The 57,671-nt window shown below is 44.5% G+C and carries 54 protein-coding genes, 1 pseudogene and 1 other annotated feature (2 of these 56 cut by a window edge); of the genes and pseudogenes, 46 read left to right on the forward strand and 9 right to left on the reverse strand.

Annotation, left to right across the window (positions count from 1 at the left end; translation table 11 throughout):
• The 5 genes from NZD81_RS00950 to NZD81_RS00970 all read left to right on the forward strand — a co-directional run.
• Positions 1-917, forward strand: the 3' portion of a protein-coding gene (locus NZD81_RS00950; protein ID WP_103030828.1) for an LLM class flavin-dependent oxidoreductase. The gene continues 412 nt to the left of window position 1, outside the view; 917 of the gene's 1,329 nt are visible here — the last part of the coding sequence; the start codon falls outside the window, past its left edge; the stop codon is at positions 915-917.
• Between the two features lie 46 nt (positions 918-963).
• Positions 964-1,656 carry an RNA-binding riboflavin kinase RibR gene (gene ribR / locus NZD81_RS00955; protein ID WP_282373080.1) on the forward strand — a complete coding sequence of 231 codons (693 nt, stop codon included), beginning with the start codon at positions 964-966 and terminating at the stop codon, positions 1,654-1,656.
• A gap of 17 nt (positions 1,657-1,673) precedes the next feature.
• On the forward strand, positions 1,674-2,924 hold the full coding sequence (sndA, locus tag NZD81_RS00960; RefSeq protein ID WP_103030826.1) for an S-alkyl-N-acetyl-metabolite deacetylase SndA: 1,251 nt from the start codon (positions 1,674-1,676) through the stop codon (positions 2,922-2,924).
• Between the two features lie 18 nt (positions 2,925-2,942).
• Positions 2,943-3,845, forward strand: a complete 903-nt coding sequence (locus tag NZD81_RS00965; protein ID WP_282373078.1) for a sulfite exporter TauE/SafE family protein — start codon at positions 2,943-2,945, stop codon at positions 3,843-3,845.
• A 176-nt stretch (positions 3,846-4,021) separates the two neighbouring features.
• Positions 4,022-5,341: a CBS domain-containing protein gene (locus NZD81_RS00970; RefSeq protein WP_040082153.1), complete on the forward strand. Its 1,320-nt coding sequence runs from the start codon at positions 4,022-4,024 to the stop codon at positions 5,339-5,341.
• Between the two features lie 18 nt (positions 5,342-5,359).
• Here NZD81_RS00970 and NZD81_RS00975 read toward each other — a convergent pair whose 3' ends face one another.
• Complete coding sequence (locus NZD81_RS00975; RefSeq protein WP_014664957.1) at positions 5,360-5,662, reverse strand: YtpI family protein; 303 nt, start codon at positions 5,660-5,662, stop codon at positions 5,360-5,362.
• Between the two features lie 130 nt (positions 5,663-5,792).
• Here NZD81_RS00975 and nrnA point away from each other — a divergent pair, with 130 nt between their 5' ends.
• On the forward strand, positions 5,793-6,734 hold the full coding sequence (nrnA, locus tag NZD81_RS00980; RefSeq protein WP_095432420.1) for a bifunctional oligoribonuclease/PAP phosphatase NrnA: 942 nt from the start codon (positions 5,793-5,795) through the stop codon (positions 6,732-6,734).
• Positions 6,735-6,751: 17 nt separating this feature from the next.
• Here nrnA and NZD81_RS00985 read toward each other — a convergent pair whose 3' ends face one another.
• The 3 genes from NZD81_RS00985 to ytrH all read right to left on the reverse strand — a co-directional run bounded on the left by NZD81_RS00985 (position 6,752) and on the right by ytrH (position 7,887).
• Entirely contained in the window at positions 6,752-6,943 is a 192-nt protein-coding gene (locus tag NZD81_RS00985; RefSeq protein ID WP_003229407.1) for a YtzJ family protein, read from the reverse strand.
• A gap of 102 nt (positions 6,944-7,045) precedes the next feature.
• The gene (gene ytrI, locus NZD81_RS00990) at positions 7,046-7,549 is read right to left on the reverse strand and encodes a sporulation membrane protein YtrI (RefSeq protein ID WP_003229408.1); all 504 of its coding nucleotides are present in this window, start codon (positions 7,547-7,549) and stop codon (positions 7,046-7,048) included.
• Positions 7,546-7,887: a sporulation membrane protein YtrH gene (gene ytrH, locus NZD81_RS00995; RefSeq protein ID WP_003229410.1), complete on the reverse strand. Its 342-nt coding sequence runs from the start codon at positions 7,885-7,887 to the stop codon at positions 7,546-7,548. Before ytrH ends, ytrI begins: the two co-directional genes overlap by 4 nt.
• A gap of 139 nt (positions 7,888-8,026) precedes the next feature.
• Between ytrH and dnaE the strand changes: the two genes are divergently transcribed.
• The 7 genes from dnaE to NZD81_RS01030 all read left to right on the forward strand — a co-directional run bounded on the left by dnaE (position 8,027) and on the right by NZD81_RS01030 (position 18,333).
• Positions 8,027-11,374, forward strand: coding sequence for a DNA polymerase III subunit alpha (gene dnaE / locus NZD81_RS01000; RefSeq protein ID WP_282373071.1), 3,348 nt, complete (start codon positions 8,027-8,029; stop codon positions 11,372-11,374).
• 137 nt (positions 11,375-11,511) lie between these two features.
• Positions 11,512-12,744 carry an NADP-dependent malic enzyme gene (gene ystJ / locus NZD81_RS01005; protein WP_014664951.1) on the forward strand — a complete coding sequence of 411 codons (1,233 nt, stop codon included), beginning with the start codon at positions 11,512-11,514 and terminating at the stop codon, positions 12,742-12,744.
• 334 nt (positions 12,745-13,078) lie between these two features.
• The gene (accD, locus tag NZD81_RS01010; RefSeq protein WP_040082155.1) at positions 13,079-13,951 is read left to right on the forward strand and encodes an acetyl-CoA carboxylase, carboxyltransferase subunit beta; all 873 of its coding nucleotides are present in this window, start codon (positions 13,079-13,081) and stop codon (positions 13,949-13,951) included.
• Entirely contained in the window at positions 13,936-14,913 is a 978-nt protein-coding gene (accA, locus tag NZD81_RS01015) for an acetyl-CoA carboxylase carboxyl transferase subunit alpha (protein ID WP_014664949.1), read from the forward strand. The genes accD and accA overlap by 16 nt, the downstream gene beginning before the upstream one ends.
• Positions 14,914-15,096: 183 nt before the next feature.
• Positions 15,097-16,056, forward strand: coding sequence for a 6-phosphofructokinase (pfkA, locus tag NZD81_RS01020; RefSeq protein WP_003229420.1), 960 nt, complete (start codon positions 15,097-15,099; stop codon positions 16,054-16,056).
• A gap of 42 nt (positions 16,057-16,098) precedes the next feature.
• Positions 16,099-17,856 carry a pyruvate kinase gene (gene pyk / locus NZD81_RS01025; protein WP_040082156.1) on the forward strand — a complete coding sequence of 586 codons (1,758 nt, stop codon included), beginning with the start codon at positions 16,099-16,101 and terminating at the stop codon, positions 17,854-17,856.
• A gap of 93 nt (positions 17,857-17,949) precedes the next feature.
• Entirely contained in the window at positions 17,950-18,333 is a 384-nt protein-coding gene (locus tag NZD81_RS01030; RefSeq protein ID WP_014664946.1) for an FxsA family protein, read from the forward strand.
• Between the two features lie 31 nt (positions 18,334-18,364).
• Here the strand turns inward: NZD81_RS01030 and ytvI are convergent, their stop codons facing one another.
• On the reverse strand, positions 18,365-19,480 hold the full coding sequence (gene ytvI / locus NZD81_RS01035) for a sporulation integral membrane protein YtvI (RefSeq protein WP_206869254.1): 1,116 nt from the start codon (positions 19,478-19,480) through the stop codon (positions 18,365-18,367).
• Between the two features lie 96 nt (positions 19,481-19,576).
• Between ytvI and NZD81_RS01040 the strand changes: the two genes are divergently transcribed.
• From NZD81_RS01040 to coaE, 10 genes and pseudogenes are all read left to right on the forward strand, one after another.
• Positions 19,577-20,041 (forward strand): DUF441 domain-containing protein, encoded by a 465-nt coding sequence (locus NZD81_RS01040; protein WP_004398695.1) that lies wholly within the window; start codon positions 19,577-19,579, stop codon positions 20,039-20,041.
• A 331-nt stretch (positions 20,042-20,372) separates the two neighbouring features.
• Positions 20,373-21,491 (forward strand): citrate synthase, encoded by a 1,119-nt coding sequence (gene citZ, locus NZD81_RS01045; RefSeq protein ID WP_004398810.1) that lies wholly within the window; start codon positions 20,373-20,375, stop codon positions 21,489-21,491.
• Between the two features lie 164 nt (positions 21,492-21,655).
• Positions 21,656-22,927 (forward strand): NADP-dependent isocitrate dehydrogenase, encoded by a 1,272-nt coding sequence (gene icd, locus NZD81_RS01050; RefSeq protein WP_003229433.1) that lies wholly within the window; start codon positions 21,656-21,658, stop codon positions 22,925-22,927.
• 43 nt (positions 22,928-22,970) lie between these two features.
• Entirely contained in the window at positions 22,971-23,909 is a 939-nt protein-coding gene (gene mdh, locus NZD81_RS01055) for a malate dehydrogenase (protein WP_282373056.1), read from the forward strand.
• 211 nt (positions 23,910-24,120) lie between these two features.
• Positions 24,121-24,843 (forward strand): two-component system response regulator PhoP, encoded by a 723-nt coding sequence (gene phoP, locus NZD81_RS01060; RefSeq protein WP_014664941.1) that lies wholly within the window; start codon positions 24,121-24,123, stop codon positions 24,841-24,843.
• A complete protein-coding gene (gene phoR, locus NZD81_RS01065; protein WP_014664940.1) occupies positions 24,836-26,575 on the forward strand; it encodes a sensory box histidine kinase PhoR in 1,740 nt (579 codons plus the stop codon). The genes phoP and phoR overlap by 8 nt, the downstream gene beginning before the upstream one ends.
• 243 nt (positions 26,576-26,818) lie before the next feature.
• Positions 26,819-29,461, forward strand: a complete 2,643-nt coding sequence (gene polA / locus NZD81_RS01070; protein WP_014664939.1) for a DNA polymerase I — start codon at positions 26,819-26,821, stop codon at positions 29,459-29,461.
• Positions 29,462-29,483: 22 nt separating this feature from the next.
• On the forward strand, positions 29,484-30,311 hold the full coding sequence (gene mutM / locus NZD81_RS01075) for a DNA-formamidopyrimidine glycosylase (protein ID WP_282373049.1): 828 nt from the start codon (positions 29,484-29,486) through the stop codon (positions 30,309-30,311).
• Between the two features lie 151 nt (positions 30,312-30,462).
• A pseudogene (gene ytaF / locus NZD81_RS01080) lies at positions 30,463-31,113 on the forward strand (sporulation membrane protein YtaF); the annotation flags it as partial.
• 15 nt (positions 31,114-31,128) lie between these two features.
• Positions 31,129-31,722, forward strand: a complete 594-nt coding sequence (coaE, locus tag NZD81_RS01085) for a dephospho-CoA kinase (RefSeq protein WP_172640525.1) — start codon at positions 31,129-31,131, stop codon at positions 31,720-31,722.
• A gap of 39 nt (positions 31,723-31,761) precedes the next feature.
• Here the strand turns inward: coaE and ytbE are convergent, their stop codons facing one another.
• Positions 31,762-32,604 (reverse strand): aldo/keto reductase YtbE, encoded by an 843-nt coding sequence (gene ytbE, locus NZD81_RS01090; RefSeq protein WP_172640524.1) that lies wholly within the window; start codon positions 32,602-32,604, stop codon positions 31,762-31,764.
• A 23-nt stretch (positions 32,605-32,627) separates the two neighbouring features.
• On the reverse strand, positions 32,628-33,818 hold the full coding sequence (locus NZD81_RS01095) for an MFS transporter (protein ID WP_014664935.1): 1,191 nt from the start codon (positions 33,816-33,818) through the stop codon (positions 32,628-32,630).
• A 182-nt stretch (positions 33,819-34,000) separates the two neighbouring features.
• On the opposite strand from NZD81_RS01095, the gene NZD81_RS01100 reads away from it, so the two are divergent.
• The 9 genes from NZD81_RS01100 to thrS all read left to right on the forward strand — a co-directional run bounded on the left by NZD81_RS01100 (position 34,001) and on the right by thrS (position 43,369).
• Entirely contained in the window at positions 34,001-34,381 is a 381-nt protein-coding gene (locus NZD81_RS01100) for a winged helix-turn-helix transcriptional regulator (RefSeq protein ID WP_289859154.1), read from the forward strand.
• A gap of 204 nt (positions 34,382-34,585) precedes the next feature.
• Complete coding sequence (locus NZD81_RS01105; protein WP_040082168.1) at positions 34,586-35,608, forward strand: glyceraldehyde-3-phosphate dehydrogenase; 1,023 nt, start codon at positions 34,586-34,588, stop codon at positions 35,606-35,608.
• Between the two features lie 238 nt (positions 35,609-35,846).
• On the forward strand, positions 35,847-36,227 hold the full coding sequence (speD, locus tag NZD81_RS01110) for an adenosylmethionine decarboxylase (protein WP_003223584.1): 381 nt from the start codon (positions 35,847-35,849) through the stop codon (positions 36,225-36,227).
• A gap of 262 nt (positions 36,228-36,489) precedes the next feature.
• Complete coding sequence (gene nrdR, locus NZD81_RS01115; protein ID WP_040082169.1) at positions 36,490-36,948, forward strand: transcriptional regulator NrdR; 459 nt, start codon at positions 36,490-36,492, stop codon at positions 36,946-36,948.
• A gap of 114 nt (positions 36,949-37,062) precedes the next feature.
• Entirely contained in the window at positions 37,063-38,481 is a 1,419-nt protein-coding gene (gene dnaB / locus NZD81_RS01120) for a replicative helicase loading/DNA remodeling protein DnaB (protein ID WP_071581173.1), read from the forward strand.
• Positions 38,482-38,507: 26 nt separating this feature from the next.
• Entirely contained in the window at positions 38,508-39,443 is a 936-nt protein-coding gene (dnaI, locus tag NZD81_RS01125) for a primosomal protein DnaI (RefSeq protein WP_014664931.1), read from the forward strand.
• A 33-nt stretch (positions 39,444-39,476) separates the two neighbouring features.
• On the forward strand, positions 39,477-40,118 hold the full coding sequence (locus tag NZD81_RS01130) for a TVP38/TMEM64 family protein (RefSeq protein ID WP_282373038.1): 642 nt from the start codon (positions 39,477-39,479) through the stop codon (positions 40,116-40,118).
• A gap of 78 nt (positions 40,119-40,196) precedes the next feature.
• Positions 40,197-41,042, forward strand: coding sequence for a putative sporulation protein YtxC (gene ytxC, locus NZD81_RS01135; RefSeq protein ID WP_282373036.1), 846 nt, complete (start codon positions 40,197-40,199; stop codon positions 41,040-41,042).
• A gap of 395 nt (positions 41,043-41,437) precedes the next feature.
• Positions 41,438-43,369, forward strand: coding sequence for a threonine--tRNA ligase (gene thrS / locus NZD81_RS01140; protein ID WP_014480529.1), 1,932 nt, complete (start codon positions 41,438-41,440; stop codon positions 43,367-43,369).
• Between the two features lie 38 nt (positions 43,370-43,407).
• Here the strand turns inward: thrS and NZD81_RS01145 are convergent, their stop codons facing one another.
• Positions 43,408-44,190: an HAD family hydrolase gene (locus NZD81_RS01145; RefSeq protein WP_147772345.1), complete on the reverse strand. Its 783-nt coding sequence runs from the start codon at positions 44,188-44,190 to the stop codon at positions 43,408-43,410.
• A gap of 166 nt (positions 44,191-44,356) precedes the next feature.
• Between NZD81_RS01145 and lytS the strand changes: the two genes are divergently transcribed.
• The 8 genes from lytS to NZD81_RS01185 all read left to right on the forward strand — a co-directional run bounded on the left by lytS (position 44,357) and on the right by NZD81_RS01185 (position 49,976).
• Positions 44,357-46,138 carry a two-component system sensor histidine kinase LytS gene (lytS, locus tag NZD81_RS01150; RefSeq protein WP_014664927.1) on the forward strand — a complete coding sequence of 594 codons (1,782 nt, stop codon included), beginning with the start codon at positions 44,357-44,359 and terminating at the stop codon, positions 46,136-46,138.
• Positions 46,116-46,841 (forward strand): two-component system response regulator LytT, encoded by a 726-nt coding sequence (lytT, locus tag NZD81_RS01155; protein WP_014664926.1) that lies wholly within the window; start codon positions 46,116-46,118, stop codon positions 46,839-46,841. Before lytS ends, lytT begins: the two co-directional genes overlap by 23 nt.
• Before the next feature lie 133 nt (positions 46,842-46,974).
• Entirely contained in the window at positions 46,975-47,415 is a 441-nt protein-coding gene (lrgA, locus tag NZD81_RS01160) for an antiholin-like murein hydrolase modulator LrgA (protein ID WP_069150039.1), read from the forward strand.
• Positions 47,416-47,435: 20 nt separating this feature from the next.
• Positions 47,436-48,131 carry an antiholin-like protein LrgB gene (lrgB, locus tag NZD81_RS01165; RefSeq protein WP_003229482.1) on the forward strand — a complete coding sequence of 232 codons (696 nt, stop codon included), beginning with the start codon at positions 47,436-47,438 and terminating at the stop codon, positions 48,129-48,131.
• Positions 48,132-48,336: 205 nt separating this feature from the next.
• Positions 48,337-48,467: a sequence feature (ribosomal protein L20 leader region), on the forward strand.
• 58 nt (positions 48,468-48,525) lie between these two features.
• On the forward strand, positions 48,526-49,047 hold the full coding sequence (gene infC / locus NZD81_RS01170; RefSeq protein WP_010886591.1) for a translation initiation factor IF-3: 522 nt from the start codon (positions 48,526-48,528) through the stop codon (positions 49,045-49,047).
• Between the two features lie 12 nt (positions 49,048-49,059).
• On the forward strand, positions 49,060-49,260 hold the full coding sequence (gene rpmI / locus NZD81_RS01175; RefSeq protein ID WP_003222418.1) for a 50S ribosomal protein L35: 201 nt from the start codon (positions 49,060-49,062) through the stop codon (positions 49,258-49,260).
• 31 nt (positions 49,261-49,291) lie between these two features.
• Positions 49,292-49,651, forward strand: a complete 360-nt coding sequence (rplT, locus tag NZD81_RS01180) for a 50S ribosomal protein L20 (RefSeq protein ID WP_014114727.1) — start codon at positions 49,292-49,294, stop codon at positions 49,649-49,651.
• Positions 49,652-49,706: 55 nt separating this feature from the next.
• Positions 49,707-49,976 carry a DUF1294 domain-containing protein gene (locus NZD81_RS01185; RefSeq protein WP_014664923.1) on the forward strand — a complete coding sequence of 90 codons (270 nt, stop codon included), beginning with the start codon at positions 49,707-49,709 and terminating at the stop codon, positions 49,974-49,976.
• A 16-nt stretch (positions 49,977-49,992) separates the two neighbouring features.
• Here NZD81_RS01185 and ysdB read toward each other — a convergent pair whose 3' ends face one another.
• Positions 49,993-50,385, reverse strand: coding sequence for a sigma W pathway protein YsdB (gene ysdB, locus NZD81_RS01190; RefSeq protein ID WP_003229493.1), 393 nt, complete (start codon positions 50,383-50,385; stop codon positions 49,993-49,995).
• A 183-nt stretch (positions 50,386-50,568) separates the two neighbouring features.
• Between ysdB and NZD81_RS01195 the strand changes: the two genes are divergently transcribed.
• From NZD81_RS01195 to araL, 6 genes are all read left to right on the forward strand, one after another.
• On the forward strand, positions 50,569-51,654 hold the full coding sequence (locus tag NZD81_RS01195; RefSeq protein ID WP_014664922.1) for a M42 family metallopeptidase: 1,086 nt from the start codon (positions 50,569-50,571) through the stop codon (positions 51,652-51,654).
• Between the two features lie 196 nt (positions 51,655-51,850).
• The gene (gene abnA, locus NZD81_RS01200) at positions 51,851-52,822 is read left to right on the forward strand and encodes an arabinan endo-1,5-alpha-L-arabinosidase AbnA (RefSeq protein ID WP_103030814.1); all 972 of its coding nucleotides are present in this window, start codon (positions 51,851-51,853) and stop codon (positions 52,820-52,822) included.
• A 182-nt stretch (positions 52,823-53,004) separates the two neighbouring features.
• Positions 53,005-54,495, forward strand: coding sequence for an L-arabinose isomerase (gene araA / locus NZD81_RS01205; RefSeq protein ID WP_289859162.1), 1,491 nt, complete (start codon positions 53,005-53,007; stop codon positions 54,493-54,495).
• Between the two features lie 13 nt (positions 54,496-54,508).
• On the forward strand, positions 54,509-56,191 hold the full coding sequence (araB, locus tag NZD81_RS01210) for a ribulokinase (RefSeq protein ID WP_289859164.1): 1,683 nt from the start codon (positions 54,509-54,511) through the stop codon (positions 56,189-56,191).
• A gap of 16 nt (positions 56,192-56,207) precedes the next feature.
• Entirely contained in the window at positions 56,208-56,897 is a 690-nt protein-coding gene (gene araD / locus NZD81_RS01215) for an L-ribulose-5-phosphate 4-epimerase (RefSeq protein WP_040082189.1), read from the forward strand.
• A protein-coding gene (gene araL / locus NZD81_RS01220) for a sugar-phosphatase AraL (RefSeq protein WP_289859166.1) crosses the window boundary here: on the forward strand, positions 56,875-57,671 show its 5' portion. It continues 22 nt past the right edge of the window; 797 of the gene's 819 nt are visible here — the first part of the coding sequence; it begins with the start codon at positions 56,875-56,877; its stop codon lies beyond the right edge, outside the window. Before araD ends, araL begins: the two co-directional genes overlap by 23 nt.

A 57,671-nucleotide genomic window follows, 5' to 3' on the forward strand; every position in this document is an offset into this window, starting at 1 on the left:
GTAAGTCTAATTTGCCAGAACACACTGAACGTTACGAGATCGCACAAGAGCATTTGGATGTTGTGCGCGGGCTGTGGAATTCCTGGGAGCATGACGCATTTATACACAATAAGAAAACAGGGCAGTTTTTCGATCCGGCGAAGCTTCATCGCCTGAATCATAAAGGAAAGTATTTTCAAGTAGAGGGGCCCTTGAATATCGGGCGCTCTAAGCAGGGAGAGCCTGTAGTGTTTCAAGCGGGTTCATCAGAAACAGGCCGGCAGTTTGCTGCCAAAAATGCGGATGCGATTTTTACCCATTCCAATTCATTAGAAGAGACAAAAGCGTTTTACGCGGATGTGAAAAGGCGAGCTGCTGATGAAGGGCGGGATCCTTCAAATGTGCGGATTTTTCCGGGGATCAGCCCGATTGTGGCAGATACGGAAGAAGATGCGGAAAAGAAGTATCGTGAATTTGCAGAATTAATACCGATTGAAAATGCTGTTACTTATTTGGCCCGTTTTTTTGATGATTATGATCTGAGTGTTTACCCGTTGGATGAGCCATTTCCCGATATTGGCGATGTGGGAAAGAATGCGTTTCAAAGCACAACAGACCGGATTAAGCGAGAAGCAAAAGCCAGAAATCTGACATTGCGGGAGGTAGCACAGGAAATGGCTTTTCCGCGGCCGCTATTCATCGGAACACCAGAGCGTGTCGCATCCTTAATTGAAACTTGGTTCAACGCTGAGGCAGCGGATGGGTTTATCATTGGGTCGGATATACCGGGAACACTTGATGCTTTTGTAGAAAAGGTGATTCCGATTCTTCAAGAAAGAGGGCTTTATCGTCAAGATTATCGCGGCGGGACATTGCGGGAAAATCTCGGTCTTGGCATTCCGCAGCATCAATCCGTTTTATATTCATCACATCATTAGGTTTCGTCTGATCGAATGCGGTAGCTGAGAGGGGAGGCTGACTTTTTTGACGATCATTGCCGGTACGGTTGTGAAAGGAAAACAATTAGGCAGAAAGCTTGGATTCCCCACGGCAAATGTAGATGCAAAAATGCATGGGCTGCGTAATGGAGTTTATGGGGTTCTGGCGACAGTCAATCATCAATTTTATTTAGGGGTTATGAATATCGGTGTGAAACCGACGGTCGGCTCTAACCTTAAAAAGACATTGGAGATTTTTTTGTTTGACTTTCATAGAGACATCTATGGAGAAAAAATCGAATGCAGTATTCTCTTTAAAATTAGAGAAGAAAGAAGGTTTGATTCTTTGGAGTCGTTAACAAAGCAAATTAAAAAGGATATTTCGTGCGTTGCAAAACGCTTTGAGCTGATTGGGATTATGGCACCAAACAAAAAAGAAAGCCTCCTTTCCCATCAGGAGTTAAATCTTCCGGATCTCTGCTTTTACAAGAAATGTAACAAGCTATATGGCGTCAACCGGGGCGTATACAATGTCATTGATAACTGGTTTTTTGAGTACGGAATTACACAAGTAGCTTACAGGCGCATTTATATTTTATCTTTTTTAAGCTTTTTGAAAGAAGGTAATCCGAAGGTTTCCAGCAAGTATATAAAATTTGGGGCGGGCGGTCTTAATGATAAATTGAACCGATTTATTTCATCTTATGTTGAAGAGTCTGAAGAAAATATATTGGGATAGGGAAAGGAGCAGAACATATGTCTATGGATTATTGGAGAAATATAGAAGGCTCCTATCCTTATCAGACTACAGGAAATGACATCCTGAAGTTGAAAGGGGAGTATAATCCCGTAAATCTCTCAACGCTAGAAAAGCAGCTCATCGGCATTCGCCGGCACTTGCACCAATATCCTGAACTGTCAAAAGAAGAATTTGAAACAACTGCTTTTATAAAAAAATGCCTTAAAGAAAAGGGGATAAAGATTCGCCCTACTGCTCTAAAAACGGGTGTGTTCGCAGATATAGCAGGGGAGTCAGAAGGCCCGGCGATTGCTTTGAGGGCTGATATTGACGCCTTGCCAATTGAAGAAAAAACAGGATTGCCTTATGCGTCTAAACATAAAGGGATCATGCATGCGTGTGGTCATGATTTTCATACGGCAGCGCTTCTTGGTGCGGCCTTTTTATTGAAGGAAAATCAAGACAGTCTGAAAGGGAAAATTCGTTTATTATTTCAGCCGGCAGAGGAAGTAGGTGCCGGCGCTGCAAAAGTGATAGAGGACGGCCAACTGGATGGCATTGATGCAGTTATTGGGCTTCATAATAAACCGGATATCGCGGTTGGGACTGTAGGGTTAAAAACAGGCCCGCTTATGGCTGCTGTTGACCGTTTTAAAGTAGAGATAGAAGGGAAAGGAGCTCATGCAGCATTGCCGCATAATGGTTTTGATCCAATTGTCGGCGCCTCTCAGCTTATTGTCGCCCTGCAAACGATTGTAAGCAGAAATGTAAACCCGCTGCAAAGCGCGATTTTAACGGTAGGGAAAATCAATGGCGGCAGCACTTGGAATGTCATTCCGGATACAGTAGTCATTGAGGGCACTGTTCGTACATTTGATTCAGAGGTTCGTAATCAAGTGAAACAGCGTTTTTTGGCAGTCACAGAGCAGGTTTCTGCCGCTTTCTCGTTAAAGGCAAATGTGAAGTGGCATTCCGGACCGCCGCCGCTTTGTAATGATGAGGCAATAACGGGGCTGGTGCGAGACGCTGCGCATAAAGCGAAACTTCAAGTCATTGATCCCGACCCATCAACCGCGGGGGAAGATTTTGCTTATTATCTTGAGCATATTCCGGGATCCTTTGCGTTTTTTGGAACAGACGGTGATCATGATTGGCACCACCCTGCATTTACAATTGATGAAACTGCCATTATCAAAGCCTCTTATTTTTTATATGAAAGCGCCAAGAGATTGTTAGATTCGAATGAAGAATCAAAAATATCTGATTGATATAGATGGGGTGTTCTGATGAAGAAATTAATCGTTTTTGCATTTATTGGTTTATTGTCGCAGTTAATAGACGGTTCGTTAGGTATGGCTTATGGGGTTACCTCAACTTCTTTGTTATTGGCGTTCAGCATCACCCCTGCTGTGGCTTCAGCTTCTGTGCATTTAGCGGAAGTCGTAACGACTGCCGCATCGGGAGTGTCGCATATTAAATTTGGCAATGTTGACAAACAAACCGTTTATCAGCTTGTCATTCCCGGCTCTATAGGCGCTTTTTTAGGCGCGGCATTCCTCAGCCAATTACCTGGAGATGTGGCGAAACCCTATATTTCTTTGTTTTTGCTCCTTCTGGGCGGATATGTATTGATCAGGTTTTTATTTCAATATAAGCCGGCTCTTGAGAAGAAGCATGTGCCGTTAAACCGAAAACAATCCATCCCATTGGGAGTGATCGCTGGTTTTGCAGATGCCACAGGCGGAGGCGGCTGGGGGCCGGTGACCACTCCGATTTTATTATCCCGCAAAGGCTTGAGCCCGAGGAAAGTTGTCGGGACTGTAGACACAAGTGAATTTGCCATCGCGGTATCTGCAACTGCCGGTTTTCTTATTTCATTAGGATGGAAGGACGTCAATTGGTTATGGGTGTTTTCACTTATGGCCGGCGGAATTATCGCTGCCCCTATCGCAGCATGGCTGGTGCAGAAGTTTCATCCGCAATTGATGGGTGTGCTTGTAGGAGGATTTATTATTCTGGTAAATGCCAGAACATTAATAAATGAATGGATCGCAAACACAGCTGTTTATCCATTGATCTATACGGCCATAGGGACGATATGGCTATTCGCAGTTTTCTTTGTTTTATCTAAAATAGGGAATCGAAATATTGTTAAGACAGCGGTTGATGTCCATTTAAAAGAAAAATAAGGGGTTTTTCCGCTTTACGATGTAAAAGGAATCACGAGGTCCTTGCGCTTGACTGGAACGAAATCAACGCTGTCAGAAGCCGGTCGGGCTTCTTTTTTATTTTCCAGCCTCATTGCGTATAAATCCTTTGAAACCTTATAATAAAAACAAGAAGACTGTCCTTAGAGGTGAAAGGCTTGGCAACGAAGCATGAACAAATTTTAACGTATATCGATTCACTGCCTGTCGGCGAAAAAATTTCTGTACGAAGAATTGCAAAGGAAATGAAAGTAAGCGAAGGAACCGCGTACAGAGCGATCAAGGAAGCAGAGAATAAAGGGTTTGTCAGCACGATTGAACGTGTGGGCACAATCAGAATTGAACAAAAGAAAAAAGAGAACATTGAAAAGCTTACCTATGCAGAGGTTGTAAATGTTATAGACGGACAAGTGCTCGGAGGCCGGGCGGGGCTCCATAAGACATTGAATAAATTCGTCATCGGCGCGATGGAACTGGACGCGATGATGCGTTATACCGCAGCGGGGAATCTTTTGATTGTCGGAAATAGAATCAATGCACACAGGCAGGCGCTTGAAGCAGGCGCGGCCGTATTGGTGACTGGGGGCTTTAACACGGATGAAAGCATTGTACAGCTGGCAGATGAGCTTGAACTGCCGATTTTATCCACGAGCTATGACACCTTTACAGTCGCTGCGATGATTAACAGGGCAATTTATGACCAGCTGATCAAAAAAGAAATTGTTTTGGTGGAGGACATCCTAACACCCGCTGACCGCACGGTATATCTTTCGCCCAAGGATAAACTTGAAAAATGGTATGAGAAAAATTTTGAAACGGGTCACGGCCGCTTCCCGGTTGTCGACGATCAAATGAAAATCCACGGCATTCTGACATCAAAAGATATTGCCGGCCATGACCGAAATGCATCCATAGAAAAAGTCATGACCAAAAATCCCGTTACGGTGATTGGGAAAACATCTGTCGCCTCAGCGGCGCAAATGATGGTATGGGAAGGAATCGAAGTGCTTCCCGTCACTGACGGCCACCAAAAACTGATCGGGATGATCAGCCGCCAAGATGTGTTGAAAGCCCTTCAAATGATTCAAAAGCAGCCGCAGGTCGGGGAGAAGCTTGATGATATCGTTTCAAGAGGGTTTAAAGACGAGGGTGATGATAAAGAGGATCAAACGGTTTACGAGTATGAAGTCACGCCGCAAATGACAAATCAGCTTGGAACCATTTCATATGGTGTATTTACAACCATATTGACGCAGGCGGCAAACCGGTTTTTGCGCTCGAAAAAACGCGGCGAACTCGTAATCGAGAGCATCACCATTTTCTTTTTGAAGCCTGTGCAGATGGAATCGGTCATCGAAGTCAAACCGCGTATCTTGGAGGCCGGCAGAAAGTTCGGGAAAATGGAAGTGGAAGTGCACAGCCAAGGCCATATCGTGTCGAAAGCGATGCTGATGGTTCAGCTGATGGAAAGAAGCTAAGGGACGTTCAGGCGCCCCTTACGCGTGATCTCTTTCAGCTTCTTTGGCGTGAAGGGGATTGTAATGCCTGTAGGCTTTATAACCTGCCCAAGCGCTTCCTGCTCCTATGACGATAAAGATACCGCCGATTACTAACGTTAATACTGAATGGAATAATATCATTTGGTTGAGCCCGTAGAACAGGACTAGTGACCCTAAGGCCATGCTTGATTTTGCTGAATAGATTTCCTTTGCCAAAGATGGCTTTGCCCGTACGCCTTTTACTTTATAGTACACATAAAAGCAGGCTGAAAGCCCAATCAAAAAAACAAGAACCAGCATAAATGAAATCCTCCATCGTAAAAGTTTACAAACCCATTCTATACAAAAACGGGCTTGGTTTTGACGTTATTTTTCTTTTCCGTCGGCAGAGAATGTGATTTAATGAATAAAAACAATAAAGGAGAATCAAATGAAAACAGAACTGATCAGAACCATATCATTATATGACACGATTATCTTACATAGACATGTGCGTCCTGATCCGGATGCCTACGGATCACAGTGCGGGCTTACGGAAATCCTGCGTGAAACATATCCTGAAAAAAATATTTTTGCGGTTGGCACGCCTGAACCGTCCCTTTCTTTCTTATATTCCCTTGATGAGGTGGACAATGAAACATATGAAGGCGCACTTGTCATTGTCTGCGATACGGCAAATCAGGAAAGAATCGACGATCAGCGTTATCCTTCAGGCGCCAAACTAATGAAAATCGACCACCATCCGAACGAAGATCCATACGGTGACCTTCTTTGGGTCGATACAAGCGCCAGCTCAGTAAGTGAAATGATTTACGAGCTGTATTTAGAAGGAAAAGAGCACGGCTGGAAGCTGAATACGAAAGCGGCAGAGCTGATCTATGCCGGCATTGTCGGAGATACCGGACGCTTTTTATTTCCGAATACCACAGAAAAAACATTAAAATATGCAGGCGAGCTCATTCAGTATCCATTCTCTTCCTCAGAGTTGTTTAATCAATTGTATGAAACAAAACTGAATGTGGTGAAGCTTAACGGCTTTATCTTTCAAAATGTGTCTTTGTCCGAAAACGGCGCCGCTTCTGTTTTCATCAAAAAGGATACGCTTGAAAAATTCGGCACAACGGCTTCTGAAGCGTCGCAGCTTGTCGGGACGCTTGGCAATATCTCAGGTATCCGCGCTTGGGTGTTTTTCGTAGAAGAAGACGATCAAATCAGAGTCAGATTCCGTTCGAAGGGGCCTGTCATTAACGGACTTGCCCGCAAATATAACGGCGGAGGGCATCCGTTTGCTGCCGGCGCCTCTATTTACAGCTGGGATGAAGCCGATCGGATTTTAGCTGATCTGGAAACAGTATGTAAAGAACACGAGTAGAGGGGAGACCCTCTCTCTTAGTGTTCATCTGTGACGGGGATGAACCAGCAGCCGAAATCAGTAAGGTCCTCGTAGACTTGGAGATTGTGAGATTGAAGTTCTTTTTTAATGAGGGAAGCGAGTGAGTTTGTTTCGGCATATGCAGAAAAACCTTGTCTGAGACGGGCTGCTTGATCTTTTGCTAGCTGACGGTCACTGTAAACCTCCATTTCCCTTTCCTCCTTCCTTTCGCCATTAAGCCTCACATATAGTTTATAAAAAAGAATGGGAAAAAGCGACAGAAGTTTGGAGAATTTAAAAAAAATCCATAATTATGTGGCGAATGATATTTCAAGTTCTACTGTCAGCCTCGTATAAATAATCAATTCTCTGACGGTTGCCTCGTATTTTTTTTCATTGATCATATAGACTTTATTTTCAATTGTCCGTTTCAAAAGATCCTTTGTTTGATAGACGCTTTCTATGTCTTTGGTAATGACCTCTGAAATATCATCCTTTACATGCTCCTCGAATTTCGTTTTATCCGGCTGCGATATTTTATATTTATCCCCATTCAGCAACTTAACGCTGACGCTTTGAATCAGCAGTTTTCTTTTATTATCTTCATTCAGTTTATGGAGGTCTTCCTGATAGATCGAAATTTGATTGTTCAAGTCTTTTACATGCTCTTTTTGTTTTTCGATGAGGCTGACCTGCTCCTCTTGAAATGTTCCGTAAGTAAACAGGAAAAAGAACCAGCTGATTACGGCTCCGCACATCATTCCCGCGAAAAAGCGCTGCCATCCCGGTTTTTTGTAATGCTGTGGGACCCTCATGAAGAAAGATGCTCCTGGGTCAGCCATGATATAATAAGCCAGCCGCTTTGCGCGCCTCCCATGGCTGAAATAATCAAAAGAAGCTGCTTAAAGATATCTCTCGTATTGCCTTCGAGTATGCCGCGTTCAAAGCTGTATACCGCATCAAAGGTGCCTCCGATAGCTGCGACAAGCGCCCAAATTTTTAACCGGTTCGCAAGCTTTGTAATGGCTGTAAGCGGGGGTTCGCCCGCCAAATATGCTCCGAGCCCTCCGATGAGTGCGCCCCCGATCAGCACCCCTAACGCAATGAAGTAGCTATTGATAAAATTCACCATAAATCCTGCTTCCTGATCCATCTTTATCACCTCACCTTTTATATCATATTGAGCTTTCAGGACAAGTATGATGATGAGTCAAAAAAGAACATTTGTTTCTTTTGGAAACGGGCCTTATAATGAAGAAAGAAATGGATCGTAATGAGAAAGAGGTGATAGCATGTCTTTTGTTCACCTGCAAGTACATAGCGGGTACAGCCTGCTAAACAGCGCCGCGGCTGTGGAAGAGCTCGTCAGTGAAGCTGACAGGCTCGGATATGCGTCTTTGGCGCTGACAGATGATCATGTCATGTACGGAGCTATTCAATTTTATAAAGCTTGCAAGGCGAGAGGGATTAACCCGATAATCGGTTTGACGGCTTCTGTTTTTACAGATGACAGCGAGCTCGAAGCCTACCCGCTCGTCCTGCTGGCAAAATCAAATACAGGCTATCAAAACCTGCTGAAAATCAGCAGCGTTCTGCAATCTAAATCAAAAGGCGGGCTGAAGCCGAAATGGCTTCACAGTTATCGAGAAGGCATTATCGCAATAACGCCCGGCGAAAAAGGATATATTGAGACGCTTCTTGAAGGAGGCCTGTTCGAACAGGCCGCTCAAGCTTCGCTGGAGTTTCAGTCTATATTCGGAAAGGGAGCCTTTTATTTCTCCTATCAGCCTTTTAAAGGGAATCAAATCTTGTCTGAACAGATTCTAAAGCTGTCAGAAGAAACGGGTATCCCTGTTACGGCCACAGGCGACGTGCACTACATAAGGAAGGAAGATAAGGCTGCCTACCGTTGTCTGAAAGCGATTAAAGCGGGGGAAAAGCTGACGGATGCACCTGCTGAAGTTCTGCCTGATCTCGATTTGAAACCAATTGAAGAAATGCAAAACATTTATCGAGAGCATCCAGAGGCATTGCAAGCTTCTGTGGAGATCGCGGAACAATGCCGGGTTGACGTCAGCCTCGGACAGACCCGTCTGCCGTCTTTTCCGACCGCAGACGGAACGTCCGCTGATGATTATTTAACGGATATCTGTATGGAGGGACTCCGCAGCCGTTTCGGCACGCCTGATGAACGATACCTTCGCCGACTTCAATATGAGCTTGATGTCATCAAGCGGATGAAGTTCAGCGATTACTTTCTGATCGTGTGGGATTTTATGAAGCACGCCCATGAAAAAGGAATTGTTACAGGGCCGGGACGGGGTTCTGCGGCTGGCTCTCTTGTGGCATATGTGCTGTATATCACAGATGTTGACCCGATTAAGCATCACCTTCTGTTTGAGAGATTTTTAAATCCTGAACGCATCAGCATGCCGGATATTGATATTGATTTTCCCGATACAAGAAGGGATGAAGTCATTCAATATGTTCAGCAGAAATACGGTGCGATGCACGTCGCACAGATTATCACCTTTGGAACACTTGCGGCAAAGGCGGCGCTTCGGGACGTCGGCAGAGTATTTGGCGTCAGCCCGAAGGAGGCAGATCAGCTTGCAAAACTTATTCCTTCAAGACCGGGCATGACGCTGGATGAAGCGAGACAGCAGTCCCCGCAGCTGGATAAGCGGCTTCGGGAGTCAAGCCTGCTTCAGCAAGTCTATACAATTGCCCGAAAAATAGAAGGGCTGCCAAGGCATGCATCCACCCACGCAGCAGGCGTTGTCCTGAGTGAAGAACCGTTAACAGATGTTGTTCCGCTTCAGGAAGGGCATGAAGGGATCTATTTAACGCAATATGCGATGGATCATCTTGAAGACTTGGGCCTTTTAAAAATGGATTTCTTAGGCTTGAGGAATCTGACGCTGATTGAATCCATCACTTCAATGATTGAAAAAGAAGAAAAAATCAAAATAGATCTTTCAAGTATTTCCTACAGCGATGATAAAACGTTCTCCTTGCTGTCCAAAGGGGATACGACAGGGATTTTCCAGCTCGAATCTGCAGGGATGAGAAGCGTCCTGAAGCGGCTAAAACCTTCAGGCCTCGAGGATATTGTGGCGGTCAATGCGCTGTACCGGCCCGGTCCGATGGAAAATATTCCGTTATTTATTGACCGTAAACACGGACGGGCGCCTGTCCATTATCCTCATGAGGATTTAAGGAGCATTTTGGAAGATACATATGGCGTTATAGTGTATCAGGAACAAATTATGATGATTGCTTCCCGCATGGCGGGGTTTTCTTTAGGCGAAGCAGACCTATTGAGAAGGGCGGTCAGCAAAAAGAAAAAAGAAATCTTAGACAGAGAGCGAAGCCATTTTGTTGAAGGGTGCTTAAAAAAGGAGTATTCTGTAGACACTGCAAATGAAGTCTACGATTTAATCGTCAAATTCGCAAATTATGGCTTTAACCGAAGCCATGCGGTGGCATACAGCATGATCGGGTGCCAGCTTGCGTATTTGAAAGCTCATTATCCGTTATATTTTATGTGCGGATTGCTGACAAGCGTCATTGGCAATGAGGATAAAATTTCTCAATATCTTTACGAAGCAAAGGGGAGCGGGATTCGTATCCTTCCTCCGTCAGTGAATAAAAGCAGTTTTCCGTTTACAGTTGAAGACGGATCTGTCAGGTACAGCCTCCGCGCGATAAAAAGTGTAGGCGTCTCAGCAGTCAAAGATATATATAAAGCAAGGAAAGAGAAACCATTTGAAGATCTTTTTGATTTCTGCTTTCGCGTGCCGTCAAAAAGCGTAAATCGCAAAGTGCTTGAAGCACTTATTTTTTCTGGTGCGATGGACGAATTCGGCCAAAACCGGGCCACGCTGCTCGCATCCATTGATGTTGCTTTGGAACATGCTGAGCTATTCGCCGCGGACGATGACCAAATGGGATTGTTTTTAGAGGAATCGTTTTCAATTAAGCCGAAGTATGTGGAAACGGAAGAGCTTCCGCTAGTGGATTTACTTGCATTTGAAAAGGAAACGCTCGGCATTTATTTTTCAAATCATCCGCTCTCCGCCTTCCGAAAACAGCTCGCTGCGCACGGAGCAGTCTCCATTCTGCAGGCTCAGCGGACAGTCAAAAGGCAGCTTTCGCTAGGCGTTTTGCTGTCGAAAATCAAAACGATTCGGACGAAAACAGGTCAAAACATGGCGTTTTTAACGCTCAGTGATGAAACCGGCGAGATGGAAGCCGTAGTCTTCCCTGAACAATTCAGACAGCTTTCACCCGTTTTAAGAGAAGGCGCTCTTTTGTTCACAGCGGGGAAATGCGAAGTAAGACAAGATAAGATCCAATTCATCATGTCCCGGGCAGAATTATTAGAAAATATGGATGCAGAAAAAGCGCCATCGGTTTATATAAAAATAGAAAGCAGTCAGCACAGCCAGGAGATCCTGGCGAAGATTAAGCGCATTTTGCTGGAGCATAAAGGGGAAACAGGCGTTTATCTCTATTATGAAAGGCAGAAACAGACGATTAAGCTTCCTGAGTCGTTTCATATCAATGCGGATCACCAGGTGTTATATCGCTTAAAAGAGCTGTTGGGTCAAAAAAACGTCGTTTTAAAACAGTGGTAACGAGTCACTTTTTGTTATACAATTGGAGCAATTATGTGATCCTGTTTAAATATTCAGATAGATTTTACTCCGCAGAATGCAGCAAACAACACAGCAGTATACGAATCAAAAAATATCCATAAGGAGTGTTTAAGAGAATGTCATTAAGAGAAGAAGCATTACACCTGCATAAAGTCAACCAGGGGAAACTGGAGTCTAAATCAAAAGTAGAGGTCAGAAACGCGAAAGATTTAAGCCTCGCGTATTCTCCGGGTGTTGCAGAACCGTGTAAGGATATTCATGAAGACATTAACAAAGTATATGATTATACAATGAAGGGGAACATGGTAGCAGTTGTAACTGACGGTACAGCTGTGCTTGGCCTTGGAAACATCGGCCCTGAAGCCGCGCTTCCTGTTATGGAAGGAAAAGCCGTTCTATTCAAAAGCTTTGCGGGCGTAGATGCGTTTCCGATTGCTTTAAACACAAACGATGTTGATAAAATCGTAGAAACTGTTAAATTGCTTGAGCCGACATTTGGCGGCGTCAACCTTGAAGACATTGCAGCACCAAACTGCTTTATCATTGAAGAGCGCCTCAAAAAAGAAACAAACATCCCTGTTTTCCATGATGATCAGCACGGTACAGCCATTGTAACGGTAGCAGGTCTTGTAAACGCACTGAAACTGTCTGGAAAATCAATGTCATCCATTAAGGTTGTCGCAAACGGCGCGGGTGCGGCTGGCATTGCGATTATCAAGCTTCTTCACCATTACGGCGTTCGTGACATTGTGATGTGCGATTCTAAAGGGGCCATTTATGAAGGGCGCCCGAACGGCATGAACGATGTCAAAAACGAAGTGGCGAAATTCACGAACCAAGACCGCAAAGACGGTTCTCTGAAAGATGTCATCGTTGATGCTGACGTATTTATCGGTGTTTCTGTAGCGGGTGCGTTAACAAAAGAAATGGTTCAAAGCATGGCAAAAGATCCGATTATCTTTGCAATGGCAAATCCAAATCCGGAAATCATGCCGGAAGATGCGCGTGAAGCCGGCGCAAGCGTTATCGGAACAGGACGTTCTGACTTCCCGAACCAAGTAAACAATGTCCTTGCATTCCCTGGTATTTTCCGCGGAGCGCTTGACGTGCGTGCCACTCACATTAACGAAGAAATGAAAATCGCAGCGGTTGAAGCTATTGCTTCACTGGTTTCAGAAGATGAGCTTAGCGCAGACTATGTCATCCCTGCACCGTTTGATAAACGTGTTGCGCCTGCTGTTGCGAAGGCTGTGGCAAAAGCTGCGATGGAAACAGGTGTTGCAAGAATCACTGTTGACCCTGAGGAAGTCGCAGAAAAAACAAGAAAACTTACGATTATTGGCGAATAATTTTAATTCGTTCCAAAAATGGCAGCGCGTTGGCGGAGACCAGCGCGCTATTCTCAAGTTAAACTGTCGGCTGAAATTTTTTTAGGGGGTTGGCCTTAAAAAAATTTCAGCCGCGTTTAACATTATTTTTGAATACGCTGTCAACCTTGTCGTTTCAACACCTTATCTGATTTCATCCCAGCCTTTCCGAGCACGTCATCGAATAAAAAGTTGTCGAATTGAGGATGACAGCGTTTGACAAAAAAAGTACAATAGTTTCGGTAAAGTTATTAGCAAGTCTATCTGTTTGATGACATGCGGTGAAGAGAACCCTTCACAAAAGGGAGGTAATCATTTGTTAAAGGATATATTCACGAAAAAGAAAAAGTATGCTTCCGTACCATCTGATCAAGCGAAGCACGATGTTCCGGAAGGCATTATGACAAAATGTCCTAAGTGTAAAAAAATCATGCTCACTAAAGAGTTGGATAAAAATATGCGGGTATGCATGAACTGCGATTATCATTTCCCAATGAACGCAAAACAGCGTATCGAAAGCTTGATGGATGAACAATCCTTTGAGGAATTCAACCAGGGAATGCTGTCGGAAAATCCGCTTGGTTTCCCGGGATATCTGGAAAAGCTTGAAAAAGATCGCGAGAAAACATCCTTAAACGAGGCTGTTGTGACAGGTAAGGGCACCATCGGAGGACACCCTGCTGTTGTCGCCGTCATGGATTCTTCATTCAGAATGGGCAGCATGGGTTCAGTCGTCGGTGAAAAAATCACGCTTGCGATTGAAAAAGCAAAAGCTGATAAAGTTCCGTTTATTATTTTTACGGCTTCAGGCGGCGCTAGAATGCAGGAAGGCATATTAAGTTTGATGCAGATGGCTAAGACAAGCTCTGCGTTAAAACTGTTCAGCGATGAACAGGGTCTTATCATTTCTGTGATGACGCATCCGACTACTGGAGGCGTATCAGCAAGCTTTGCATCTCTTGGCGATTACAATTTCGCTGAGCCTGGCGCGCTGATCGGTTTTGCCGGAAGACGGATTATTGAACAGACAATAGGAGAAAAACTGCCTGAGGACTTTCAAACGGCTGAATTTTTATTAAAACATGGACAGCTTGATGCGGTTATTCATCGTGACGATATGAAAAAAACGTTAGAAAATCTGCTGGATATGCATCAAACAGGAGGTGACATTGAGTGGCTCCAAGATTAGAATTTGAAAAACCGGTGATCGAACTGCAAAACAAAATCACCGAACTAAAAAAATTCACCCAAGATTCCGATATGGATCTAAGTGCGGAAATTGAACGGCTGGAAGACCGTCTCGCTAAGCTTCAGGATGATATTTACAAAAATCTGAAACCATGGGACCGGGTCCAAATCGCACGTCTGGCTGACCGTCCGACAACGCTTGATTATATCGAACACCTGTTTACTGACTTTTTTGAATGTCATGGAGACAGAGCATACGGTGACGATGAAGCCATTGTCGGCGGGATTGCGAAGTTCCACGGCCTTCCTGTAACGGTAATCGGGCATCAGCGCGGGAAAGATACGAAGGAGAACCTTGTCCGCAATTTTGGGATGCCGCATCCTGAAGGCTACAGAAAAGCGCTGCGTCTGATGAAACAGGCTGACAAATTTAACAGACCGATTATCTGTTTTATTGATACGAAGGGGGCATACCCTGGACGAGCAGCGGAAGAAAGAGGACAAAGCGAAGCCATTGCCAAAAACCTATTTGAGATGGCCGGCCTCCGAGTACCTGTTATCTGCATCGTTATTGGTGAAGGCGGAAGCGGCGGAGCCCTTGGTCTGGGTGTAGGCAACCACTTGCATATGCTGGAAAACTCTACTTATTCTGTTATTTCTCCAGAAGGTGCCGCGGCACTTTTATGGAAGGACTCCAGTCTTGCTAAAAAAGCAGCAGAAACCATGAAAATCACTGCGCCGGATTTAAAAGAATTAGGTATTATAGATCATATGATTAAAGAAGTAAAAGGCGGAGCGCATCACGATGTAAAGCTGCAGGCAAGTTATATGGACGAAACCCTTAAACAATCGTTAAAAACTTTGTTGAAGCTGAGCGAAGAAGAATTAATTCAGCAGCGCTATGAAAAATATAAAGCGATTGGCAAAGTCTCGGTTGAAGATCAATATATCGGGGTAAACTAAATAAACGTGAAGCCTTTGGCTCACGTTTATTTTTTGTGACATTCCTTAAATTTTATTTAAAAACGATTTATTTAATTGTATAATAGGTAAGGTTTCATAGGGAGGATGGAGATCCCTTTTCATTGTTTTTAGGGCAATGATCATGTTATGTTTAATCATATATGTTGCTGAGGTGAATGGAGAATGAAACGTATAGGGGTATTAACGAGCGGCGGGGATTCCCCGGGAATGAACGCAGCAGTTCGCGCAGTAGTCAGAAAAGCGATTTATCATGACGTTGAAGTTTACGGTATTTACAACGGATACGCGGGATTAATCAGCGGAAAGATTGAAAAGCTTGAACTCGGATCAGTAGGCGATATTATACATCGCGGAGGCACAAAGCTTTATACGGCAAGATGTCCTGAATTCAAAACAGTTGAAGGCCGTGAAAAAGGGATAGCAAACTTGAAGAAGCTTGGTATTGAAGGCCTTGTTGTTATTGGCGGAGACGGTTCCTATATGGGTGCGAAAAAATTAACGGAACACGGGTTTCCATGTGTAGGTGTACCGGGTACAATTGATAATGACATTCCGGGCACGGATTTTACCATCGGTTTCGATACAGCTTTAAATACAGTAATTGACGCAATTGATAAGATTCGAGATACAGCGACTTCTCATGAACGTACATATGTGATCGAAGTAATGGGCCGTCATGCCGGCGATATCGCATTGTGGGCCGGTCTTGCAGGGGGCGCGGAATCGATCTTAATCCCTGAGGCAGACTATGACATGCACGAAATCATTGCCCGCTTAAAACGCGGCCACGAACGCGGCAAGAAGCACAGCATTATCATTGTTGCCGAAGGTGTAGGCAGCGGGGTTGAATTCGGGAAACGCATTGAAGAAGAAACAAATCTTGAAACTAGGGTATCTGTATTGGGCCATATCCAGCGCGGAGGTTCTCCGAGTGCTGCTGACCGTGTGTTGGCAAGCCGTCTCGGCGCATATGCAGTTGAACTGCTGCTTGAAGGAAAAGGCGGACGCTGTGTAGGTATACAAAACAATAAGCTTGTAGACCATGATATTATAGAAATATTGGAGACAAAACACACAGTTGAGCAAAACATGTATCAGCTTTCAAAAGAACTGTCTATCTAATATGCAGCTGAAGGCTGAAGATTTCAGAAGGAAGTGAACCAAATGAGAAAAACGAAAATTGTTTGTACCATCGGTCCAGCAAGTGAAAGTATTGAAATGCTTACGAAATTAATGGAGTCAGGAATGAACGTGGCTCGATTAAACTTTTCTCACGGAGATTTTGAGGAGCACGGTGCAAGAATTAAAAATATCCGTGAAGCAAGCAAAAAACTTGGCAAGAACGTTGGAATTCTGCTTGATACAAAAGGTCCTGAGATCCGCACACATACAATGGAAAATGGCGGCATTGAGCTTGAAACAGGCAAAGAGCTTATCATTTCAATGGACGAGGTTGTAGGAACAACAGATAAAATTTCAGTGACATATGAAGGTTTAGTCGATGACGTTGCACAAGGTTCAACGATTCTGTTAGATGACGGCCTTATCGGTCTTGAGGTACTTGATGTAGATGCCGCTAAACGCGAAATCAAAACAAAAGTATTAAACAACGGAACACTGAAAAATAAAAAAGGTGTTAACGTACCGGGCGTAAGTGTCAATCTTCCGGGTATTACTGAGAAGGATGCGCGAGACATCGTTTTCGGTATTGAGCAAGGAGTAGACTTCATCGCGCCATCTTTCATTCGACGTTCCACGGACGTGCTTGAAATCCGTGAGCTTCTTGAAGAGCACAACGCTCAGGATATTCAAATCATCCCTAAAATCGAAAACCAAGAGGGCGTTGACAACATCGATGCGATTCTCGAAGTGTCTGACGGCTTAATGGTTGCGCGCGGAGACTTAGGCGTGGAAATTCCAGCTGAAGAAGTGCCGCTTGTGCAAAAAGAACTGATCAAAAAATGCAACGCGTTGGGCAAACCTGTTATCACAGCGACACAAATGCTTGACAGCATGCAGCGCAACCCGCGTCCGACTCGTGCGGAAGCAAGTGACGTTGCAAACGCGATCTTCGACGGCACAGATGCGATCATGCTTTCTGGTGAAACAGCTGCCGGAAGCTATCCGGTTGAAGCCGTTCAAACCATGCATAACATCGCGTCCCGTTCTGAAGAAGCTTTGAATTATAAAGAAATTCTCTCAAAACGCAGAGACCAAGTAGGCATGACAATTACAGACGCAATTGGACAATCTGTCGCGCATACGGCGATTAACCTGAGCGCTGCTGCGATCGTAACGCCGACAGAAAGCGGCCATACAGCACGCATGATTGCAAAATACCGTCCGCAGGCACCGATTGTTGCGGTTACTGTAAATGACTCTATTTCCAGAAAGCTTGCCCTCGTATCTGGCGTATTCGCGGAAAGCGGCCAAAATGCAAGCTCAACAGATGAGATGCTTGAGGATGCTGTCCAAAAATCATTGAACAGCGGAATTGTAAAACACGGTGACCTTATCGTCATTACGGCAGGTTCTGTCGGTGAGTCTGGCACTACAAACCTAATGAAAGTTTATACTGTCGGCGATATCATCGCTAAAGGCCAAGGCATTGGACGCAAATCAGCTTACGGTACGGTTGTCGTTGCCCAAAATGCAAAAGAAGCTGAGCAAAAAATGACTGACGGTGCGGTACTTGTTACCAAAAGCACTGACCGTGATATGATTGCATCTCTTGAAAAAGCGTCTGCTCTTATTACAGAAGAAGGCGGCTTGACAAGCCATGCTGCGGTAGTCGGATTGAGCCTCGGCATTCCGGTTATCGTTGGTCTTGAAAATGCGACATCTATTTTGACAGAAGGACAGGATATTACCGTTGACGCTTCCAGAGGCGCAGTCTACCAAGGCCGTGCGAGCGTTCTTTAATCACAGGTGAAAACGGAAGGGGAATCCCTTCCTTTTCTCTTTATCTTGCCTTATGTTGAACAGAGGCGTGTTACACGTGTGGGGGGCTTGGATATGAGATTTTTATTTTTGCTTTTTATTGTGTTTCCGGCAATAGAAATCGGCATATTCCTCTTTTCAGGCAAGCTGATTGGCATTTTGCCGACAGTTCTTTTAATGATTCTGACAGGCATTATCGGAGCAGCAGCTGCAAAAAAACAAGGAACCGAAGTGTATTATAAGGTTCAGCGTGATCTTCAATATGGCAAAATGCCGGGAGAAGCGATTGCTGACGGCCTATGCATTTTCATTGGCGGCCTATTGTTGATGCTTCCGGGCTTTTTATCAGATTTGGCCGGCGCCTGTCTTCTTATCCCGTTTACCCGCGGCTGGTGTAAGCCGATTCTGTTCAAATGGCTGAGAGGAATGTCAAAGAATAAGCGGATCATCATCAAATAAAAACGGCAGCCATGTAACATGGGCTGCTGTTTTATTTTTGCTGAACGGTGATATAGGACCATACTTCCTTTAATGCGCCTGTCGTAATGAAAGCTTGGATAATGACGAGAACAGCCGGCCCGGCAATCAGTCCTAAAAACCCGAATAATTTAAAGCCGGCAAACAGGGCGATGAGCGTTGCCAGCGGATCGATCCCGATAGATTTACTGAGTATTTTAGGTTCTGTCAGCTGCCGCTGAACAAGAACGACGAGATACAGTATGCCGATTCCGATCGCTTGAGGCAGCTGGCCTGTAATCGATAAATACAAAATCCACGGCACAAATACGGAGCCCGCACCCAAGTAAGGGAGAAGATCAACAAGCCCGATTAAAAAAGCGATTGTTGCGGCATGTTCAACCTGTAAGAGAGAAAGGCCGATAAACACAATCACCATCGTTATGAAAACGAGGACGGCTTGTGCTTTGATAAAACCAGTCATTGCTTTTTTTAATTCGCTGCTGATCGCTTTACTGTTAGCTGTCACACGATCCGGCAGAATCAAAACAAGCATGGCTTTCAGCTTATGCCAATCCTTTGTCATAAAAAATGTTGCCAGAAGAGAAAAAATCAGAACCGCCGCCGTATTGGGAAGAAGCGCGAAAAACCTCGGGATCATTTCTAGAATGTGGGACAGCAGCAGCCCGGCATTTTTAGCAGCTGAATCACCGAGTGTCTGGATGTGGGTGACGATGGAAGCCTGCTGGTTCGTTTCCAATTCTTGAAACAAAAGAGTTAACTCGTTATAGAGCGGCTGAATATGAGTTGTAAACAATTTTTCGCAATAGGAAATAAACGTGCTGATATGCGGAGGCAGCGTTTTTGCTAGATAGGCTGTACCCGTTACGATTTCGGCTACCAGAATGGTGAGAACGCCGAAGGCTGCGAGCAGAAAAAAAGCAAGTACGCCCAGAACATTTATCGTTCGGGGGAATCCTGTCACTTTGTCCAAATAATCGACAACAGGATGAATCACTGATGAAAGAATAAGGGCGATCAGGAACGGATAAGTTAACGGAAACGAATAATAGGCCGCAGCTATCGACCCTGCGGTAATTGATATGACAAAGAGGGTTCTGAAAAAAATAGTAATATAAGATTGATTCACGAAAACGGTCCTCCTCTCGTCAGCATGTCCTATTTTTTATATGTATTCACGCTGCGGCTGAATATGAATACATTCACCTTAAAGGAGGGATGGCATGTGTTTACACAAGCGAATTTATTTTTAATTTTACTCTTGGCCATCGCACTTATCGCAAAAAACCAATCATTGCTTTTTGCTGTATCCGTCCTTTTGATCATCAAAATCGTTGGACTTGATCAGAAATTATTTCCGACCATCCAGTCAAAAGGCATTAACTGGGGTGTGACCATTATTACCATCGCCGTTCTTGTCCCGATTGCCACGGGAGAAATCGGATTTAAGCAGCTTGGAGAGGCAATGCGGTCTTCCTACGCATGGATCGCCTTGGGAGCGGGAATCGCAGTGGCGCTGATTGCCAAAAACGGCCTGACTCTGCTGGAAAATGACCCGCATATTACAACTGCCCTTGTGATCGGGACCATTCTCGCAGTCGCGCTTTTTGGCGGAGTAGCAGTGGGCCCGCTGATCGGAGCGGGGATTGCTTATTTAGCCATGCAGATCGTAAAACTGTTCACTTCATGAAAAAAGCGGCCTTAAAGCCGCTTTTTTTGTATGCAAAAACCCGCAAATAAAGGCGTTTTTTCGGGGAAATCACAGAATGAAAAAAAAATTATAGGTAAACATTTAACAAATGTCTGATTATTGTTTATAATGAGAATAGGCTTAAACTTAAATAAGCTTATAAGAATTTGTTATGTTCTTTCATAAGCAAAGGGTTTTAGTACTAGCAGCCAGTAAAATGTAAGCATTTTCTTTTTGGGGGAGAGAAATACTTGCATCATGCTTTTTAAGTAAGCCTCATGTTTTTACAACACTCTTAAAGGGGAAATTTATTGAAAAGGAGATGTTATATATGACAGCGACACGCGGTCTTGAAGGGGTTGTAGCAACAACATCATCTGTTAGTTCTATTATTGACGATACCCTTACATATGTGGGGTATGATATCGATGATTTGACAGAGAATGCAAGTTTTGAAGAAATCATCTACTTGCTTTGGCATCTAAGGCTGCCAAACAAAAAAGAGCTTGAAGAGTTAAAGCAGCAGCTTGCAAAGGAAGCTGCCGTTCCGCAAGAAATTATAGAGCACTTCAAATCTTATTCCCTCGAAAATGTTCATCCCATGGCTGCTCTTAGGACAGCAATTTCATTATTAGGCCTGCTTGACAGCGAGGCTGATACCATGAACCCGGAAGCCAACTACAGAAAGGCGATCCGCCTTCAGGCAAAGGTGCCTGGCCTGGTTGCAGCGTTTTCCAGAATTCGCAAGGGTCTTGAGCCTGTAGAACCGAGAGAAGATTACGGTATTGCGGAGAATTTTCTTTACACATTAAACGGTGAAGAGCCTTCACCAATTGAGGTTGAAGCCTTCAACAAAGCATTGATTTTACATGCTGACCACGAGCTGAACGCGTCAACGTTCACAGCGAGGGTCTGCGTCGCGACACTTTCCGATATCTATTCAGGCATTACTGCAGCAATCGGTGCGCTTAAAGGGCCTCTGCATGGCGGAGCGAATGAAGGCGTTATGAAAATGCTGACAGAAATCGGTGAAGTGGAAAACGCTGAGCCGTACATCCGCGCTAAACTTGAAAAGAAAGAAAAAATCATGGGATTCGGCCACCGTGTGTATAAGCATGGTGATCCGCGCGCGAAGCATCTGAAAGAAATGAGCAAGCGCCTGACTAACCTGACGGGCGAAAGCAAATGGTATGAGATGTCGATTCGTATAGAAGACATCGTCACATCAGAGAAAAAGCTTCCGCCTAACGTTGATTTCTATTCGGCTTCTGTATATCACAGTCTCGGCATTGACCATGATTTGTTTACACCGATTTTTGCCGTAAGCAGAATGTCCGGGTGGCTCGCCCATATTCTTGAGCAGTATGACAACAACCGTCTAATCCGCCCGCGGGCAGATTACACAGGCCCTGACAAACAAAAATTCGTTCCGATTGAAGAAAGAGCCTAAAGAACCATTGGAGGCTGGCTTGCGTCAATGAGGTTAGCCTCTTGTTCAGAACATCAAATTTGAGTTACACTTTAAATTGAATGTTGAGAAAAATCATTTTGTTTTCTATATAAGAAAAATAAAATGTTTTCTAAATATGAATTACATACTGGGAGGTTTTTATTGTGGCACAAGGTGAAAAAATTACAGTCTCTAACGGAGTATTAAACGTACCAAACAACCCGATTATCCCGTTTATCGAAGGAGACGGAACCGGTCCTGATATTTGGAACGCGGCTTCGAAGGTTTTGGAAGCAGCAGTAGAAAAAGCATACAAAGGCGAAAAGAAAATTACGTGGAAAGAAGTTTATGCCGGAGAAAAGGCTTATAATAAAACAGGTGAGTGGCTCCCTGCTGAAACATTAGATGTGATCCGCGAATATTTTATCGCGATTAAAGGCCCGTTAACGACACCTGTCGGCGGCGGTATCCGTTCTTTGAACGTAGCACTCAGACAAGAGCTTGACCTATTCGTCTGCTTAAGACCTGTAAGATACTTTACTGGAGTGCCGTCACCGGTAAAACGACCTGAAGATACTGATATGGTTATCTTCCGTGAAAATACAGAAGATATTTACGCAGGCATCGAGTATGCAAAAGGCTCAGAAGAAGTACAAAAGCTTATCAGCTTCCTTCAAAATGAGTTAAACGTCAACAAAATCCGTTTCCCTGAGACATCAGGCATTGGCATTAAGCCTGTTTCCGAGGAAGGAACAAGCCGTTTAGTCAGAGCTGCCATTGATTATGCAATTGAGCATGGCCGCAAATCCGTAACGCTTGTTCATAAAGGAAACATCATGAAGTTCACTGAAGGCGCCTTCAAAAACTGGGGCTATGAACTTGCTGAAAAAGAGTACGGAGATAAAGTCTTCACATGGGCTCAATATGACCGCATTGCTGAAGAACAAGGAAAAGACGCTGCCAACAAAGCGCAAAGCGAAGCGGAAGCAGCAGGAAAAATCATTATCAAAGACAGCATTGCTGACATTTTCCTTCAGCAGATCTTAACGCGTCCAAACGAGTTTGATGTCGTTGCGACAATGAACTTGAACGGAGATTACATTTCTGATGCCCTTGCTGCGCAAGTCGGCGGAATCGGCATTGCTCCTGGAGCGAACATCAACTATGAAACAGGACATGCGATTTTCGAGGCGACGCACGGAACGGCTCCTAAATATGCAGGCCTTGATAAAGTAAATCCATCTTCAGTTATTCTTTCAGGCGTTCTGCTTCTTGAGCATTTAGGATGGAACGAAGCGGCTGATTTGGTTATCAAATCTATGGAAAAAACAATCGCTTCTAAAGTCGTAACTTACGATTTTGCCAGATTAATGGATGGCGCGACTGAAGTGAAATGTTCAGAGTTCGGAGAAGAACTGATCAAAAACATGGACTAAGCAAGGAAAAAGCCTAAAACTAGCCATAAAGGAGAAGAGAGACATGGGAAATACTCGTAAAAAAGTTTCTGTTATCGGAGCAGGTTTTACCGGAGCTACAACTGCATTTTTAATCGCTCAAAAAGAGCTGGCAGACGTTGTTCTTGTTGACATTCCGCAATTGGAGAACCCGACAAAGGGAAAAGCGCTTGATATGCTTGAAGCAAGCCCGGTTCAAGGCTTTGACGCAAAAATTACGGGAACATCCAATTACGAGGATACAGCTGGCTCTGACATTGTTGTCATTACAGCCGGTATCGCAAGAAAACCTGGTATGAGCAGGGATGATCTGGTCTCTACAAACGAAAAGATTATGAGAAGCGTTACACGGGAAATCGTGAAATATTCTCCTGACTCTATTATTGTGGTGCTGACAAATCCTGTTGATGCAATGACATACGCGGTGTACAAAGAATCCGGCTTCCCTAAAGAGCGTGTAATCGGCCAGTCCGGTGTGCTTGATACGGCGAGATTCAGAACATTTGTGGCAGAGGAATTAAACCTGTCAGTGAAAGATGTGACTGGTTTCGTACTCGGCGGACACGGTGACGATATGGTGCCGCTTGTGCGTTATTCTTATGCCGGCGGTATCCCGCTTGAAACTCTCATTCCGAAAGATCGGATTGACGCAATTGTGGAGCGCACTAGAAAAGGCGGAGGCGAAATCGTGAATCTTCTTGGAAACGGAAGCGCGTATTATGCGCCTGCGGCTTCTCTGACAGAAATGGTCGAAGCGATCTTGAAAGATCAGCGCCGCGTCCTTCCTACAATTGCTTATCTTGAAGGGGAATACGGCTATGAAGGCATCTACCTTGGCGTTCCTACAATTGTAGGCGGCAACGGACTTGAACAAATCATTGAACTTGAACTGACAGACTATGAAAGAGCGCAGCTGAATAAATCAGTTGAATCTGTCAAAAATGTCATGAAAGTATTATCCTAATAAAAAGAGAGAAAGGCTTGCTTGATACAGCCTTTCTCTTTTTGCTATATATGAAAGCGCTACCATTATCGTTTGTATTTCTTTTAAAAATGGTGTAAAAGGCGAATTGTCGGAATGTCCTGCTTTCGCTAAAATAAAATCATGAAACATGTTAAGATGACATAAAATAGAGAAATAGGATGTCGGGGAATTATAATACTGGAGGCACAGCATGAACAAGAAAATTTTAGTTGTGGATGATGAAGAATCTATTGTTACTCTTTTACAGTACAATTTGGAACGGTCAGGCTATGATGTTATTACCGCCTCGGATGGGGAAGAAGCACTCAAAAAAGCGGAAACAGAGAAACCTGATTTGATTGTGCTTGATGTGATGCTTCCAAAATTGGACGGAATCGAAGTATGCAAGCAGCTGAGACAGCAAAAACTGATGTTTCCCATTTTAATGCTGACAGCGAAGGATGAGGAATTCGACAAAGTATTAGGGCTTGAGCTTGGTGCTGACGATTATATGACCAAGCCGTTCAGTCCAAGGGAAGTAAATGCGAGAGTCAAAGCGATTTTAAGGCGTTCGGAAATGGCTGCGCCCTCTAGTGAAATGAAGAACGATGACATGGAAGGCCAGATCGTAATTGGCGATCTGAAAATCCTGCCTGATCATTATGAAGCGTACTTTAAAGAAAATCAGCTTGAACTGACACCGAAAGAATTCGAACTGCTGCTTTATTTAGGCAGACATAAAGGCAGAGTTCTGACAAGAGATCTGCTGCTGAGTGCAGTCTGGAATTATGATTTTGCCGGAGATACGAGAATAGTTGATGTGCATATCAGCCATCTTCGCGACAAAATTGAATATAATACCAAAAAACCGATCTATATTAAAACGATTAGGGGATTGGGGTATAAACTGGAGGAGCCAAAAATGAATGAATAAAAACCGTGTGCGCCTTTTTTCTGTATTCGTTGTCTGTTTGATTCTGGTGTTTTGTGTCCTCGGGCTGTTTTTACAGCAGCTCTTTGAAACATCTGGTCAAAGGAAAGCAGAGGAACACATTGAAAAAGAAGCAAAATACATGGCTTCGCTACTTGATGCCGGCAATCTAAATGATCGAGCAAACGAGAAAATCATTAAAGATGCAGGCGAGGCGCTTGATGTGAGTGCAGCCGTTATTGATACAGACGGCAAGGTGCTGTATGGGTCAAACGGGAGAGCGGCAGATTCCCAAAAGGTGCAGGCGCTTGTTTCTGGCCATGAGGGGATTCTTTCAACAGCAGATAACAAGCTTTATTACGGACTTTCACTTAGAAGCGAAGGTGAAAAAACAGGATATGTGCTGCTTTCCGCCTCTGAAAAAAGCGACGGCTTGAAAGGCGAATTGTGGGGAATGCTGACGGCCAGTCTTTGTACCGCATTTATCGTCATTGTTTATTTTTATTCCAGCATGACCTCACGTTATAAAAAGTCAATAGAAGCAGCGACAAATGTAGCCACAGAACTTTCTAAGGGGAACTATGATGCACGGACGTACGGCGGCTATATCAGACGCTCTGATAAGCTTGGACGTGCGATGAACAGCCTTGCCATTGATCTGATGGAAATGACCCGAACGCAGGAAATGCAACGGGATCGGCTGCTGACAGTCATTGAAAACATTGGCTCCGGACTGATTATGATCGACGGAAGAGGCTTTATTAATCTTGTAAACAGGTCTTACGCCAAGCAGTTTCATATCAATCCGAATCAGATGCTGCGCCGTCTTTATCACGATGCATTTGAACATGAAGAAGTGATCCAGCTAGTCGAAGATATTTTTATGACGGAGACAAAGAAATGCAAGCTGTTAAGACTTCCGATCAAAATAGAACGGCGTTATTTTGAAGTGGACGGCGTTCCGATTATGGGGCCGGACGATGAATGGAAAGGAATTGTGCTTGTTTTCCATGACATGACGGAAACAAAGAAATTAGAGCAGATGAGGAAGGATTTTGTGGCCAATGTTTCTCATGAGCTGAAAACACCGATTACGTCCATAAAAGGGTTTACGGAGACGTTATTGGATGGGGCGATGGAAGACAAAGAGGCGCTTTCTGAATTTCTCTCTATTATTCTTAAGGAAAGCGAAAGACTTCAGTCTTTGGTTCAGGATTTGCTCGATCTCTCAAAAATCGAGCAGCAAAATTTCACGCTCAGTATCGATACGTTTGAGCCGGCCAAAATGCTTTGTGAGATTGAAACGCTTCTGAAGCATAAGGCCGATGAGAAAGGCATCTCCTTGCAACTGAATATTCCGAAAGACCCTCAATATGTGTCAGGTGATCCGTACAGGCTGAAACAGGTATTTCTTAATCTCGTAAACAATGCGTTAACCTACACGCCTGAGGGAGGCTCAGTGGCTATCAATGTAAAGCCCAGAGAAAAAGACATTCAGATTGAGGTCGCCGATTCCGGAATCGGAATTCAGAAAGAAGAAATTCCGCGCATTTTTGAACGCTTTTACCGCGTAGATAAAGACAGAAGCAGGAATTCGGGGGGAACCGGGCTGGGCCTTGCGATTGTGAAGCATTTAATAGAGGCTCATGAAGGGAAAATTGATGTCACAAGCGAGCCTGGACGGGGAACTGTCTTTACCGTGACGCTGAAACGGGCCGCTGAAAAGTCCGCCTAATGTTTACAAAGGTTTAACAATATCTTCATGCACTGTTAAACCTATGCTGGTAGGATGTAGTAGAACCCCTTCATCCAAGGAGCCAATTTTGACGGCGGGAACCTATTTGTGTTCCCGTCCTTTTTTGTGTGTTCTCTTATAGTTCACGTATTTTCCTTTCAAATTGAACTTTGTTAAAATAAGAGGAGCTAATGACTATGTAAGAGATGAATGGAAGCGTGAGGCTTCTTAGGAGGAAATTGAATGACGGAACGAAAAAAATTAGTGCTTGTAGACGGAAACAGTCTGGCTTACCGGGCGTTTTTTGCATTGCCGCTGTTAAGCAATGACAAAGGTGTTCATACAAATGCTGTATACGGCTTTGCGATGATTTTGATGAAAATGCTTGAGGATGAAAAACCGACGCATATGCTGGTTGCGTTCGATGCCGGGAAAACAACATTTCGTCACGGCACATTTAAAGAATATAAAGGCGGCAGACAGAAAACCCCGCCTGAGCTTTCCGAACAAATGCCTTTTATCCGCGAGCTGCTTGATGCCTATCAGATCAGCCGCTATGAACTGGACCAATATGAAGCGGATGATATTATCGGTACACTGGCCAAATCGGCTGAAAAAGACGGGTTTGAAGTAAAGGTTTTCTCAGGAGATAAGGATTTAACTCAGCTGGCAACGGACAACACGACAGTTGCCATTACGAGAAAGGGAATTACCGATGTTGAATTTTACACACCGGAGCATGTCAAAGAGAAATACGGGCTTACGCCTGAACAAATCATTGACATGAAGGGTCTGATGGGCGATTCCTCAGATAATATCCCGGGTGTGCCCGGCGTCGGAGAAAAGACTGCGATTAAGCTTTTAAAACAATTTGATTCCGTTGAAAAGCTGCTGGAGTCCATTGACGAGGTGAGCGGAAAGAAATTGAAGGAAAAGCTTGAGGAATTTAAGGATCAGGCATTGATGAGCAAGGAGCTTGCGACGATTATGACGGATGCTCCGATTGAGGTATCTGTTTCCGGCCTGGAATATCAAGGCTTTAACCGTGAACAGGTCATTGCCATCTTTAAAGATCTTGGCTTCAACACGCTTCTTGAACGGCTTGGGGAAGACAGTGCAGAAGCGGAGCAGGATCAGTCGTTAGAAGACATTAATGTCGAAATCGTTACAGACGTAACCAGCGGTATATTGGTTTCTCCATCTGCATTTGTCGTTGAACAGATTGGCGATAATTATCATGAAGAGCCGATTCTCGGATTTTCGATCGTAAATGAAACGGGAGCTTATTTCATTCCGAAAGACATTGCCGTTGAGTCTGAGGTGTTTAAAGAATGGGTGGAAAATGACGAGCAGAAGAAATGGGTCTTCGACAGCAAGCGGGCTGTTGTTGCCTTGCGCTGGCAGGGCATTGAGCTAAAGGGTGCCGAGTTTGATACGCTCCTTGCGGCCTATATCATCAACCCGGGCAATTCATATGACGACGTTGCGAGTGTGGCCAAGGATTATGGCCTGCATATCGTTTCGAGCGATGAATCAGTTTACGGCAAAGGGGCAAAACGGGCAGTGCCGTCAGAAGACGTACTGTCTGAGCACCTTGGCCGAAAAGCGTTAGCTATTCAAAGCCTTCGGGAAAAGCTTGTTCAGGAGCTGGAAAACAATGATCAGCTTGAGCTGTTTGAAGAGCTTGAAATGCCTCTTGCGCTTATTCTCGGAGAAATGGAATCAACTGGCGTCAAGGTCGATGTTGACCGTTTAAAACGGATGGGTGAAGAACTGGGTGCGAAGCTGAAGGAATATGAAGAAAAAATCCATGAGATCGCGGGAGAGCCGTTTAACATCAATTCTCCGAAACAGCTCGGCGTCATCTTGTTTGAAAAAATTGGCCTTCCTGTCGTAAAGAAAACGAAAACAGGTTATTCTACGTCTGCCGATGTGCTTGAAAAGCTGGCTGACAAGCATGATATTGTCGACTATATTTTGCAGTACAGACAAATTGGCAAGCTCCAATCAACATATATCGAAGGGCTTTTAAAAGTGACGAGACCTGATTCGCATAAAGTGCACACGCGCTTTAATCAGGCCTTAACGCAAACTGGCCGTCTCAGCTCGACTGATCCGAATCTGCAAAACATTCCGATCAGGCTTGAGGAAGGACGAAAAATTCGCCAAGCTTTTGTGCCGTCTGAAAAAGACTGGCTCATTTTTGCAGCCGATTATTCACAAATCGAGCTGCGGGTGCTTGCCCATATTTCAAAGGATGAAAATCTTATCGAAGCTTTTACAAACGATATGGATATTCATACGAAAACAGCAATGGATGTGTTCCATGTTGCTGAGGATGAAGTAACATCTGCGATGAGACGCCAGGCGAAAGCGGTCAACTTTGGCATTGTTTACGGCATCAGTGATTACGGTCTGTCACAGAACCTCGGCATCACCAGAAAGGAAGCCGGTGCATTTATCGACCGCTATCTGGAAAGCTTCCAAGGCGTAAAAGCGTACATGGAAGATTCAGTTCAGGACGCGAAGCAAAAAGGGTACGTAACAACACTTATGCATCGACGCCGCTACATTCCTGAGCTGACGAGCCGAAACTTTAATATCCGCAGTTTTGCGGAGCGGACGGCCATGAATACACCGATTCAAGGAAGCGCCGCTGATATCATCAAAAAAGCTATGATTGACATGGCTGCCAAGCTGAAAGAAAAACAGCTGAAAGCAAGGCTGCTGCTTCAAGTACACGATGAATTGATATTTGAAGCGCCACAGGAGGAAATTGAAATTCTTGAAAAGCTTGTTCCTGAAGTAATGGAGCATGCGCTTGCATTAGATGTGCCGTTAAAGGTGGACTTTGCATCAGGCCCATCTTGGTACGATGCGAAATAAACAGAGATAGGAAGTGATGGATGTGCCGGAATTACCAGAGGTTGAGACGGTCCGGCGCACTCTGACCGGGCTTGTAAAGGGAAAAACAATCAAATCGGTAGAGATCAGATGGCCGAATATCATCAAACGGCCTGCCGAACCGGAGGAATTTGCGCGAAATCTAGCAGGAGAAACGATACAGTCTATCGGAAGACGGGGAAAGTTTTTGCTGTTTCATTTAGATCATTATGTCATGGTTTCCCACCTGCGAATGGAAGGGAAATACGGGCTTCATCAAGCGAAGGAGCCAGACGATAAACATGTGCATGTCATATTTACGATGACGGATGGAACCCAGCTCCGTTACAGAGATGTTCGGAAGTTTGGAACCATGCACTTATTTAAACCGGGAGAAGAGGCGGGCGAGCTCCCGCTTTCTCAGTTAGGTCCGGAGCCGGATGCAGAAGAATTTACGAGTGCATATTTAAAAGAACGGCTTGCCAAAACAAACCGCGCTGTCAAAACTGCCCTGCTGGATCAAAAAACGGTCGTCGGACTAGGGAACATTTATGTGGACGAGGCTCTTTTCAGAGCGGGTGTCCATCCCGAGACAAAAGCAAATCAATTATCAGATCAGACAATCAAAACCCTTCACGCTGAAATCAAAAATACCCTGCAGGAAGCGATTGATGCAGGCGGCAGCACAGTCCGCTCGTATATCAACTCCCAAGGGGAAATCGGAATGTTCCAGCTACAGCATTTTGTGTACGGAAAAAAAGACAAGCCATGCAAAAATTGCGGAACGATGATTTCGAAAATCGTCGTCGGAGGAAGAGGCACGCATTTTTGCGCAAAGTGCCAGAAAAAATAGCAGCATAAAGCTTCATCGTCCAAGCTGTCGGTGCATATATCAGTAACTCTGTAATAGAGGATGCCATTTTTGAAACACGGATTTTTCACTTTCCCATATATATGATTGTGATGAATCCCGGGTATTTCACATCTGATACAAGAGCACCAACAGAAAGGAAGAAACGGATATGCAAATGGTTTCTATACTGCTGCTGGCGTTGGCTGTCAGCTTGGACAGTTTTTCAGTCGGATTTACGTACGGATTGAGAAAAATGAAAATACCGTTTAAAGCGATTTTGGTTATCGCCTGCTGTTCCGGTGCTGTCATGTTTATATCCATGCTGATCGGAAGCTTTCTCACAAAGTTTTTTCCTGTATATGTGACGGAGAAGCTTGGCGGTTTGATATTGGTCGGAATTGGAGCGTGGGTTCTGTATCAATTTTTCAAACCTGCGAAAGACAAAGAATACCTATTGCATGAAAAAACGTTGCTTAATTTAGAGGTTCGGTCATTAGGGATTGTGATTCATATTTTGAGAAAACCGATGAGTGCGGATATCGACAAATCGGGTGTGATCAATGGAATTGAGGCGGTCTTATTGGGATTTGCCTTATCGATTGATGCCTTTGGGGCAGGTATAGGCGCAGCCATTCTCGGTTTTTCACCGATTGTGATGAGCATCGCCGTGGCAATCATGAGCTCACTGTTTGTATCAATCGGAATCAATGCCGGCCATTTTTTGTCTAAGTGGAAATGGATCGATAAAATGGCGTTTTTGCCAGGGCTTCTGCTGATCACGATTGGGCTCTGGAAATTGTAAAAAGGAGTGGATCTCTTGACCTTAGTCATTGGTTTAACGGGAGGAATAGCTAGCGGCAAAAGCACGGTAGCCAATATGCTGATTGAAAAAGGAATAACAGTTATAGATGCAGATATCATTGCAAAACAAGCGGTAGAAAAAGGGATGCCGGCCTACCGGCAAATCATTGACGAATTCGGTGAAGACATCCTGCTCTCAAATGGCGATATAGATCGAAAAAAGCTTGGGGCGCTGGTATTTACAAATGAACAAAAGCGTCTCGCCTTAAATGCAATTGTTCATCCCGCAGTCAGGCAGGAAATGCTCAAGCGCCGTGATGAGGCCATTGCAAATCAGGAGGCATTTGTTGTATTGGATATCCCACTTTTGTTCGAAAGCAAATTGGAATCATTGGTTGATAAAATTATTGTGGTCAGTGTGACAAAAGAGCTCCAACTGGAACGTCTGATGAAGCGCAATCAGCTGACGGAAGAAGAAGCAGTCAGCCGTATCCGCTCTCAAATGCCCTTAGAGGAAAAGACAGCACGAGCAGATCAAGTCATCGATAACAGCGGAACGCTCGAAGAGACCAAAAGGCAGCTTGATGACATCATCAACAGCTGGGCATAATACAAAAACACCGTTCAATATGAACGGTGTTTTTTGCCATTAAAAATCAAAGTTGTCCGGATCAGGACCGACGCGCAAATCTTCATTCAGGGCATCGATTCGGTTCATGTCATCCTGTGTTAATTCAAAGTCAAAGACACTTGCATTTTCTTTAATGCGGTGTTCCTTCGTTGATTTTGGAATCGTGATGATGCCATGCTGCAGATCCCAGCGCAAAATAATTTGTGCGACAGATTTGTTATATGCTTGAGCGATGTCAGCCAATACAGGGTGATCCAGCAGCTGCCCCTGCATCAAAGGTGACCAAGCCTCCATCTGGATGCCTTGATTTTGGCAGTAACTTATCAATTCTTTTTGTGTGAGGCGCGGATGAAATTCCACTTGGTTAATCATAGGCTTAATTTCAGCTGCAGTCATCAGATCTTCAAGATGGTGAATTTGGAAGTTGCTTACGCCGATTGCTTTGATACGGCCTTCTTTATACAACGTTTCAAGCGCTCTCCAAGCATCTTTATACTTTCCTTCTACAGGCCAGTGGATGAGATATAGATCTAAATAATCCAGACCGAGTTTTGACAGGCTTGTTTCAAATGCGGCGAGTGTTTCCTCGTAGCCTAAATCAGCATTCCATACTTTCGATGTAATAAACAGATCCTCTCTTGAAATGCCTGCTTCTTCAATGCCCTGCCGAATCCCTTCTCCGACTCCAGCTTCATTTCCATAGATAGCTGCAGTATCAATACTGCGGTACCCGTGGGCAATGGCAGTTTTAACTGCGTTTACCAGTTCAGATCCTTCCTCCACTTGGAAGACGCCGAGGCCGAACCAAGGCATTTTTACCCCATTATGAAGTGTTGCTGTTGCTTGTAAATGTGTTGTCATGTTTATTTCCTCCTTTAAAATTGTCAGGCTTCCTGCCGATCCCGTTTTTCCATCAAGCGGCTCCAGCCTGTTAAAATAACTGCTCCGGCCACCATTAATCCGCCTATCCAAGCGGTATGAATCAATCCGATTGAATCGGTGATCACACCACCAAGGTATGAGCCAAGCGCGATCCCTGCATTAAAGGCAGCGATATTCATCGCGGATGCGACGTCAACTGCACTCGGGACAAAACGCTCAGCCAGCATGACGACATACACCTGAAGGCCGGGCACGTTCATAAAGGCCAGCAATCCCATACAGAGAATGGTGATGAGGCCTGCTGCTTGATATGAGGCCGTAAATGTCAGTACAAATAGAACGATTGCCTGTACGATAAACATATAGAATAAAGCGGCAATCGGATTTCGGTTAGACAGCTTTCCGCCAATCATATTTCCGATAGCGATAGCGATTCCATATCCGAGCAGAATCACTGCAACAGTTCCGGCTTTGAAGCCTGTTACTTCCTGAAGCAGGGGAGATAGATATGTGAATACAACGAATGTTCCTCCGTACCCAAGAGCTGTAATGACAAATAAAAGCAATAACCGGCCGTTTGTCACAAGCTTCAATTGATCCCGCATCGTTGTTTTTGTCCCTTTTCGTAATTTGGACGGTACAAGAATGCCATTTGTAATAAAAGCAATGATTCCGACGGCGATAATGACCATAAAGGCAAAACGCCAGCCGAACTGCTGGCCGATAAACGTGCCGAAAGGAACTCCGGTTACAGTTGCCACAGTAAGGCCGGTAAACATAATCGAAATCGCGCTGGCCCTTTTATTCTCCGGGACAATATCCGCTGCGATTGTCGAACCGATTGACATAAACACACCGTGTGAAAATGCCGATATCACACGGGCTGCTAATAAAATCCCGATGCTTGAAGCGGTTGCTGCCATCGTATTACCGGCAATAAAAATAAACATGATCCAAAGCAATAGTGTCTTACGAGACATGCTTGAGGTCAATGAAGTTAATATAGGTGCTCCAAATGTAACGCCGAGCGCATAAAGGGAAACAGTCAATCCCGCTGTTGTGACGGGAATATGCAGGTCATCAGCAATGAGCGGCAAAAGGCCGACACTGATAAATTCGGTTGTCCCTATCGCGAATGCACTTACGGCCAAAGCCAGGAGTGCAGGAATACTGCTTTTATTGGCTGAAGTCATGATGTTCCTCCTTTGTATGTGTGTTGTATGATTGAAATTCTGCTGAGTAAGCTATATAAATAAAAAAGAGCAGATTCAAATCAGCCGGCAAATGTGATTATGAAACATATCGTTAGGAAAGAAAAGTACGTACTTTTAAGTGCTATAGTCACTTTTTGGTGCCTGTAAGGAGAATGGATTGTATGGAAAAGAAAAAATATAACATTTCTGTTGAAGCGACTCTCGAAGTGATTGGCGGGAAGTGGAAATGCGTGATTTTATGCCATCTGACGCACGGAAAAAAACGCACGAGTGAATTAAAGCGCCTGATGCCCAACATCACGCAAAAGATGCTGACCCAGCAGCTGCGTGAGCTGGAAGCGGACGGTGTCATTAACCGGATCGTTTATAATCAGGTTCCTCCAAAAGTGGAATACGAGCTCAGCGAATACGGGCGCAGCTTAGAAGGGATATTAGATATGCTGTGTGCTTGGGGAGTGAATCATATTAACAGAGTGTACGGAGATACTTTTTCTGTGTTAGAAGAAAGTGTGCTCAATGATAAGTTGAAACAGGAATTATAAAGCAGGAAGGCAGTCAGTGCAGAGCGCTGGCTGCTTTTTGGCTTTACGCCTGATATTTTGTGCAAGAAAACATATGATGTATCATAAATTAGCGTTATAATCGTTGATTTTTATCAATATGTACTGGCGAATTTGTTTTAATGTGTTATACTAATTTTAGATAGTAACATATTAGGATGGCATAATTGATAAGGGGTGTCCAACATGAAGGTAAAAGTAGCGATCAACGGGTTTGGAAGAATCGGAAGAATGGTTTTCAGAAAAGCGATGTTAGACGATCAAATTCAAATAGTGGCCATTAACGCCAGCTATTCCGCAGAAACGCTGGCTCATTTAATAAAGTATGACACAATTCACGGCAGATACGATAAAGAGGTTGTGGCTGGTGAAGACAGCCTGATCGTAAATGGAAAGAAAGTGCTTTTGTTAAACAGCCGTGATCCAAAACAGCTGCCTTGGCGGGAATATGATATTGACATAGTCGTCGAAGCAACAGGGAAGTTTAATTCAAAAGATAAAGCGATGGGCCATATAGAAGCGGGCGCAAAAAAAGTCATTTTGACTGCGCCGGGAAAAAATGAAGACGTTACCATTGTGATGGGGGTAAATGAAGACCAATTCGACGCTGAGCGCCATGTGATTATTTCAAATGCGTCATGCACGACAAACTGCCTTGCGCCTGTTGTAAAAGTGCTGGATGAAGAGTTTGGCATTGAGAGCGGGCTGATGACCACAGTCCATGCGTATACGAATGACCAAAAAAATATTGATAACCCGCACAAAGATTTGCGCCGGGCGCGGGCTTGCGGTGAATCCATCATTCCGACGACAACAGGAGCGGCAAAGGCGCTTTCGCTTGTGCTGCCGCATCTGAAAGGAAAGCTTCACGGCCTCGCCTTGCGTGTCCCTGTTCCGAACGTCTCATTGGTTGATCTCGTAGTTGATCTGAAAACAGATGTTACGGCTGAAGACGTAAACGAGGCATTTAAACGCGCTGCCAAAACGTCGATGTACGGTGTACTTGATTATTCAGATGAACCGCTTGTATCGACTGATTATAATACAAATCCGCATTCAGCGGTCATTGACGGGCTTACAACAATGGTAATGGAAGACAGAAAAGTTAAGGTGCTGGCGTGGTATGACAACGAATGGGGCTACTCCTGCAGAGTTGTTGATTTGATCCGCCATGTAGCGGCACGAATGAAACATCCGTCTGCTGTATAAAATAAGGTCATGGACACATTTTAAAGAAAAAACCCTTAACAGCATATTTCTAAAAAAACGCACCTTGCAAATTAGACTTAAACACAGTATACTATTTTTCGTGAACTTCTTGCTTGAGACTGTTTCGGAATTACTTAAAGGGTTAGGACCTCTCCGGACTAACTTTCCCCCGTGGTAAATGGCCGACCCAGTTGTTGGAATTTCACTTTTTAATTCTTGTTAAGGGGGGTCCATGACTATGGAAACAATGGGGCGTCACGTTATCTCCGAGCTATGGGGATGCGATTTTGATAAGCTGAATGACATGGATTTTATTGAAAAAACGTTTGTAAATGCTGCTCTAAAATCAGGTGCTGAGGTGCGCGAGGTTGCATTTCACAAATTTGCACCGCAAGGCGTAAGCGGAGTTGTGATTATTTCTGAATCACACTTAACGATTCACAGTTTTCCTGAGCACGGATATGCGAGCATTGATGTTTATACTTGTGGAGACTTAGATCCTAATGTTGCTGCTGATTACATCGCAGAAGCATTACATGCTGATACAAGAGAAAACATTGAAATACCGAGAGGAATGGGGCCTGTGCAAATTAAACAGGCGCAAGCGAAAGTACTATAAAGTAAATGCGAACACAAAGGGAGCTAAAGCTAGAAGGCCATTATGCGCTTTTTAGCTTATGCTCCTTTTATTTTTATAAAGAAACGAGAGTGTCAGCTTTTTCTTTTTTCATTTTTTTTGTAAAATAAGAAGGAGATTTTCACAAACCACCTAATGCTATAGAAACATATTGAACAACGGCTCTCCCGACAGATGCTGTCACAAAAGGCGGAGGCTGCCGAAAATACATTGCAGGGAACGATATAGTTGGGAGCTGATTTTATTGAAATGTCCTTCATGCCAGCATAACGGAACGCGAGTCCTTGATTCACGGCCTGTAGATGACGGAAAATCGATTCGACGAAGACGCGAGTGTGAATCCTGCCACTACCGGTTTACGACCTTTGAGAAAGTGGAGGAAACCCCGCTCATCGTTGTGAAAAAAGAAGGTGTGCGTGAGGAGTTCAGCAGAGAAAAAATGCTGCGCGGCCTCATAAAAGCATGCGAAAAAAGGCCTGTTTCACTCAAAACGCTTGAAGACATGTGCTTTGATATTGAAAAAGAACTTCGCAATCAAGGCTGCTCTGAGGTGAAGAGCGAGTTCGTCGGAGAAATGGTCATGGACCGGCTGGCTAAGATTGATGAAGTCGCATATGTGCGGTTCGCGTCCGTCTATCGGCAGTTTAAAGATATAAACGTCTTTATCGACGAATTAAAAGACTTAATAAAGAAAGAGCGTTAAAAGAGCTAAGAGAATTCTTCTAGCTCTTTTCTCATGTGCAAAATTGGCATTTGATAGATATAAGAAACGGTGTAAAATGAAAGGTAGAAACAAATTCGGAAGGTTTGAGAATGTATGGCTGACTATTGGAAAGATGTACTGCCTGTAGACCCGTATGTGGTTAAAAGCAGATCGATGCTGCAGGATATTGACAGACAAATTATTACACAACTGTACCAGCCCTTAATCGGCCCTGTTGCATTCTCTCTTTATATGACATTGTGGGGAGAGCTTGAACAAAACCGTCTGTGGGGCGGAGAGTCCACACATAGACAGCTGATGGGGATGACACAGTCCAACTTAAAAACGATCCATCAGGAACAGGGGAAGCTCGAGGGCATCGGATTGCTGAAAGTATATATGAAAGAATCCGAGCGGCAGGAGCGCCTCTTTATATATGAACTCCTTCCGCCGCTCAGGCCAAATGAATTTTTTGAAGACGGAATGCTGAATGTTTTTCTGTACAATAGGGTCGGAAAAACGAAATATCAGCAATTAAAACAATTTTTTACGCACCCGGCCATTTCAGAAGATGCCAAGGACATTACGCGGCCGTTTAATCACGCGTTTGAATCGCTGCAGCCGAGTGAATGGAAGCTCACATCTGATATGGAGGAAACGGTAAGACTTGCCGAGGGGACCGAGTATACTTCTGTCGGACAGGCTCCGTCCTACACCATAACGGAGGATGTGTTTGATTTTGATTTGTTTTTAGCGGGACTTTCTGAGACGATGATTCCGAGAAAAGCGATGACCCAGCAGGTGCGGGACACGATCAAAAAGCTTTCTTATCTGTACGGAATTGACCCATTGCAGATGCAAAATGTCGTGATGAGCGCAATTGATGAGCATGATGTCATTACGACGGAGGCATTAAGAAAAGCGGCCAGCGACTGGTATCAAATCGAAAGAAACGGACAGCTGCCCGATTTAGTGGAAAAAACACAGCCGGTGCATCTGCGTGAAGGCGAAAAACCGGCAGAAGAGGATTCTCTGGACGGGAAGCTGATCGCATTGCTGGAGACGATTTCTCCGAAGAAGCTTCTGCAGGACATTGCTGACGGAACAGAGCCGTCAAAAGCGGATCTGAAAATCATAGAAGAAATTATGTTCGAACAGAAACTCGAGCCAGGCGTCACAAATGTGTTAATTTATTATGTCATGCTGAAAACCGACATGAAGCTGTCGAAAAACTATATTCAAAAAATCGCGTCACATTGGGCACGAAAAAAGGTAAAAACGGTCAGGGAAGCGATGAAACTCGCGATAGAAGAGAACCGCCAATACCTTGAATGGGCTGATGGAAAAACAAAGTCTTCGAAACGAAACCAAAAAGTGATTCGCGAAGAAAAGCTTCCTGACTGGATGAAAGAAAAAGAAACAGCGTCCGATTCAGAATCCGGACAGCAGAAGCTGCATCCGCAAGATTTGGAAGAACAGAAGAAAAAGATGATGGAAGAAATGCAAAAACTGAAAAAATACTCTGCCTATTAAAGACAGAGATGCGGGGTGAGGAATAGATGGAACCAATCGGCCGTTCCCTGCAGGGCGTAACCGGCAGGCCGGATTTTCAAAAACGTCTTGAACAAATGAAGGAAAAGGTCATGAAAGATCAAGATGTTCAAGCATTTTTGAAGGAAAACGAAGAAGTGATTGACCAAAAAATGATCGAAAAAAGCTTAAATAAGCTTTATGAATATATCGAACAAAGCAAGAATTGCTCCTATTGCTCGGAAGACGAAAATTGCAACAATTTGTTGGAGGGCTACCATCCGAAGCTTGTTGTCAATGGGCGGTCTATTGATATCGAATATTATGAATGCCCAATTAAACGGAAGCTCGACCAGCAGAAAAAACAAAAGTCTCTTATGAAAAGCATGTATATCCAGCAGGATCTTCTCGGTGCGACGTTCCAGCAGGTCGATATCAGTGACCCGAGCAGGCTCGCGATGTTCCAGCATGTTACAGATTTTCTGAAAAGCTATAACGAGACGGGAAAAGGCAAAGGACTATATTTATACGGGAAATTCGGGGTGGGAAAAACGTTTATGCTCGCTGCGATTGCCAATGAGCTGGCTGAAAAAGAATATTCATCCATGATTGTCTATGTGCCCGAATTTGTGAGAGAGCTTAAAAATTCCCTGCAAGACCAAACATTAGAAGAGAAGCTCAATATGGTAAAGACCACACCCGTATTGATGCTAGATGACATCGGAGCTGAATCAATGACAAGCTGGGTAAGGGATGAAGTCATCGGAACAGTGCTTCAACACAGAATGTCCCAGCAGCTGCCTACTTTCTTTTCTTCTAATTTCTCACCTGACGAGCTGAAGCATCATTTTACGTATTCGCAAAGGGGAGAAAAGGAAGAAGTAAAAGCGGCTAGATTAATGGAGCGGATATTATATTTGGCTGCTCCGATCCGCCTTGACGGAGAAAACCGCCGCCATCCGTAACTGCTGCGGTTCAAAGGGGAAGGAACTGAGGGTATGAAACGAAAAACCGCTTTTAAATGGCTGGCAGTGCTGGCAGGTGCAGGTTTAATCTTTTGGGGAAATAAAAGATATTTGAATGTATCGCCGAAAGAGATCAGGGTATGGGTATTGTCGTTCGGTGTTTTTGCTCCGCTGATGTTTATCGGGATATCCATCGTCAGGCCGCTCGTTTTATTTCCGGTGTCTGTTATTTCAATAGCGGGCGGACTTGCGTTTGGTCCGCTTCTCGGCACGTTTTATACGTTAGTCGGTTCAATGTGTGCTTCAGCTGTTTCATTTTTTGCGGCCGGTTTGTTTGCGGTGAAAAAGAACGGCTATTATGAAAAGCTTGAAGCCATCCAGAAGCAAATGGAGGATAACGGATTTTTCTATATCTTCCTTTTAAGAATCCTGCCGATCAATTTTGATTTCGTCAGCTATGCGGCAGGCCTTTCCAATGTCAAAGCGATGCCGTATTTTGCGGCGACGGCTGTGGGAATCATCCCTGGGACCATTGCGCTGAATGTTTTGGGAGCGAGCTTTTTGTCTGGTAATCTGCCAGCTTTCTTTCTTGTTCTCGCTCTGTATATCGTGTTTATTTCGCTGCCATTAATCTTCAGAAAGAAAATGCAAAACTTGTTCCAGGAATCAAATTAAGATTTGCCAGTGACCTTTACGTCTATTTTAAAAACATCCCCCATATACTTGTAACAGATGCCGTAAGGGGGGACAAACATGCTTGAAATAATCTTTAAAGATGACCATGATGCAGCCGCTTTTTTACATCTCATTCAGCATTCGGACGATCGGAACAATATCATTGTCCGGGAAGGCATACGAAAAATCGGGATAAAAAAAGCGAAGCCGGCTTTCTCTATTCAACGTTTTATGGAGCCGATTCTGGTCAAATTTTTTTTGGAATGCAAAGAAGACGAGCATATGCTGTCATTGATTGAGGAAACATATTGTTTCACTGACCAGGATGAACAGCAGCAAATTCTTCAGCTCGCACACAGTATTATTGAAGGTGAAGCAGACGATCTTCAGTTTGAGCCGCTGAAGCTTTCACGGAAACAATCTATTTTGGATGAACTCCAAACGATCTGTTTAGAGGAAGGCGTATTTTACATTCGCTCCTTTCAGACCTTCCGGCTTGGATCATACTATAAGCAGCTGAGAGATATTACAGAAGCAGCGATTGATGAATATAAGATGGAACAGGAATATCAAAACTTTATTCAAACACTCAGAGACTATGTAAATGCCAAACAGCCGCGTATCAAAAAAGTGCATATTGTCCATGATGGTTCCTTTACATTATGGGAGCTGCGCTATGTGCCGGAACGGGAAAAAATGAAATACATAGACAGGCGGTTTGTCCGGAATCATCCTATGTATATTGATTCTCATTTGCTCGCGCCTCTGATTTCCATTGCGCCTGATGAAGTCGTGCTTTATACCGACCAGCCAGAGCACATGATGGCAAGGACCATTCAAAACGTGTTTCAAGAAAGAGTGGAAATGCTTCCGCTGCACGCTTTTTCAGATGCAGAAACAACGGTGAAGCAATCGGAAGGATAAGGGCCGGCAGCCTGTATATATAAGGCTGTCGGTTTAAAAAAAGGAAACGCGGCCGTGTTGATTTTTTAGATTGAACAATTTATAATACATAGGAGATTAAGAAAGACACACGTATTGATAAGGACACGAAGGAATGATACCGGCTCAAAGAGAGGGAAGCCCCGGCTGCAAGCTTCCCAGCTAAGGACCATTCGCTTTACCGCCTTTGAACTTCAGCTGTGAACCCCTTGAAAAGGAACAGTAATGGCTGACGGGAACTCCCGTTACAGAGCTTAGAGCCGCAGGTGCCGTATTGGCTTTGCGGAAAAAAGGGTGGAACCACGATTCCGTTTATTCAACCTCGTCCCTTTCATAGGGGGCGGGGTTTTTTATATGCAAAAAAAGGAGTGACAAAGATGTCAGATATGGTAAAAATCACATTTCCTGATGGAGCAGTCAAGGAGTTTGCGAAAGGAACAACAACAGAAGATATCGCGGCATCCATCAGTCCGGGCTTAAAGAAAAAATCATTAGCCGGAAAACTGAACGGAAAAGAAATCGATTTGAGAACGCCGATCAATGAAGACGGTACAGTGGAAATCATTACAGAAGGCTCGGAAGAAGGTCTTCAAATTATGCGCCATAGTACGGCTCACTTACTGGCTCAAGCGATTAAACGCATCTACAAGGATGTTAAATTCGGCGTCGGTCCGGTCATCGAAAACGGTTTTTACTACGACGTAGAAATGGACGAAGCGATTACACCGGAGGATCTGCCGAAAATCGAGAAAGAAATGAAAAAAATCGTCAATGCGAACCTTCCGATCGTTCGAAAAGAAGTCAGCCGTGAAGAAGCGAAAGCCCGTTTTGCGGAAATCGGTGACGACCTGAAGCTTGAACTATTGGATGCGATTCCTGAAGGAGAAACCGTTTCGATCTATGAGCAAGGCGAATTCTTTGACCTGTGCCGCGGCGTCCACGTTCCTTCAACTGGGAAAATCAAAGAATTTAAGCTATTAAGCCTTGCAGGCGCATACTGGCGCGGTGACAGCAAAAACCAAATGCTTCAGCGCGTATATGGTACAGCTTTCTTCAAAAAAGCTGATCTTGAAGAGCATCTTCGTATGCTAGAAGAAGCGAAAGAACGCGACCACAGAAAGCTCGGCAAAGAATTAAAGCTGTTTGCGAACTCTCAGAAAGTCGGACAAGGCCTGCCGCTTTGGCTGCCAAAGGGCGCAACAATCCGCCGCGTCATCGAGCGCTACATTGTCGATAAAGAAATCAGCCTTGGCTATGAGCATGTGTATACACCTGTGCTCGGCAGCAAAGAGCTGTATGAAACATCAGGACATTGGGACCATTATCAGGAAGGCATGTTCCCTCCGATGGAAATGGACAATGAAACACTTGTATTGCGTCCGATGAACTGCCCGCACCATATGATGATTTACAAACAAGACATTCACAGCTACCGCGAGCTTCCGATTCGGATTGCGGAGCTGGGAACGATGCACCGCTATGAAATGTCAGGTGCGCTGTCAGGGCTTCAACGCGTACGCGGAATGACGTTAAACGATGCACACATCTTTGTGCGCCCGGATCAAATTAAGGATGAGTTTATCCGTACAGTCCGTTTAATCCAGGATGTATATGAGGATTTCGGTTTAAGTGATTACACATTCCGTCTGTCTTACCGCGATCCGGAAGATACAGAGAAATATTTTGATGACGATGAAATGTGGAACAAAGCGCAATCCATGCTGAAAGAGGCAATGGACGAAATCGGCCATGACTATTATGAAGCAGAAGGTGAAGCGGCATTCTACGGCCCTAAACTTGATGTTCAAGTAAAAACTGCAATCGGCAAAGAAGAAACATTGTCTACGGTTCAGCTTGATTTCTTATTGCCGGAACGTTTCGATCTGACATACATCGGTGAAGACGGCAAGCAGCACCGTCCGGTTGTCATTCACAGAGGCGTCGTCTCAACAATGGAACGTTTTGTCGCCTTCTTAATCGAAGAACACAAAGGCGCACTGCCGACATGGCTTGCACCGGTTCAGTTCCAAGTCATCCCGGTTTCTCCGGCTGTGCATTTAGACTACGCGAAAAAGGTACAGGAACGCCTGCAGCGTGAAGGCCTGCGTGTTGAGGTCGACAGCCGTGATGAAAAAATCGGCTACAAAATCCGTGAAGCACAAATGCAAAAAATCCCGTACATGCTGGTGGTCGGTGACCAAGAAGCAGAAAACGGGGCGGTAAACGTGCGGAAATACGGTGAACAGAACTCTGAAACGATTTCTCTTGATGAGTTTGTCAAAAAGGCAGTAGCTGAAGCGAAAAAATAAAATAAAAAGCATGATCTCATTGAAGAGATCATGCTTTTTTATTTCTCTAATATAGGAAACAAATCATGAAGGCTGCTGATGATGTAATCAGGCGATACGTCAGTTTCGTTTTTCTTATCCGTCCGGTTGATCCAAACGGTTTTGATTCCGGCTCTTGAAGCGCCTAAAATATCAGTATTCAAATTATCGCCGACCATGATGGCATCGTCTTCTTCAATATTCATCAGCTTAAGGCAATGTTCAAAAATGGAAACATCCGGTTTGCCCTTGCCGAATGCGCCAGAGATGACAATTTCATTGAAGTAAGGGGCGAGCTCAGGTACGCCGGCAAGCTTCTCCTTTTGCAGACTCGGATCGCCATTTGTCAAAAGCAATAATTCATACTTGCCTTTTAATTGATCGAGTACAGCAAATGTTTCATCATATACAAACGGGCGTTTTCTGCGCTCTGCCGCAAAAAACTCTCCCAAGTATTCGCCATATGCAGGATCATCGATCCCAAGCGCTTTAAGTCCGTTTGTCCACGCATTTCTTCTGTACTCCGGTACAATCTTGTTCAACTTTTGAAAGCCCTCACTGATAGGCTCTGAGAAATTGGACCACAGCCCTTCAAACGGGTTAATGCCGATCATCACTGTATATGGATACGTCTCATATGACATGTACAATTCTCTCGCCGCTTCGCGAACAGCTGCTTCGAATTCCTCAGGGTCAAGGCCATATTTTTTCCCCGCCTGTAAGCAAGTTTCTGCAAATGTTGTTCTGACGCTTTTTTCGTCCCAAAGTAGTGTATCATCTAAATCAAAAAATACGGCTTTCATGATCTTCTCCTCTGCTTCAGATTCAAATCTTTCTGCCAAAAGGCTCATGTTTTATTTTACAATAGATAAAAGCCTTGTGAAATATGTTTTCAGATGATTTTAAAAAAACAGTCAGCCGCAAAACGAAAACATGCTAGAATGAAAACGGAAAGAACAGGTGACATGAATGATTCATTTGATGATTATGATGCTCGAGAGGGTAGGGATTATTGTTATATTAGGGTTCATTCTCGCCCATACGAAACTTTTCAGACAAGCTCTTCAGAATCAGGACGGCTATAAAGGAAAAGCGGTTTTGATTTCTATTTTTTCTCTTTTCAGCATCATCAGTAATTATACAGGTATCGAAATTCAAAGAAATATGATCGTAAATAATGACTGGGTGCTTACGATAGATCCATCGGGCTCTATCGCGAATACCCGTATTTTGGGTGTGGAAATCGGAGGCCTTCTCGGAGGTCCGTTTGTAGGGACTGGAATTGGCATACTGGCGGGCCTGCATCGTCTTTCACTCGGTGGCAGCACGGCCTTAAGCTGTGCCGTGTCATCCATTTTAGCGGGTGTTCTTGCAGGCTTGATCGGCAGGTATTTTACGAAGCGATATCGAATGCCGACACCGCGTATCGCCGCTCTTGTGGGAATCGGCATGGAGTCCCTGCAAATGCTCATTATTTTGCTGATGGCAAAGCCGTTCAGTGACGCTTGGGAGCTTGTCAGCATGATCGGGATTCCGATGATCCTGATCAATGGTACAGGCAGTTTTATTTTTCTGTCGATTATTCAAGCAATCATTCGCAAGGAAGAGCAGGCGAGGGCTCTCGAAACGCATCGAGTGCTGACGATTGCTGATCAGACACTTCCATTTTTTCGCCAAGGATTAAATGAAAACTCCTGTAAAAGTGTAGCGGCTATTATCCATAAGCTGACTGGAACAGATGCGGTGTCTCTCACTGATAAAGAAAAGATCCTTGCGCATGTCGGCGCGGGCATGGATCACCACATTCCATCAAAAAGCCTGATCACCGGCCTGTCCAAAAAGGTAATTAAAACAGGGCATATCATGAAGGCGATTTCGAAGGAAGAGATTGAATGCACGCATGCTGAATGCCCTTTGCACGCCGCAATTGTCCTGCCGCTGACATCGAACGGCAACACAATCGGCACCTTAAAAATGTATTTTAAAAGCCCGGCAGGCCTTAGCCAGGTAGAGGAGGAGCTTGCTGAGGGACTGGCCATGCTGTTTTCGACACAGCTTGAGCTTGGGGAAGCAGAGCTGCAAAGCAAGCTTCTCAAGGATGCTGAAATCAAAGCGCTTCAAGCACAGGTGAATCCTCATTTTTTATTTAATGCGATCAACACGATTTCTGCGCTCTGCCGCACAGATGTTGAAAAAACCCGTAAACTCCTATTGCAGCTCAGTGTTTATTTTCGTTCAAACCTTCAAGGAGCGAGACAGCTGCTGATCCCGCTCTCAAAGGAGCTGAACCATCTTAACGCCTATTTGTCATTAGAACAGGCGCGTTTTCCCGGGAAATATAAAATTGAGCTCAATATCGACAGCAGACTGGAGCAGATTGAAATCCCTCCGTTTGTTTTGCAGGTGCTAGTCGAGAACGCGCTTCGGCACGCGTTTCCGAAAAAACAAGACATGTGCAAGGTTACAGTCTGTGTCATATCTGATAATGCGTCCGTCTATATGAAGGTGACGGATAACGGACGCGGAATACCGGCGGACGTCCTGCAGGAACTGGGGAAGAAGCCATTTCCGTCTAAGGAGGGAACCGGTACAGCGCTTTATAACCTAAATCAACGGCTGATCGGTTTATTCGGACAGCAGGCTGCACTGCATATCAGCAGTGAGGTTCATAAAGGGACAGAGGTTTCCTTTCAAGTGCCAATGCAACAGATGAAAGAGGGAGAAGAACATGCTCAGGGTGTTAATAGTTGATGATGAGATGCTGGCAAGGGATGAACTGGCTTACTTGCTCAAGCGGACCAATGAGGAAATGGAAATCAATGAAGCGGAAAATATCGAATCCGCTTTTGACCAAATGATGGATCAAAAACCTGATTTGCTGTTTTTAGACGTTGATTTATCTGGAGAAAACGGTTTTGATATCGCAAAGCGATTGAAGAAAATGAAGCATCCTCCTGCTGTTGTGTTCGCGACAGCGTATGACCAGTATGCGCTCAAAGCGTTTGAGGTAGATGCTCTTGATTATTTAACCAAACCTTTCGATGAGGAAAGAATTCAGCAAACGCTGAAAAAATATAAAAAAGTCAATCGGGATATTGTCGAAACAGATCAAAACAGCCATGCCGGGCAGCATAAGCTCGCGCTATCTGTGGGGGAATCGATTGTGATCGTGGATACGAAGGACATTATCTATGCTGGAACAGAGGATGGCCATGTTAATGTAAAAACCTTCGATCATTCTTATACGGTCAGCGAGACGCTTGTTGTGATAGAGAAAAAGCTTCCGGATTCTGATTTTATCCGCGTCCATCGGAGCTTTGTCGTCAATACCGAATATATTAAAGAAATTCAGCCATGGTTTAATTCTACGTATAATCTGATCATGAAAGACGGATCGAAAATACCGGTCAGCCGGACATATGCGAAAGAATTGAAAAAGCTGCTCCATATTTGATGGGCGGCTTTTTGCATTTCAGCCATTTGATTCTGCAACTCAGGCCCGCTATTCGGCATGTTACCTTGTAAGCGCTTCATAACAAGGGATTCTTATTTATAATGAGGGTACCAAAGAGAAAGAGGTGAAGAAAATGAGTGCTAAAAAAGTGTATGGGTTTTTAACACAAGCATTTATTTTTGCCGTCATTATGCTGGTTTCGAATATGATTGCCGCTATTGTCCCAATACCTATCCCCGCATCGGTTGTAGGGTTGGTCTTATTATTTCTCCTATTATGTTTGAAAGTCATTAAACTGGAACAAGTGGAAACGCTCGGAACGTCTTTAACCTCTCTGATCGGATTTTTATTTGTTCCGTCAGGTATATCTGTTATGAATTCGCTTGGTGTGATGCAGCAATACGGCCTGCAAATTGTTCTTGTCATTCTGCTCGCAACGATTATTTTGCTGGGGGCTACGGGATTGTTTTCTCAGCTGATTCTTTCGCTGGGCGGAAATCGCAAAACTGCAGCGGACATGAAAACAAAAACAGTGCAAAGCCCGCAGAACAATAACGAACTTGTTCACCATTAAGGAAACAGGAGGTTCATCACATGGAAAGCACAATGAGTCCTTATTTTGGGATTGTCGTATCACTTGCTGCATTCGGCATCGGCACCTTTTTATTTAAGAAAACAAAAGGCTTCTTCCTTTTCACTCCTTTGTTTGTTGCCATGGTGCTTGGGATCGCATTTTTAAAAATCGGCGGTTTTTCCTACGCAGACTATAATAACGGAGGAGAAATCATTAAGTTTTTCCTGGAACCGGCAACGATTGCTTTTGCCATTCCTTTGTACAAACAAAGAGATAAGCTTAAAAAATACTGGTGGCAAATCATGGCCTCCATTATTGCCGGGTCTATCTGCTCTGTCACGATTGTTTATTTGCTCGCAAAAGGCATTCATCTCGATTCGGCCGTAATGAAAAGCATGCTTCCGCAGGCGGCTACAACGGCAATTGCGCTTCCTTTATCAAAAGGCATCGGGGGCATCAGCGACATCACAGCCTTTGCGGTCATCTTTAACGCTGTCATCGTATATGCGCTCGGAGCATTGTTCTTGAAGGTGTTTAAAGTAAAGAATCCGATTTCTAAAGGATTGGCTCTCGGAACATCCGGACATGCACTTGGTGTAGCGGTCGGGATTGAGATGGGAGAAGTTGAAGCTGCGATGGCGAGTATTGCGGTTGTCGTAGTAGGAGTGGTAACGGTTCTGGTCATCCCAGTGTTCGTGCAGCTGATCGGAGGTTAAGCCAAGGCATTCAGCCCTGGCTTTTTTCGTTTATGGTGCGTGGATGAGCGGTTCATAAACTTTACATTCTGGTTGAGGATGAAAGATTTTCTTTTTCTCTCTTGCGCTCATAGAAAACCCATGTTACAATGTAAAAGTTGTTCCGGATAAGTCGTCCTTGACTAAAGATCCGGTATTGTGTAGAATAGTTATTGAATTGAATATAAATCACAAGCAGAAGCACCCGCTTCTCACCTGATTGACACATGCATGTAGTTGGCAGGTTGACCGTACATTTTTATTGATACAGATGTTCGTAGTGTGGGTGTTTTATAATGCCCACACTTTTTGTTTGCCTGCAGAATGCAGTCAAAATGAGTTGTGAATCAATTCGAAGAAACTATGGAGGTGGCTCATTATTAGCAAAGATCAATTGGTTAATGAGGGTATCCGTGCACGTGAGGTCCGTTTAATCGGACAAAATGGCGACCAGCTTGGAATCAAGTCCCGTCAGGAAGCACTTGAAATCGCCGGCCGCGCAAATCTTGACCTTGTGTTAGTTGCAGCGAATGCAAAACCGCCTGTCTGCCGAATCATGGACTACGGTAAGTTCCGATTTGAGCAACAGAAAAAGGAAAAAGAAGCACGCAAGAATCAAAAAATCATTAACTTAAAAGAAGTTCGGTTAAGTCCGACAATCGATGAGCATGACTTTAACACGAAATTGCGCAATGCGATTAAATTCCTTGAAAAAGGCGATAAAGTGAAAGCTTCTATCCGCTTTAAAGGACGCGCAATCACTCATAAAGAAATCGGTCAGCGTGTGTTAGACCGTTTTTCTGAAGCATGTGCTGAGGTTGCGACTGTCGAAACAAAACCAAAAATGGACGGCCGCAGCATGTTCTTAATGCTCGCGCCGAAAAACGAAAAGCAATAAGGAGGAAATCCCATGCCAAAAATGAAAACTCACCGCGGATCTGCTAAACGTTTTAAAAAGACAGGTTCTGGGAAGTTAAAACGTTCTCACGCGTATACAAGTCACTTATTCGCTAACAAATCTCAAAAGCAAAAGCGTAAGCTTCGCAAGAGTGCTGTTGTAAGTGCAGGAGACTTCAAACGTATCAAACAAATGCTTGCTAACATCAAGTAATCGGATAAGGAACAATTAGGAGGGAAATTTAATGCCAAGAGTAAAAGGCGGAACTGTTGCGCGTAAGCGTCGTAAAAAGGTTCTTAAATTAGCAAAAGGTTATTTCGGTTCAAAACATACATTATACAAAGTAGCTAACCAGCAGGTCATGAAATCTGGAAACTATGCTTTCCGTGACCGTCGTCAGAAAAAACGTGATTTCCGTAAACTTTGGATCACTCGTATCAACGCAGCTGCTCGCATGAACGGCCTTTCTTACAGCCGTTTAATGCACGGTCTTAAGCTTTCTGGTATCGAAGTAAACCGTAAAATGCTTGCTGATCTTGCTGTAAACGATCTTACTGCATTCAATCAGCTTGCTGATGCTGCTAAAGCTCAATTAAACAAGTAATCATATAGAGCCGCTCTCCAGTAGAGCGGCTTTTTTATATAAAGGATGAGGCAACATGGTTATTGCAGTCTATTTGGTGTTGATGAATCTGTGCGGTTTTTGGGTGATGGGCGTTGACAAACGCAAAGCGCAGCAGCACAAATGGAGAATTTCTGAAGACCGGCTGTGGCTGATAGCCATCGTGTTTGGAGCGCTCGGTATCTGGCTTGGCATGCAAACCTTCAGACATAAAACGAAACACGCTTCTTTTAAGTACGGAGTACCGCTTCTTCTGGTAATAGAAGCGATTCTCATCGGTATTTACTACAGTCCGTTTGATTTATAAAAAGCAGAAAAGCGTTTTAACGCTCTTCTGCTTTTTTTGCAAGTTTAATGGGCTGGTCCCAGTCAATTTTACAATTTGGATATCGTTCCAGCACTTTTTCTTCAATGTTCTCAAAATCTTTTGCAGAGAAATGCTTCAGCTTCTCAGGAGATTCTGTCCAGACAAAGATGGTGTGGATAAACAGAGGATGATCCTTGGAAGGAATATGCTTTTCTCCTTCAAAAAGCACGCCTTTATACGTCAGCTGAAAGTTCTTTCGGGTATTGTTCTGTTCATCGATAATATAAAAATGTTCTTTTGATTGGGCCAGCTTAAGCCTTCTCTTTGGATTCGCGACATATTTGACCACGGCATAAATACAATAAGCAAAAAGTGCAAGCAAAATAATCCTTAGAACCATGACAAACATTGTGTGAAGGCACCTCCCTTATTGTGATGATCTGATGTAATACGAAGAGCATAGAAAAAAGTTTCACTTTTTCTAAAAGAAAGTTCTAAAAACATATACCCGATTTTCAAGTGAAATAGTCGTATGGTTAGCGCCATGTTTTGTATAATAAGAATGCAGGACTGATGAAGGAGGGTTTGGAACATGGAAAAATTAGATAAAACATTGACCATGCTGAAAGATTTAACAGATGCAAAAGGCATACCGGGCAATGAAAGAGAAGTAAGGCAAGTGATGAAATCATACATAGAACCATTTGCTGATGAGGTGACAACAGATCGCCTGGGCAGTTTAATTGCTAAAAAAACTGGTGCAGAAAACGGCCCGAAAATTATGATCGCCGGACATTTGGATGAAGTCGGCTTTATGGTGACACAAATCACAGATAAAGGCTTTATCCGTTTTCAAACCGTTGGCGGCTGGTGGGCTCAGGTTATGCTTGCCCAGCGCGTCACCATCGTCACAAAAAAAGGAGAAATCACAGGGGTTATCGGATCTAAGCCGCCTCATATTTTGTCTCCTGAAGCAAGAAAAAAATCAGTGGAAATAAAAGATATGTTTATTGATATCGGAGCTTCAAGCCGGGAAGAAGCCTTGGAGTGGGGCGTGCTCCCGGGAGATATGATTGTTCCGCATTTTGAATTTACGGTTATGAACAATGAAAAATTCCTGCTCGCAAAGGCTTGGGACAATCGCATCGGCTGTGCGATTGCAATTGATGTATTAAGAAACTTACAAAACACTGATCATCCAAACATTGTGTATGGCGTCGGAACCGTGCAGGAGGAAGTCGGCCTGAGGGGAGCGAAAACGGCTGCACACACCATACAGCCTGATATTGCGTTTGGGGTCGATGTAGGAATCGCAGGAGACACGCCTGGCATTTCCGAGAAGGAAGCGCAAAGCAAAATGGGTAAAGGCCCGCAAATTATCGTTTACGATGCATCTATGGTCTCTCACAAAGGTTTGCGCGATGCAGTTGTCGCTACCGCGGAAGAAGCAGGCATTCCGTACCAGTTTGATTCGATTGCCGGCGGCGGAACTGATTCGGGAGCCATCCATTTGACGGCAAATGGCGTTCCTGCGCTGTCCATTACCATTGCAACGCGCTACATTCATACGCACGCAGCCATGCTCCATCGTGATGATTATGAAAACGCCGTTAAGTTAATTACAGAAGTCATTAAGAAGCTAGATCGTAAAACGGTTGATGAAATTACGTACCAATAAAGATACGGAGGAATCCGCCTCAACAGGCGGATTCTATTTTTTTGTCTGTACAAATTACAGCGGAGTGACTACAATAAAGAGGATACCGAAAATGTCCTGAACATGAAGATCTACGATACCCAGCTCATTTGAAAGGAAGGGAGGGTAAACAATCTATTTTGTAAGCGCTTTCTAATTTAAGGGAGGATGAACAAAATTGAAAACAAAAAAAACATGGAAACGTTTCTTTCACTTTTCGAGTGCCGCTCTGGCTGCAGGTTTGTTATTCACTTCCGCTGCTCCCGCAGAGGCCGCGTTTTGGGGTGCATCCAATGAGCTGCTTCATGACCCGACTATGATTAAAGAGGGGAGCTCATGGTATGCGCTCGGCACAGGGCTTACGGAAGAACGGGGACTGCGGGTGTTGAAGTCTTCAGACGCTAAAAATTGGACCGTACAAAAATCTATTTTCAGCACACCGCTATCGTGGTGGTCCAATTATGTGCCGAATTACGAGCCAAACCAATGGGCGCCGGACATCCAATACTATAACGGAAAGTACTGGCTGTATTATTCTGTTTCTTCTTTTGGAAGCAATACATCTGCCATTGGCCTGGCATCTTCCACAAGCATCAGTTCGGGGAGTTGGAAGGACGAGGGCTTGGTGATTCGTTCGACAAGCTCAAATAATTATAACGCCATTGATCCGGAGCTGACATTCGACAAGGATGGCAACCCGTGGCTCGCGTTCGGCTCGTTTTGGACCGGCATTAAGCTGACCAAGCTTGATAAGAATACGATGAAGCCTACAGGCTCGCTCTATTCGATTGCAGCCAGACCGAATAATGGCGGTGCGCTGGAAGCCCCTGCTCTTACGTATCAAAATGGTTACTACTATTTAATGGTTTCATTTGATAAATGCTGTGCCGGCGTAAACAGTACGTACAAAATTGCTTACGGAAGATCTAAAAACATTACAGGCCCTTATCTTGATAAAAGCGGAAAAAGCATGCTCGAAGGCGGAGGCACCATTTTGGATTCGGGCAATGATCAATGGAAAGGACCTGGAGGCCAGGATATTGTAAATGGAAACATTCTTGTTCGCCATGCCTATGATGCCAATAACAACGGCATTCCAAAGCTTCTTATCAATGATTTGAATTGGAGCTCGGGCTGGCCGTCCTATTGAATCAAAAAGCCGGGGGCAGAGCCCGGCTTTTTTTAAAAGAAAAGATTGACAGTGTAATAGTCAATTACTATAATGAAGTTGTTCGTACAAATTATTATTTATAGGTTTGTTTTCTATCATTAGTACGTATCTTTTTTCTTGTGTTTGAAAGCGTTTTATTTTATGGGAAAGGGGCAGTTTACATGCTTCAGACAAAGGATTATGAATTCTGGTTTGTGACAGGAAGCCAGCACCTATACGGGGAAGAAACGCTGGAACTGGTGGATCAGCATGCGAAAAACATTTGTGAGGGGCTCAGCGGGGTTTCTTCCAGATATAAAATGGTTCATAAGCCCGTCGTCACTTCACCGGAAACGATTAGAGAGCTGTTAAGAGAAGCGGAGTACAGTGAGACGTGCGCTGGCATCATTACATGGATGCACACATTTTCCCCTGCAAAAATGTGGATAGAAGGCCTTTCCTCTTATCAAAAACCGCTTTTGCATTTGCATACCCAATATAATCGCGATATTCCGTGGGGTACGATTGACATGGATTTTATGAACAGCAACCAATCCGCGCATGGCGATCGAGAGTACGGTTACATCAACTCGCGAATGGGGCTTAGCCGAAAAGTCATTGCCGGCTATTGGGATGATGAAGAAGTGAAAAAAGAAATGTCCCAGTGGATGGATACGGCGGCTGCATTAAATGAAAGCAGACATATTAAGGTTGCCAGATTTGGAGATAACATGCGTCATGTCGCGGTAACCGACGGAGACAAGGTCGGGGCGCATATTCAATTTGGCTGGCAGGTTGACGGATATGGAATCGGAGATCTTGTTGAGGTGATGAATCGCATTACGGACGACGAGGTTGACACGCTTTATGCGGAATATGACAGATTATATGTGATCAGAGAGGAAACAAAACGTGACGAAGCAAGGGTAGCATCCATTAAAGAGCAGGCGAAAATTGAACTAGGCTTAACCGCTTTTCTTGAACAAGGCGGATACACAGCGTTTACGACATCGTTTGAAGTGCTGCACGGAATGAAACAGCTGCCGGGACTTGCCGTTCAGCGCCTGATGGAGAAAGGTTACGGTTTCGCCGGTGAAGGGGATTGGAAGACAGCGGCCCTTGTACGGATGATGAAAATCATGGCCAAAGGAAAAAGAACTTCCTTCATGGAAGATTACACGTACCATTTTGAACCGGGAAATGAAATGATTCTGGGCTCTCACATGCTTGAAGTGTGTCCGACTGTCGCTTTGGATCAGCCGAAAATCGAGGTTCACCCGCTTTCGATCGGCGGCAAGGAGGACCCTGCGCGTTTTGTATTTAACGGCATCAGCGGTTCGGCCATTCAAGCCAGCATTGTTGATATTGGCGGGCGTTTCCGCCTTGTGCTGAATGAAGTCAACGGCCAGGAAATTGAAAAAGACATGCCGAATCTGCCGGTGGCCCGAGTTCTCTGGAAGCCGGAGCCGTCATTGAAAACAGCAGCGGAGGCATGGATTTTAGCCGGCGGCGCACACCATACCTGCCTGTCTTATGAACTGACAGCGGAGCAAATGCTTGATTGGGCGGAAATGGCGGGGATCGAAAGTGTTCTCATTTCCCGTGATACGACAATTCATAAACTGAAACACGAGTTAAAATGGAACGAGGCGCTTTACCGGCTTCAAAAGTAGAGGGGGATGTCACATGGCTTACACTATAGGGGTTGATTTTGGAACTTTATCTGGAAGAGCGGTGTTGGTTCATGTCCAAACAGGGGAGGAACTTGCGTCTGCTGTAAAAGAATACAGGCATGCTGTCATTGATACCGTCCTGCCCAAAACGGGCCAAAAGCTGCCGCGCGACTGGGCGCTGCAGCACCCTGCTGATTATCTCGAAGTCTTGGAAACAACCATTCCGTCTTTACTTGAACAGACGGGCGTTGAACCAAAAGACATTATCGGAATTGGGATTGATTTCACGGCATGTACAATCCTTCCTATTGACAGCAGCGGACAGCCGTTGTGCATGCTGCCTGAATATGAAGAGGAGCCGCACAGCTATGTGAAGCTCTGGAAGCATCATGCGGCACAAAAACATGCTGATCGGCTCAATCAAATCGCGGAAGAAGAAGGAGAGGCTTTTTTACAGCGGTACGGAGGAAAAATTTCATCAGAATGGATGATTCCAAAGGTCATGCAAATAGCTGAGGAAGCGACTCACATTTATGAAGCGGCTGACCGGATCATCGAGGCTGCGGACTGGATCGTGTACCAGCTGTGCGGCTCGCTCAAGCGAAGCAACTGTACTGCAGGGTATAAAGCGATTTGGAGTGAAAAAGCGGGATATCCGTCAGATGGTTTTTTTGAGAAATTAAACCCTTCAATGAAAACGATTACAAGAGATAAATTGGCAGGGCCGATTCATTCAGTAGGGGAAAAAGCCGGCGGCCTGACTGACAAAATGGCAAAGCTGACAGGGCTTCTTCCGGGAACGGCTGTTGCGGTTGCCAATGTGGATGCTCATGTTTCCGTGCCGGCGGTCGGCATCACAGAGCCAGGGAAAATGCTGATGATTATGGGAACCTCAACGTGCCATGTTCTTCTTGGTGAAGAGGTGCATATCGTTCCAGGGATGTGCGGCGTTGTGGACAACGGAATTCTCCCGGGCTATGCGGGATATGAAGCCGGACAGTCCTGTGTTGGCGATCATTTTGACTGGTTTGTGAAAACTTGTGTTCCGCAAGCGTATCAAGAGGAAGCAAAGGAAAAAAACATTGGCATTCATGAGCTGCTGAGTGAGAAAGCAAACCATCAAGCGCCGGGTGAAAGCGGCCTGCTTGCTTTAGATTGGTGGAATGGCAACCGTTCAACTCTTGTTGATGCAGATTTAACAGGGATGCTGCTTGGCATAACCCTGCTGACGAAGCCTGAAGAGATTTATAGAGCGTTAGTTGAAGCGACAGCCTACGGAACACGGATGATTATCGAAACGTTCAAAGAAAGCGGGGTTCCGATTGAGGAGCTGTTCGCAGCCGGCGGAATTGCTGAGAAAAACCCGTTTGTCATGCAGATTTATGCGGATGTGACAAACATGGACATTAAAATCTCTGGGTCACCGCAAGCCCCAGCCTTAGGATCTGCCATTTTCGGCGCGCTTGCAGCAGGCAAAGAAAAAGGCGGATACGACGACATCAAAGACGCAGCGGCGAACATGGGAAAACTGAAAGATATATCTTATACGCCAAATGCCGAAAATGCCGCGGTCTATGAAAAATTGTACGCTGAATATAAAGAGCTGGTTCATTATTTCGGAAAAGAAAACCATGTCATGAAGCGTCTGAAAACCATCAAAAATCTTCAATTTTCATCTGCCGCCAAAAAGAATTGATAAAGGGTGATGGAGCATGCTTGAAACATTAAAAAAAGAAGTGCTGGCTGCCAACCTGAAGCTTCAAGAGCATCAGCTGGTAACCTTTACGTGGGGAAATGTCAGCGGCATTGACCGTGAAAAAGAAAGAATTGTCATCAAACCTAGCGGAGTCGAATACAGCGACCTGACAGCAGATGACTTGGTTGTTTTGAACCTTGAAGGAGAAGTCGTCGAAGGCTCGCTTAAGCCTTCTTCAGATACACCTACCCATGTTTATTTATATAAAGCCTTTCCGAATATCGGGGGAATAGTTCATACCCATTCTCAATGGGCGACAAGCTGGGCGCAATCAGGCAGAGACATTCCGCCTTTAGGCACGACTCATGCTGATTATTTTGACAGTGCGATTCCGTGTACTAGAGAAATGTACGATGAAGAAATCATTCATGAGTACGAATTGAATACAGGAAAAGTCATAGCGGAAACCTTTCAGCAGCATAACTACGAACAGGTGCCGGGTGTGCTCGTGAATAATCACGGACCGTTCTGCTGGGGAACGGATGCCTTAAATGCCATTCATAACGCAGTTGTATTAGAAACGGTTGCCGAAATGGCCTATCACTCCATTATGCTGAACAAGGATGTAACCCCAATTAATACAGTCCTGCATGAAAAGCATTTTTATCGAAAACACGGAGCAAATGCGTATTATGGCCAGTCATGATACGCCTGTGTCACCGGCTGGCATTCTGATTGACTTGGACGGTACTGTATTCAGAGGAAATGAGTTGATCGAAGGAGCAAGAGAAGCGATCAAAACGCTTAGGAGAATGGGAAAGAAAATCGTCTTTTTAAGCAACCGGGGGAATATCTCCCGTGCCATGTGCAGAAAAAAACTTCTTGGAGCGGGGATTGAAGCGGATGTAAACGACATTGTTCTGTCGTCGAGTGTAACGGCAGCCTTTCTGAAAAAACATTATCGTTTTTCAAAGGTATGGGTGCTTGGAGAACAAGGTTTGGTTGACGAGCTGAGACTGGCCGGTGTGCAGCGTGCGAACGAACCGAAGGAAGCGGATTGGCTCGTGATCTCCCTTCATGAAACGCTTACGTACAAAGATTTAAATCAAGCCTTTCAAGCGGCCGCCGGCGGCGCTCGTATCATTGCTACAAACAAAGACCGCTCTTTTCCAAACGAAAATGGAAATGCCATTGATGTGGCCGGAATGATTGGGGCGATAGAGGCTTCCGCTCAAGCGAAGACTGAACTTGTTGTCGGAAAGCCGTCTTGGCTGATGGCTGAGGCTGCCTGTACAGCAATGGGGCTGTCCGCACATGAATGCATGATTATAGGAGACAGCATTGAATCAGACATTGCAATGGGAAGGCTTTATGGCCTGAAAAGCGCCTTAGTGCTTACTGGTTCTGCGAAACCGGGAGAACAGCGTTTGTATACGCCGGATTATGTGCTGGGGTCCATAGAGGATGTAACCAAATTGGC

The sequence above is a fragment of the Bacillus sp. B.PNR1 genome (assembly GCF_030386235.1).
GTDB classification, from domain to species: Bacteria; Bacillota; Bacilli; order Bacillales; family Bacillaceae; genus Bacillus; species Bacillus stercoris.

What these genes read in the sequence shown, in the direction of transcription:
- ytbE (WP_172640524.1), bottom strand. Translation starts at nt 32,604, where the DNA reads ATGACAACACATTTACAAGCAACAGCAACACTTCATAATGGGGTAAAA.
- NZD81_RS01095 (WP_014664935.1), bottom strand. Translation starts at nt 33,818, where the DNA reads ATGACTTCAGCCAATAAAAGCAGTATTCCTGCACTCCTGGCTTTGGCC.
- nrnA (WP_095432420.1), top strand. Translation starts at nt 5,793, where the DNA reads ATGAAAACAGAACTGATCAGAACCATATCATTATATGACACGATTATC.
- mdh (WP_282373056.1), top strand. Translation starts at nt 22,971, where the DNA reads ATGGGAAATACTCGTAAAAAAGTTTCTGTTATCGGAGCAGGTTTTACC.
- lrgB (WP_003229482.1), top strand. Translation starts at nt 47,436, where the DNA reads ATGGAAAGCACAATGAGTCCTTATTTTGGGATTGTCGTATCACTTGCT.
- phoP (WP_014664941.1), top strand. Translation starts at nt 24,121, where the DNA reads ATGAACAAGAAAATTTTAGTTGTGGATGATGAAGAATCTATTGTTACT.
- NZD81_RS01030 (WP_014664946.1), top strand. Translation starts at nt 17,950, where the DNA reads ATGAGATTTTTATTTTTGCTTTTTATTGTGTTTCCGGCAATAGAAATC.
- NZD81_RS00975 (WP_014664957.1), bottom strand. Translation starts at nt 5,662, where the DNA reads ATGCTGGTTCTTGTTTTTTTGATTGGGCTTTCAGCCTGCTTTTATGTG.
- NZD81_RS01130 (WP_282373038.1), top strand. Translation starts at nt 39,477, where the DNA reads ATGAAACGAAAAACCGCTTTTAAATGGCTGGCAGTGCTGGCAGGTGCA.
- araD (WP_040082189.1), top strand. Translation starts at nt 56,208, where the DNA reads ATGCTTGAAACATTAAAAAAAGAAGTGCTGGCTGCCAACCTGAAGCTT.
- polA (WP_014664939.1), top strand. Translation starts at nt 26,819, where the DNA reads ATGACGGAACGAAAAAAATTAGTGCTTGTAGACGGAAACAGTCTGGCT.
- ystJ (WP_014664951.1), top strand. Translation starts at nt 11,512, where the DNA reads ATGTCATTAAGAGAAGAAGCATTACACCTGCATAAAGTCAACCAGGGG.
- NZD81_RS00985 (WP_003229407.1), bottom strand. Translation starts at nt 6,943, where the DNA reads ATGGAGGTTTACAGTGACCGTCAGCTAGCAAAAGATCAAGCAGCCCGT.
- thrS (WP_014480529.1), top strand. Translation starts at nt 41,438, where the DNA reads ATGTCAGATATGGTAAAAATCACATTTCCTGATGGAGCAGTCAAGGAG.
- rplT (WP_014114727.1), top strand. Translation starts at nt 49,292, where the DNA reads ATGCCAAGAGTAAAAGGCGGAACTGTTGCGCGTAAGCGTCGTAAAAAG.
- NZD81_RS01145 (WP_147772345.1), bottom strand. Translation starts at nt 44,190, where the DNA reads ATGAAAGCCGTATTTTTTGATTTAGATGATACACTACTTTGGGACGAA.
- dnaE (WP_282373071.1), top strand. Translation starts at nt 8,027, where the DNA reads ATGTCTTTTGTTCACCTGCAAGTACATAGCGGGTACAGCCTGCTAAAC.
- NZD81_RS01195 (WP_014664922.1), top strand. Translation starts at nt 50,569, where the DNA reads ATGGAAAAATTAGATAAAACATTGACCATGCTGAAAGATTTAACAGAT.
- ytrI (WP_003229408.1), bottom strand. Translation starts at nt 7,549, where the DNA reads ATGAGGGTCCCACAGCATTACAAAAAACCGGGATGGCAGCGCTTTTTC.
- sndA (WP_103030826.1), top strand. Translation starts at nt 1,674, where the DNA reads ATGTCTATGGATTATTGGAGAAATATAGAAGGCTCCTATCCTTATCAG.
- araB (WP_289859164.1), top strand. Translation starts at nt 54,509, where the DNA reads ATGGCTTACACTATAGGGGTTGATTTTGGAACTTTATCTGGAAGAGCG.
- citZ (WP_004398810.1), top strand. Translation starts at nt 20,373, where the DNA reads ATGACAGCGACACGCGGTCTTGAAGGGGTTGTAGCAACAACATCATCT.
- ytxC (WP_282373036.1), top strand. Translation starts at nt 40,197, where the DNA reads ATGCTTGAAATAATCTTTAAAGATGACCATGATGCAGCCGCTTTTTTA.
- NZD81_RS00965 (WP_282373078.1), top strand. Translation starts at nt 2,943, where the DNA reads ATGAAGAAATTAATCGTTTTTGCATTTATTGGTTTATTGTCGCAGTTA.
- pyk (WP_040082156.1), top strand. Translation starts at nt 16,099, where the DNA reads ATGAGAAAAACGAAAATTGTTTGTACCATCGGTCCAGCAAGTGAAAGT.
- araA (WP_289859162.1), top strand. Translation starts at nt 53,005, where the DNA reads ATGCTTCAGACAAAGGATTATGAATTCTGGTTTGTGACAGGAAGCCAG.
- dnaB (WP_071581173.1), top strand. Translation starts at nt 37,063, where the DNA reads ATGGCTGACTATTGGAAAGATGTACTGCCTGTAGACCCGTATGTGGTT.
- phoR (WP_014664940.1), top strand. Translation starts at nt 24,836, where the DNA reads ATGAATAAAAACCGTGTGCGCCTTTTTTCTGTATTCGTTGTCTGTTTG.
- NZD81_RS01185 (WP_014664923.1), top strand. Translation starts at nt 49,707, where the DNA reads ATGGTTATTGCAGTCTATTTGGTGTTGATGAATCTGTGCGGTTTTTGG.
- NZD81_RS01105 (WP_040082168.1), top strand. Translation starts at nt 34,586, where the DNA reads ATGAAGGTAAAAGTAGCGATCAACGGGTTTGGAAGAATCGGAAGAATG.
- NZD81_RS01100 (WP_289859154.1), top strand. Translation starts at nt 34,001, where the DNA reads ATGGAAAAGAAAAAATATAACATTTCTGTTGAAGCGACTCTCGAAGTG.
- pfkA (WP_003229420.1), top strand. Translation starts at nt 15,097, where the DNA reads ATGAAACGTATAGGGGTATTAACGAGCGGCGGGGATTCCCCGGGAATG.
- lytT (WP_014664926.1), top strand. Translation starts at nt 46,116, where the DNA reads ATGCTCAGGGTGTTAATAGTTGATGATGAGATGCTGGCAAGGGATGAA.
- rpmI (WP_003222418.1), top strand. Translation starts at nt 49,060, where the DNA reads ATGCCAAAAATGAAAACTCACCGCGGATCTGCTAAACGTTTTAAAAAG.
- speD (WP_003223584.1), top strand. Translation starts at nt 35,847, where the DNA reads ATGGAAACAATGGGGCGTCACGTTATCTCCGAGCTATGGGGATGCGAT.
- dnaI (WP_014664931.1), top strand. Translation starts at nt 38,508, where the DNA reads ATGGAACCAATCGGCCGTTCCCTGCAGGGCGTAACCGGCAGGCCGGAT.
- lrgA (WP_069150039.1), top strand. Translation starts at nt 46,975, where the DNA reads ATGAGTGCTAAAAAAGTGTATGGGTTTTTAACACAAGCATTTATTTTT.
- lytS (WP_014664927.1), top strand. Translation starts at nt 44,357, where the DNA reads ATGATTCATTTGATGATTATGATGCTCGAGAGGGTAGGGATTATTGTT.
- ysdB (WP_003229493.1), bottom strand. Translation starts at nt 50,385, where the DNA reads ATGTTTGTCATGGTTCTAAGGATTATTTTGCTTGCACTTTTTGCTTAT.
- ytrH (WP_003229410.1), bottom strand. Translation starts at nt 7,887, where the DNA reads ATGGATCAGGAAGCAGGATTTATGGTGAATTTTATCAATAGCTACTTC.